This window comes from Pseudomonas sp. PVC-5-1 (assembly GCF_057444345.1).
The window spans coordinates 3,654,604-3,710,597 of record NZ_CM172024.1; the positions used below are offsets into that span (position 1 = coordinate 3,654,604).

57 protein-coding genes and 1 tRNA gene (2 of these 58 only partly in view) are annotated in these 55,994 nt (G+C 63.2%); 41 read left to right on the top strand and 17 right to left on the bottom strand.

Annotation, left to right across the window (positions count from 1 at the left end):
- On the bottom strand, positions 1-594 hold the 5' portion of the coding sequence (sohB, locus tag AC2T3R_RS16835) for a protease SohB (RefSeq protein ID WP_015270902.1). 426 nt of this gene lie to the left of the window's left edge; the window shows 594 of its 1,020 coding nt (coding positions 1-594); it begins with the start codon at positions 592-594; its stop codon lies off the left edge, out of view.
- A 197-nt stretch (positions 595-791) separates the two neighbouring features.
- Here sohB and AC2T3R_RS16840 point away from each other — a divergent pair, with 197 nt between their 5' ends.
- The 4 genes from AC2T3R_RS16840 (at position 792) to AC2T3R_RS16855 (ending at position 3,994) form a co-directional block, all read left to right on the top strand.
- Positions 792-1,502: a histidine phosphatase family protein gene (locus tag AC2T3R_RS16840; RefSeq protein WP_015270903.1), complete on the top strand. Its 711-nt coding sequence runs from the start codon at positions 792-794 to the stop codon at positions 1,500-1,502.
- A gap of 56 nt (positions 1,503-1,558) precedes the next feature.
- Positions 1,559-1,876 (top strand): SCP2 sterol-binding domain-containing protein, encoded by a 318-nt coding sequence (locus AC2T3R_RS16845; RefSeq protein WP_102083443.1) that lies wholly within the window; start codon positions 1,559-1,561, stop codon positions 1,874-1,876.
- Between the two features lie 246 nt (positions 1,877-2,122).
- A complete protein-coding gene (locus AC2T3R_RS16850) occupies positions 2,123-3,190 on the top strand; it encodes a phosphotransferase family protein (RefSeq protein ID WP_061304092.1) in 1,068 nt (355 codons plus the stop codon).
- Between the two features lie 36 nt (positions 3,191-3,226).
- Positions 3,227-3,994 carry an SDR family oxidoreductase gene (locus AC2T3R_RS16855; RefSeq protein WP_015270905.1) on the top strand — a complete coding sequence of 256 codons (768 nt, stop codon included), beginning with the start codon at positions 3,227-3,229 and terminating at the stop codon, positions 3,992-3,994.
- Here AC2T3R_RS16855 and AC2T3R_RS16860 read toward each other — a convergent pair whose 3' ends face one another.
- Together AC2T3R_RS16860 and AC2T3R_RS16865 are read right to left on the bottom strand one after the other, a co-directional pair.
- Positions 3,995-4,816: a class I SAM-dependent methyltransferase gene (locus AC2T3R_RS16860; protein ID WP_061304094.1), complete on the bottom strand. Its 822-nt coding sequence runs from the start codon at positions 4,814-4,816 to the stop codon at positions 3,995-3,997.
- 176 nt (positions 4,817-4,992) lie between these two features.
- Positions 4,993-5,343, bottom strand: a complete 351-nt coding sequence (locus AC2T3R_RS16865; protein WP_100412882.1) for a hypothetical protein — start codon at positions 5,341-5,343, stop codon at positions 4,993-4,995.
- Positions 5,344-5,457: 114 nt separating this feature from the next.
- Between AC2T3R_RS16865 and AC2T3R_RS16870 the strand changes: the two genes are divergently transcribed.
- The 5 genes from AC2T3R_RS16870 (at position 5,458) to AC2T3R_RS16890 (ending at position 10,057) form a co-directional block, all read left to right on the top strand.
- Positions 5,458-5,748, top strand: a complete 291-nt coding sequence (locus tag AC2T3R_RS16870; RefSeq protein ID WP_100412883.1) for an RcnB family protein — start codon at positions 5,458-5,460, stop codon at positions 5,746-5,748.
- Positions 5,749-5,877: 129 nt separating this feature from the next.
- On the top strand, positions 5,878-6,069 hold the full coding sequence (locus AC2T3R_RS16875; protein ID WP_003257401.1) for a hypothetical protein: 192 nt from the start codon (positions 5,878-5,880) through the stop codon (positions 6,067-6,069).
- A 74-nt stretch (positions 6,070-6,143) separates the two neighbouring features.
- Positions 6,144-6,527, top strand: a complete 384-nt coding sequence (locus AC2T3R_RS16880; protein ID WP_013973215.1) for a glycine zipper domain-containing protein — start codon at positions 6,144-6,146, stop codon at positions 6,525-6,527.
- A gap of 138 nt (positions 6,528-6,665) precedes the next feature.
- Positions 6,666-8,495, top strand: coding sequence for an SLC13 family permease (locus AC2T3R_RS16885; RefSeq protein ID WP_039614496.1), 1,830 nt, complete (start codon positions 6,666-6,668; stop codon positions 8,493-8,495).
- 137 nt (positions 8,496-8,632) lie between these two features.
- Positions 8,633-10,057, top strand: a complete 1,425-nt coding sequence (locus AC2T3R_RS16890; protein ID WP_015270912.1) for a GGDEF domain-containing protein — start codon at positions 8,633-8,635, stop codon at positions 10,055-10,057.
- 1 nt (position 10,058) lies between these two features.
- Here AC2T3R_RS16890 and AC2T3R_RS16895 read toward each other — a convergent pair whose 3' ends face one another.
- Positions 10,059-10,820 (bottom strand): sulfite exporter TauE/SafE family protein, encoded by a 762-nt coding sequence (locus AC2T3R_RS16895; protein ID WP_015270913.1) that lies wholly within the window; start codon positions 10,818-10,820, stop codon positions 10,059-10,061.
- Positions 10,821-10,918: 98 nt separating this feature from the next.
- On the opposite strand from AC2T3R_RS16895, the gene AC2T3R_RS16900 reads away from it, so the two are divergent.
- On the top strand, positions 10,919-11,824 hold the full coding sequence (locus tag AC2T3R_RS16900) for a LysR family transcriptional regulator (RefSeq protein WP_054572110.1): 906 nt from the start codon (positions 10,919-10,921) through the stop codon (positions 11,822-11,824).
- 227 nt (positions 11,825-12,051) lie between these two features.
- On the opposite strand, the gene AC2T3R_RS16905 is transcribed toward AC2T3R_RS16900, so the two are convergent.
- Positions 12,052-12,387 carry a hypothetical protein gene (locus AC2T3R_RS16905; RefSeq protein WP_137188568.1) on the bottom strand — a complete coding sequence of 112 codons (336 nt, stop codon included), beginning with the start codon at positions 12,385-12,387 and terminating at the stop codon, positions 12,052-12,054.
- A 275-nt stretch (positions 12,388-12,662) separates the two neighbouring features.
- Here AC2T3R_RS16905 and AC2T3R_RS16910 point away from each other — a divergent pair, with 275 nt between their 5' ends.
- From AC2T3R_RS16910 to AC2T3R_RS16920, 3 genes are all read left to right on the top strand, one after another.
- The gene (locus AC2T3R_RS16910; protein ID WP_015270915.1) at positions 12,663-13,241 is read left to right on the top strand and encodes a cysteine hydrolase family protein; all 579 of its coding nucleotides are present in this window, start codon (positions 12,663-12,665) and stop codon (positions 13,239-13,241) included.
- 120 nt (positions 13,242-13,361) lie between these two features.
- Positions 13,362-13,562 carry an alpha/beta hydrolase gene (locus AC2T3R_RS16915; protein ID WP_137137588.1) on the top strand — a complete coding sequence of 67 codons (201 nt, stop codon included), beginning with the start codon at positions 13,362-13,364 and terminating at the stop codon, positions 13,560-13,562.
- 320 nt (positions 13,563-13,882) lie between these two features.
- Positions 13,883-14,068 (top strand): hypothetical protein, encoded by a 186-nt coding sequence (locus AC2T3R_RS16920; protein WP_015270917.1) that lies wholly within the window; start codon positions 13,883-13,885, stop codon positions 14,066-14,068.
- Positions 14,069-14,415: 347 nt separating this feature from the next.
- Here the strand turns inward: AC2T3R_RS16920 and AC2T3R_RS16925 are convergent.
- Positions 14,416-14,503: transfer RNA gene (locus AC2T3R_RS16925), tRNA-Ser, on the bottom strand.
- 134 nt (positions 14,504-14,637) lie between these two features.
- On the opposite strand from AC2T3R_RS16925, the gene AC2T3R_RS16930 reads away from it, so the two are divergent.
- The 8 genes from AC2T3R_RS16930 to AC2T3R_RS16965 all read left to right on the top strand — a co-directional run bounded on the left by AC2T3R_RS16930 (position 14,638) and on the right by AC2T3R_RS16965 (position 20,720).
- The gene (locus tag AC2T3R_RS16930; protein WP_003251184.1) at positions 14,638-15,309 is read left to right on the top strand and encodes a Bax inhibitor-1/YccA family protein; all 672 of its coding nucleotides are present in this window, start codon (positions 14,638-14,640) and stop codon (positions 15,307-15,309) included.
- A gap of 317 nt (positions 15,310-15,626) precedes the next feature.
- A complete protein-coding gene (locus AC2T3R_RS16935) occupies positions 15,627-17,006 on the top strand; it encodes a nucleobase:cation symporter-2 family protein (RefSeq protein WP_015270960.1) in 1,380 nt (459 codons plus the stop codon).
- Positions 17,007-17,285: 279 nt separating this feature from the next.
- Positions 17,286-17,678, top strand: a complete 393-nt coding sequence (tusD, locus tag AC2T3R_RS16940; protein ID WP_013973276.1) for a sulfurtransferase complex subunit TusD — start codon at positions 17,286-17,288, stop codon at positions 17,676-17,678.
- 1 nt (position 17,679) lies between these two features.
- Complete coding sequence (gene tusC, locus AC2T3R_RS16945; protein ID WP_015270961.1) at positions 17,680-18,039, top strand: sulfurtransferase complex subunit TusC; 360 nt, start codon at positions 17,680-17,682, stop codon at positions 18,037-18,039.
- Complete coding sequence (gene tusB / locus AC2T3R_RS16950) at positions 18,039-18,335, top strand: sulfurtransferase complex subunit TusB (protein WP_191472314.1); 297 nt, start codon at positions 18,039-18,041, stop codon at positions 18,333-18,335. The genes tusC and tusB overlap by 1 nt, the downstream gene beginning before the upstream one ends.
- Positions 18,332-18,667, top strand: coding sequence for a TusE/DsrC/DsvC family sulfur relay protein (locus tag AC2T3R_RS16955; protein WP_015270963.1), 336 nt, complete (start codon positions 18,332-18,334; stop codon positions 18,665-18,667). The genes tusB and AC2T3R_RS16955 overlap by 4 nt, the downstream gene beginning before the upstream one ends.
- Positions 18,664-19,668, top strand: coding sequence for a glycosyl transferase family protein (locus tag AC2T3R_RS16960; RefSeq protein WP_015270964.1), 1,005 nt, complete (start codon positions 18,664-18,666; stop codon positions 19,666-19,668). Before AC2T3R_RS16955 ends, AC2T3R_RS16960 begins: the two co-directional genes overlap by 4 nt.
- 92 nt (positions 19,669-19,760) lie before the next feature.
- Positions 19,761-20,720, top strand: a complete 960-nt coding sequence (locus tag AC2T3R_RS16965) for a glutathione S-transferase family protein (protein WP_015270965.1) — start codon at positions 19,761-19,763, stop codon at positions 20,718-20,720.
- 117 nt (positions 20,721-20,837) lie between these two features.
- Here AC2T3R_RS16965 and cysG read toward each other — a convergent pair whose 3' ends face one another.
- The 6 genes from cysG to AC2T3R_RS16995 all read right to left on the bottom strand — a co-directional run bounded on the left by cysG (position 20,838) and on the right by AC2T3R_RS16995 (position 28,497).
- Positions 20,838-22,229, bottom strand: coding sequence for a siroheme synthase CysG (cysG, locus tag AC2T3R_RS16970; protein WP_013973282.1), 1,392 nt, complete (start codon positions 22,227-22,229; stop codon positions 20,838-20,840).
- Complete coding sequence (serS, locus tag AC2T3R_RS16975; protein WP_003258877.1) at positions 22,230-23,510, bottom strand: serine--tRNA ligase; 1,281 nt, start codon at positions 23,508-23,510, stop codon at positions 22,230-22,232.
- A 30-nt stretch (positions 23,511-23,540) separates the two neighbouring features.
- Complete coding sequence (gene crcB / locus AC2T3R_RS16980) at positions 23,541-23,915, bottom strand: fluoride efflux transporter CrcB (RefSeq protein ID WP_015270966.1); 375 nt, start codon at positions 23,913-23,915, stop codon at positions 23,541-23,543.
- Positions 23,912-25,237 carry a replication-associated recombination protein A gene (locus tag AC2T3R_RS16985; RefSeq protein ID WP_013973284.1) on the bottom strand — a complete coding sequence of 442 codons (1,326 nt, stop codon included), beginning with the start codon at positions 25,235-25,237 and terminating at the stop codon, positions 23,912-23,914. The genes crcB and AC2T3R_RS16985 overlap by 4 nt, the downstream gene beginning before the upstream one ends.
- A 12-nt stretch (positions 25,238-25,249) precedes the next feature.
- Positions 25,250-25,885 carry an outer membrane lipoprotein periplasmic chaperone LolA gene (gene lolA / locus AC2T3R_RS16990; RefSeq protein WP_015270967.1) on the bottom strand — a complete coding sequence of 212 codons (636 nt, stop codon included), beginning with the start codon at positions 25,883-25,885 and terminating at the stop codon, positions 25,250-25,252.
- Positions 25,886-25,947: 62 nt separating this feature from the next.
- Positions 25,948-28,497, bottom strand: coding sequence for a DNA translocase FtsK (locus tag AC2T3R_RS16995; protein ID WP_411829477.1), 2,550 nt, complete (start codon positions 28,495-28,497; stop codon positions 25,948-25,950).
- A gap of 385 nt (positions 28,498-28,882) precedes the next feature.
- On the opposite strand from AC2T3R_RS16995, the gene aat reads away from it, so the two are divergent.
- The 3 genes from aat (at position 28,883) to infA (ending at position 30,647) form a co-directional block, all read left to right on the top strand.
- Positions 28,883-29,563, top strand: a complete 681-nt coding sequence (aat, locus tag AC2T3R_RS17000) for a leucyl/phenylalanyl-tRNA--protein transferase (RefSeq protein WP_015270969.1) — start codon at positions 28,883-28,885, stop codon at positions 29,561-29,563.
- A 55-nt stretch (positions 29,564-29,618) separates the two neighbouring features.
- A complete protein-coding gene (locus AC2T3R_RS17005) occupies positions 29,619-30,326 on the top strand; it encodes an arginyltransferase (protein WP_013973288.1) in 708 nt (235 codons plus the stop codon).
- Positions 30,327-30,428: 102 nt separating this feature from the next.
- Entirely contained in the window at positions 30,429-30,647 is a 219-nt protein-coding gene (infA, locus tag AC2T3R_RS17010) for a translation initiation factor IF-1 (RefSeq protein WP_002553999.1), read from the top strand.
- Between the two features lie 171 nt (positions 30,648-30,818).
- Here the strand turns inward: infA and clpA are convergent, their stop codons facing one another.
- A complete protein-coding gene (clpA, locus tag AC2T3R_RS17015; RefSeq protein WP_013973289.1) occupies positions 30,819-33,089 on the bottom strand; it encodes an ATP-dependent Clp protease ATP-binding subunit ClpA in 2,271 nt (756 codons plus the stop codon).
- Positions 33,090-33,119: 30 nt separating this feature from the next.
- Positions 33,120-33,482 carry an ATP-dependent Clp protease adapter ClpS gene (gene clpS, locus AC2T3R_RS17020; RefSeq protein ID WP_013973290.1) on the bottom strand — a complete coding sequence of 121 codons (363 nt, stop codon included), beginning with the start codon at positions 33,480-33,482 and terminating at the stop codon, positions 33,120-33,122.
- Positions 33,483-33,711: 229 nt separating this feature from the next.
- Here clpS and cspD point away from each other — a divergent pair, with 229 nt between their 5' ends.
- A complete protein-coding gene (gene cspD, locus AC2T3R_RS17025) occupies positions 33,712-33,972 on the top strand; it encodes a cold shock domain-containing protein CspD (RefSeq protein WP_013973291.1) in 261 nt (86 codons plus the stop codon).
- A 74-nt stretch (positions 33,973-34,046) separates the two neighbouring features.
- Here cspD and icd read toward each other — a convergent pair whose 3' ends face one another.
- Complete coding sequence (gene icd / locus AC2T3R_RS17030; protein ID WP_013973292.1) at positions 34,047-35,303, bottom strand: NADP-dependent isocitrate dehydrogenase; 1,257 nt, start codon at positions 35,301-35,303, stop codon at positions 34,047-34,049.
- Positions 35,304-35,730: 427 nt separating this feature from the next.
- On the opposite strand from icd, the gene AC2T3R_RS17035 reads away from it, so the two are divergent.
- The 11 genes from AC2T3R_RS17035 (at position 35,731) to AC2T3R_RS17085 (ending at position 49,399) form a co-directional block, all read left to right on the top strand.
- Positions 35,731-37,956: an NADP-dependent isocitrate dehydrogenase gene (locus tag AC2T3R_RS17035; protein WP_013973293.1), complete on the top strand. Its 2,226-nt coding sequence runs from the start codon at positions 35,731-35,733 to the stop codon at positions 37,954-37,956.
- A 202-nt stretch (positions 37,957-38,158) separates the two neighbouring features.
- The gene (locus tag AC2T3R_RS17040) at positions 38,159-38,599 is read left to right on the top strand and encodes an NUDIX hydrolase (protein WP_023662388.1); all 441 of its coding nucleotides are present in this window, start codon (positions 38,159-38,161) and stop codon (positions 38,597-38,599) included.
- 59 nt (positions 38,600-38,658) lie between these two features.
- On the top strand, positions 38,659-39,783 hold the full coding sequence (gene mnmA, locus AC2T3R_RS17045) for a tRNA 2-thiouridine(34) synthase MnmA (RefSeq protein WP_039614508.1): 1,125 nt from the start codon (positions 38,659-38,661) through the stop codon (positions 39,781-39,783).
- Entirely contained in the window at positions 39,780-40,406 is a 627-nt protein-coding gene (hflD, locus tag AC2T3R_RS17050; RefSeq protein WP_015270973.1) for a high frequency lysogenization protein HflD, read from the top strand. The genes mnmA and hflD overlap by 4 nt, the downstream gene beginning before the upstream one ends.
- Positions 40,407-40,643: 237 nt before the next feature.
- Positions 40,644-42,014: an adenylosuccinate lyase gene (purB, locus tag AC2T3R_RS17055; protein WP_013973297.1), complete on the top strand. Its 1,371-nt coding sequence runs from the start codon at positions 40,644-40,646 to the stop codon at positions 42,012-42,014.
- Positions 42,015-42,095: 81 nt separating this feature from the next.
- Positions 42,096-43,262: a ribosomal protein uL16 3-hydroxylase gene (locus tag AC2T3R_RS17060; protein WP_013973298.1), complete on the top strand. Its 1,167-nt coding sequence runs from the start codon at positions 42,096-42,098 to the stop codon at positions 43,260-43,262.
- Positions 43,255-43,683, top strand: a complete 429-nt coding sequence (locus AC2T3R_RS17065; protein WP_003258855.1) for a GNAT family N-acetyltransferase — start codon at positions 43,255-43,257, stop codon at positions 43,681-43,683. The genes AC2T3R_RS17060 and AC2T3R_RS17065 overlap by 8 nt, the downstream gene beginning before the upstream one ends.
- Positions 43,684-43,906: 223 nt before the next feature.
- Entirely contained in the window at positions 43,907-45,862 is a 1,956-nt protein-coding gene (locus AC2T3R_RS17070; protein WP_486743993.1) for a DNA topoisomerase III, read from the top strand.
- 233 nt (positions 45,863-46,095) lie between these two features.
- Positions 46,096-47,385 carry an NAD(P)/FAD-dependent oxidoreductase gene (locus AC2T3R_RS17075; protein ID WP_486743994.1) on the top strand — a complete coding sequence of 430 codons (1,290 nt, stop codon included), beginning with the start codon at positions 46,096-46,098 and terminating at the stop codon, positions 47,383-47,385.
- 202 nt (positions 47,386-47,587) lie between these two features.
- Positions 47,588-48,418, top strand: a complete 831-nt coding sequence (locus AC2T3R_RS17080; protein ID WP_486743995.1) for an alpha/beta fold hydrolase — start codon at positions 47,588-47,590, stop codon at positions 48,416-48,418.
- 201 nt (positions 48,419-48,619) lie between these two features.
- A complete protein-coding gene (locus AC2T3R_RS17085) occupies positions 48,620-49,399 on the top strand; it encodes a TSUP family transporter (RefSeq protein WP_410952357.1) in 780 nt (259 codons plus the stop codon).
- A gap of 130 nt (positions 49,400-49,529) precedes the next feature.
- On the opposite strand, the gene nudC is transcribed toward AC2T3R_RS17085, so the two are convergent.
- Complete coding sequence (nudC, locus tag AC2T3R_RS17090) at positions 49,530-50,360, bottom strand: NAD(+) diphosphatase (RefSeq protein ID WP_061551147.1); 831 nt, start codon at positions 50,358-50,360, stop codon at positions 49,530-49,532.
- Between the two features lie 36 nt (positions 50,361-50,396).
- Entirely contained in the window at positions 50,397-51,209 is an 813-nt protein-coding gene (locus AC2T3R_RS17095; RefSeq protein ID WP_015270981.1) for a crotonase/enoyl-CoA hydratase family protein, read from the bottom strand.
- A gap of 150 nt (positions 51,210-51,359) precedes the next feature.
- Here AC2T3R_RS17095 and nhaB point away from each other — a divergent pair, with 150 nt between their 5' ends.
- From nhaB to AC2T3R_RS17120, 5 genes are all read left to right on the top strand, one after another.
- Complete coding sequence (gene nhaB / locus AC2T3R_RS17100) at positions 51,360-52,862, top strand: sodium/proton antiporter NhaB (RefSeq protein WP_410952360.1); 1,503 nt, start codon at positions 51,360-51,362, stop codon at positions 52,860-52,862.
- 195 nt (positions 52,863-53,057) lie between these two features.
- Positions 53,058-53,672, top strand: a complete 615-nt coding sequence (locus AC2T3R_RS17105) for a dihydrofolate reductase family protein (RefSeq protein ID WP_410952361.1) — start codon at positions 53,058-53,060, stop codon at positions 53,670-53,672.
- 80 nt (positions 53,673-53,752) lie between these two features.
- Positions 53,753-54,298: a lipocalin family protein gene (locus AC2T3R_RS17110; protein WP_013973308.1), complete on the top strand. Its 546-nt coding sequence runs from the start codon at positions 53,753-53,755 to the stop codon at positions 54,296-54,298.
- Positions 54,299-54,476: 178 nt separating this feature from the next.
- Positions 54,477-55,436 (top strand): ribonuclease Z, encoded by a 960-nt coding sequence (locus tag AC2T3R_RS17115; RefSeq protein ID WP_486743996.1) that lies wholly within the window; start codon positions 54,477-54,479, stop codon positions 55,434-55,436.
- A gap of 34 nt (positions 55,437-55,470) precedes the next feature.
- On the top strand, positions 55,471-55,994 hold the 5' portion of the coding sequence (locus AC2T3R_RS17120) for a P-loop NTPase family protein (RefSeq protein WP_085720536.1). Its footprint extends 16 nt past the window's final position; the window shows 524 of its 540 coding nt (coding positions 1-524); the start codon lies at positions 55,471-55,473; the stop codon falls past the right edge of the window.

Genomic DNA, 55,994 nt, shown 5'->3' on the forward strand with positions numbered 1-55,994 from the left:
CAGCTGCGCCACCACGCCAATGGAACCCAGTACGGCGAACGGTGCGCTGACGATCTTCTCGCCAATGCAGGCCATCATGTACCCGCCACTGGCGGCTACCTTGTCGATGCACACGGTCAACGGGATGCCGGCCTGGCGAATGCGCGCCAGCTGCGATGCGGCCAGGCCATAGCTGTGCACCAGGCCACCACCGCTTTCAAGGCGTAGCACCACCTCGTCGCGCGGGGTGGCGAGGGTGAGCAGCGCGGTGATTTCGTTGCGCAGGCTTTCGGTGGCAGAAGCTTTGATGTCGCCATCGAAATCCAGCACGAAGACCCGGCCCTTTTCCTCGGCCTTGCCCTTCTTCTGCCGCTTTTCCGCCTTGGCCTGCTGCTTGCGCAGGGCCTTGAGCTGGGCCTTGTCGAGTAGGCCGGATTCCAGGCGCTCGCGCAGGTCCTTGTAGAACTCGTTCAGGCGAGTGACCTGCAATTGCCCACCCGATTTGCGCCGCCCCTTGCCGCGCAGCCCGGCGATGGCCGACAGCACTATCAGGATGGCGATGACCAGGGTGGCGGTTTTGGCGAGAAAGCTTGCGTATTCAGCAAGAAACTCCACGTTGACTCCTTAAAGACTTGCGCCACTACGGCGCGTAACTGTAGCAAGCATACCGTTGCGCCTGAGGTGCTGCCAGCCGTGGCAAACGCTGGCAACACCTTTCAAACAACCTTTTCAAACGCTTGTATGTTTTTTCGTTGACAGCCCGTGTGCCGCATCCTAACCTCGCAGCAACCTCCAACAGGCCGGAACCTTTCGTGGGCAACCTCTACCTGATCCGACATGGCCAAGCCTCCTTCGGCGCCGATGACTACGATGTCCTCTCGCCCGTGGGCGTGCGCCAGAGCCAGGCCCTGGGTGAGCACCTGGCCCAGCTCGGTGTAAGGCTGGACCGCTGCGTGGCAGGCGACCTGCGCCGCCAGCAGGATACCGCGCGCCTAGCCCTGGATGCATTGCACGCCAATGGCTGCCCGGTGCCGGCTGTTGAGACCGATACAGCATTCAATGAGTTCGATGCCGATGGTGTGATCCGCGCCTTGTTGCCCGGGCTGCTGCCTCAGGAGCCCGACGCCCTGCACATCCTGCGCAATGGCGCGCAGCACCGCAGCGAGTTCCAGCGCCTGTTCGCACTGATGGTGCAGCGCTGGCACGATGGCGAACATGCCGACGATGACCTGGAGACCTGGCAGGCGTTCACCGCCCGCGTGCAAGGCGGCCTGCAGCGCGTACTGGATGCTGCCGGTAGCGGCGACAATATCGCCATCTTCACCTCGGGCGGTACCATTGCCGCCCTGCTCCACCTGGTTACCCGTATTACCCCCGGACAGGCGTTCGCGCTGAACTGGCAGATCATCAACACGTCGCTCAGCCAGCTGAAGTTCCGCGGCCGCGACGTGGCACTGGCTTCCTTCAACAGCCAGGCCCATGTGCAGCTGTTGAGGGCGCCGGAGCTTGTCACCTATCGATGAGCCCGGCTTGTTGTGTCCCTGCGGGGACGTGTAAATCACTCTATAAGGAATGCGCCATGACCTCCGTAGCTGATGCCGTCAAAAAGATGCAAGAGAAGTTCAACCCATCCGCTGCCGCCGGCCTGGACCTGGTGTTCGGCTTCAACATCACCGACGAAGACAAGCGCTACGCGCTGATCGTCAAGGACGGCACCTGCGACCTGCAGGAAGGCGAAAACCCGGATGCCAACTGCACCCTGGTGATGGATAGCGAAACCCTGAAGGGTATCGTCAGCGGCGAAACCGACGGCATGCAGGCATTCATGGGCGGCAAGCTGCGCGTTGAAGGCGACATGATGCTGTCGATGAAGCTCAGCGAGCTGTTCCCGTCCTGAGGGCTGGAAATAGCGGATGATCGAAAAACCGAAGCCTGACCGGCTTCGGTTTTTTTTTGCCCGTGCCCAACAGCCCGCACAAGGCCGCCTGGCTTGTGGGCACTTCCACAAAAACAAGTGAGCGCTATCAAGGCAGTTGATCAAACAGCAACACCCTCACCTATATGGCATCTGGCACGCTTGTCCCATCCCCGGCGGACCATTAGATTAGCCAATAGTCCTTGCGATCGAGAATAAGGAAAACGCATGACGCTCACCGACCAGTCCACCCAGGTACGCCCCGGCGAAGAACTCGACGCGGCTGTCATCGACCCTTACCTCAAAGCCAACATCCCCGGCCTGGATGGCCTGCCGAGCATCAGCCAGTTCCCTGGCGGCGCCTCCAACCTTACCTACCTGGTCAGCTACCCGGGCCGCGACTTCGTGCTGCGCCGTCCACCGTTCGGGCAGAAGGCCAAGTCGGCCCACGACATGGGCCGCGAGTTTCGCATCCTCAACCAGCTCAACAGCGGCTTCCCCTACTGCCCCAAGGCCTATGTGCACTGCACCGACAGCAGCCTGATCGGCGGAGAGTTCTATGTGATGGAGCGGGTCAAGGGCGTTATCCTGCGCTCGGACATCCCGGCCGAGCTGGACCTTGACGCCAACCGCACCGAGGCCCTGTGCAAGAGCTTCATCGACCGCCTGGTGGAACTGCACCAGGTGGACTACAACGCCTGCGGCCTGGCCGACCTGGGCAAACCGGAAGGCTATGTGCAGCGCCAGATCGAGGGCTGGACCAGCCGCTATGAAAAGGCCCTGACCCCTGACGCCCCGCGCTGGGAACAGGTGACCGCCTGGCTGCATGAGAAAATGCCCGCCGACCACCCGCGGCCCGGCATCGTGCACAACGACTACCGTTTCGACAACGTGATCCTCGATGCCGACAACCCCATGCGCATCATCGGTGTGCTGGACTGGGAAATGGCCACCCTGGGCGACCCGCTGATGGACCTGGGCAACAGCCTGGCCTACTGGATCGAGGCCGACGACCCGGCGCCAGTGCAGCTGATGCGTCGCCAGCCGAGCAACGCACCGGGCATGCTCACCCGCCGCCAGTTCGTCGATTACTACGCCGAGCGCGCCGGCATCCGCCTGGACAACTTCGATTACTACTATTGCTATGGCCTGTTCCGCCTGGCCGGCATCGTCCAGCAGATCTACTACCGCTATTACCACGGCCAGACCCAGGACAAGCGCTTTGCCCAGTTCATCCACATGAACCGCTTGCTGGAGCAGATGACCTTGCAGGTCATCGCCAAGTCCAGCCTCTGAGCCCCGACCTCGACGACGGATAACAAGGAAAACAGCATGTCCAAGACCCACCTGTTCGACCTCGACGGCAAGATTGCCTTCGTTTCCGGCGCCAGCCGTGGTATCGGCGAGGCCATCGCCCACCTGTTGGCCCAGCAAGGTGCCCATGTGATCGTGTCCAGCCGCAAGCTCGACGGTTGCCAGCAGGTGGCTGACGCCATCATCGCCGCCGGTGGCAAGGCAACGGCGGTAGCCTGCCACATCGGTGAACTGGAGCAGATCCAGCAGGTGTTTGCCGGCATCCGCGAACAATTCGGGCGGCTGGACATCCTGGTCAACAATGCCGCTACCAACCCGCAGTTCTGCAACGTGCTGGATACCGACCCGGGTGCTTTCCAGAAGACCGTGGACGTGAACATCCGGGGCTACTTCTTCATGTCGGTCGAGGCCGGCAAGCTGATGCGCGAGCATGGTGGCGGCAGCATCATCAACGTGGCGTCTATCAACGGGGTTTCACCCGGCCTGTTCCAGGGCATCTACTCGGTGACCAAGGCGGCAGTCATCAACATGACCAAGGTCTTCGCCAAGGAGTGCGCGCAGTTCGGGATCCGCTGCAACGCCCTGCTGCCAGGCCTGACCGACACCAAGTTCGCCTCGGCACTGGTGAAGAACGACGCCATCCTCAACGCCGCGCTGCAGCAGATCCCGCTCAAGCGCGTGGCCGACCCCAAGGAAATGGCCGGCGCCGTGTTATACCTGGCCAGCGATGCTTCCAGCTACACCACCGGTACCGCACTCAATGTCGACGGTGGCTACCTGTCCTGATCAGGCTTTTACTGCAACCAGGGTGTAGCTCAGGGGCAGGCGTGCGGGCTGCTCGCGCAGGCGATATTCACCGTCGTCGCCCTTGACCATCTGCCCCGGCAGCGCCTCCCAGGGGATGCTCTGGTGCTCGACCAGGACGGTCAGTTGCAGGCCGTGGGCCAGCAAGGCGCTGATCACCTCGCCCAGGCCGTGGTTCCACTCGTGGGTTTCGGTGTGGGAAAGGCGCTGCTCGGTTTCGACGTAGGTTTGGTCGTTGTGCCACACCGTCGGCTCTTCGTGTTCGAAATACGGGTATTCGAGTTGCAGGCGGTCCTGGTGGTCTTCGTTGACTGCCATCAGCATCGGGTGCCCGTCGCGCAGGAACAACCGACCACCCGGCTTCAGCAGGGCCGCGACAGTACGCGCCCACGGCTCGATGCGAGGCAGCCAGCAGAGCGCGCCGATGCCGGTGTAGACCAGGTCGAACGTGCCGGCCGGCAACACCTTGTCGGCGGCGTAGACGTCGGACTCGACATACGCGATGGGTGCCGCACAGCGCTGGGCCAACGCACGCGCCTCGGCCAGCGAAGCCGCGGAATAGTCCAGGCCACAGACCTTGGCACCAAGGCGCGCCAGCGAGAGGGTATCGGTACCGATGTGGCACTGCAGGTGGACGGCGTTGAGCCCGTCGATATTGCCAAGCAATGGCAGGTCGAAGCGTACGGTCTCGGAAAGGTGTTCGGGATGCTGGACGAGCCGTTCGACTTCGTAGTCGTTGGAAGCAGCGTGCAGCGGGGCACGTTCATCCCAGCTGGCGCGGTTGAGTTGCAGTGAGCGGTCCATGGTGTCTTCCTTGATTCGTGGGGGCTCATGCTAGCCCCCACCAATCTCCCTGCGACAGGACTGCCTTGCTAAAAATTGTAAAGCTGGCGCGGTCACTGTGGGAGCGGGCGCGCCCGCTCCCACCCGACCCCACAGAGCCCCTGCCAAGTCAACCAGCCATGTGAAGTCGCCAGCCGTTACAGGCAGGTCGCCGCCGCCGCCCGGCGCTGCAGGGCCACACCGTCGTTCTTCTGCGCGTAGTAATCCACCCGCGCCCCACCCATCTGCGGGTACACGTCCACGAACGCCTCGGCCTCACGGGTATACACGGTGAAGCCACCTTGCTTGCGTGGTTCCAGATAACCACTGGCGTCGTCGCCGAATACCTTCTCTTCCTGCCAGCTGAACTGGATGCACTGGGCCACCAGCTCTGGCGCCTTGTGCGAGTCGAGCTGCGCGGTCGGCTTGCCGCCTCGGGCCGTTTCCATGGTCGCAGAAGCACAACCGACCAGCATCAACGCCGCGGCCATCGGCAGAATCGCACGCATGTTCCATCCTCAGGATAAAAAAGAAGGCGACTCTAGCACTGGCAAGCATCGCGAGTGAATTGTCGCGCTCAGGTGGCTGTCGCAGATAAGGCATTCCGTCACAAGGAGATAACCATGAAACTGCACCACCTGCTGTTCGCCGTCCTTGCCAGCCTGCCCCTGGCTGCCACCGCAGCCCCCTCCAACGAAGAAAGCGTCACCACACCAGAAACCCACAACCGAGAGCTCAAGGTCGGCGACAAGGCACCCGACCAGTACAAACGCGATGACCAGGCTATCAAGGACTGGAAAGCCAAGGGCCTGCCAGCACCGGAAAAGGAAAGCCACTGGGTAAACATGGGTGGGCGCTACGTGCTGGTGCAGATCACCAACGGTGTGGTGCTGGCGATCCAGCCAGCCCGCTGATTCAACACTCTTCACTCCCGCCGCTCTCGCTGGCACGACAATTTTTTGCCTGCCAGCGAAACCAAATGGATCCTTTCCAGTCTCAGGAGGTGTGCCGTAAACCATTGCGGATCAAGGACCTATATCGTGATGACCCGTCTTGCAAGCCTTTCACTGATTGCTGTTGTCCTGCTGACTGCCGGGTGCCATAGCCATCGCTACCATGACGACGACGATGGCTGGCGTGACCGTGACCGTGACCATCGCCACCACCATCGGCATGACCGCGACGACGATGATGACGACTATCGTCGATATCGTGGTGACCGCTACTACCGCTGAAACGTCTTTTTCAACCCTGGCCCGCCGCCCATTGCGCGGCACCTTAACCTGATGATTCCTTTGAGGTTCGTATCATGCGTCTGACTCTGCCTTCCCTTGCCCTCGGCCTGCTGCTGTGCCAGGGCGCTTTCGCCGGTGACGGTACCGCCGCCATTGGCGGTGGCCTGGGTGGTGTTCTGGGTAACGTTGTCGGTCAACAGATCGGCGGCAAAACGGGGGCGGCCATCGGCGCCGGCCTCGGCGGCGCAGCCGGCAGTGCGGTAGGTGCACGCAAGGGCAACCGTACCGAAGCCGCCATTGGCGGTGGCCTGGGCTCGGCGGGCGGTTCGCTGCTGGGCGGCGCGGTGGGCGGCAAGACCGGCTCCACCGTGGGTGCCGGCCTGGGTGGTGCGGCCGGTGGTGCCATCGGCAACCACCTGGGCGACAACAACGGCAAGCACCACCGTCACCGTCACTGATTCCAGTGACAAAGGGGCCGCAATGCGGCCCCTTTTGTTTTGCAAACCCTGCAGTACATCAACACCCCCTTCAGCACAATCCGGCACACTGGCTGCTACTGTCTATCGTGCCCCCGTGTGAAGGAACACCCCCTCCCCATGAACCAAGAGCTGCTATGGGTCCTCGGCCTGCTGGCCATCGTCATCACCCTGTTCGTCATCAACCGCCCACGCATGGACGTGGTCGCGCTACTGGTGATCCTCGCCCTGCCGCTGTCGGGCATCCTCACCGTGGAGCAGGCGCTGGCCGGTTTCAGTGACCCCAACGTGGTGTTGATCGCCGCCTTGTTCGTGATCGGTGAAGGCCTGGTGCGCACCGGCATTGCCTACCGTATCGGCGAATGGATGAGCGAGCGGGCCGGCAACAGCGAGGCACGCCTGCTGGTGTTGCTGATGGTAGCCGTGGCGGGGCTGGGTTCGATGATGAGCTCCACCGGCGTGGTGGCCATTTTCATTCCGGTGGTGCTGAGCATCGCTGCACGCCTGCAGCTTTCGCCCGCCCGCCTGATGATGCCGCTGGCTTTCGCCGGCCTGATCAGCGGCATGCTCAGCCTGGTGGCCACACCGCCCAACGTGGTGGTACACAGCGAGCTGGTACGCCATGGCGAAGCGGGCTTCAGCTTCTTCAGCTTCACCCCGTTCGGCCTGGTGGTGCTGGTGCTGGGCATCGGCTACATGCTGCTGACCCGGCACTGGCTGAATGGCGAAGTGCGCAAGGACGGCCGCGTGGAAAGCCGCCGCACCCTGCTGGACCTGGTGCTGGACTACAAGCTCAATGGCCGTGAACGGCGCCTGCGCATCCGCCCCCATTCACCGCTGATCGGTCATACCCTGGGCGAGCTGGAGCTGCGCACCCGGCATGGCGCCAACGTGATCGGTATCGAGCGCCAGCACAAGTTCACCACGCGGGTGATCGCCGCCGACTCCAGCACCGTGCTGCACCAGGGCGATGTGCTGCTGCTCGACCTGTTCGCCAACCGCGACGACCTGCGCAGCCTGTGCCAGACCATGCAGCTGGAGCCGCTGCACTTCAAGGCCGCCTACTTCATTGACCAGTCCCAGGAGCTGGGCATGGCCGAGGTATTGCTGCCACCAGGTTCGAAACTGCTCGGCAAGAGCATCCTCGAACTGGCCTTTCGCACTCGCTTCGACCTCAACGTTGTCGGCTTGCGCCGCGAGCAGGTGGCGATCGAAGAACAGCTGGTGGAAGAAAAGCTGCGCCTGGGCGACACCCTGCTGGTAGTCGGCCCGTGGAAAGCCGTGCGCCAGTTGCAAAGCAAGCCCAAGGACTTCCTGGTACTGAGCCTGCCCGCAGAAATCGACCTGGTCGCGCCCGCCCGCACCCGCGCACCACAGGCGTTGCTGAGCCTGGCGGTGATGGTCGGGCTGATGGTCAGCGGCGCGGTCCCCAATGTCATTGCCGCGCTGATCGGCTGCCTGCTGATGGGCGCAGGCCGCTGCATCGACATGAACAGCGCCTACCGGGCCATCCACTGGCAAAGCCTGGTGCTGATCGTCGGTATGCTGCCCTTTGCCCAGGCACTGCAGAAAACCGGCGGCATCGACCTGGCAGTGGGCGGCCTGGTCAGCGTGCTGGGCGGTGCCGGCCCCAGCGCCATCCTCGCCTGCCTGTTCGCGGTCACGGCGGTGATCGGCCTGTTCATCTCCAACACGGCCACTGCGGTACTGATGGCACCCGTGGCCGTCAGCACCGCCACGCAGCTGGGCATGTCGCCCTACCCGTTTGCCATGACCGTGGCGCTGGCTGCCTCGGCGGCCTTCATGACGCCGGTGTCATCGCCGGTGAACACCCTGGTACTTGGCCCGGGGCAATACCGCTTCGCTGACTTTGTCAAAGTTGGCGTGCCGTTCACCATACTGGTAATGCTGGTGACCGTGTTGATGGTGCCGTGGTTCTTTGGGCTGTAGGGTTTGGCTACGAATGAAGGCAATTTGGCATTATCTCGACCGATCGCGGCAGATTGACATCAAGTCCCCTGACGAAACACACTTATGCGCAATTGCCCCAGGTGCTTCAAGCCGTTGTCCTGGATTTCGTTCCCGCCTTGCCGGTCGAGCCCATGGTTTTTCCAGCCCAATCGCGCTTGTTGCACTACGTCGTTCTACTCGGCCTGACCTTCGCCCTGACCCTGGGCGGCATCCTGGCCCGCCCGATCGAATCCCTGTCGCTGTTCTGGCCGGTCAATGCGGTCCTGGCTGGGGTGCTACTGCGCTACCCCCGCCAAGCCACGCTGACGGGCTTTACCCTGGTCTGGCTGGCCATGGTCGGCGCCGACCTGCTGTGCGGCAGCGCCTGGGTGCCTGCCCTGTGGTTCAACCTGTGCAACCTGGGCGTGGTGGTCACCCTCTGGCTGATGCTCTCGCGCTTGCCACGCCTGCACCGACGGATGCGTACTCCCCACGGCGTCCTCAGCGTGTTCGGCGCCAGTGCCGCCGGGGCAATAGTGGCTGCCAGCATGGCGGCGGCAGTGGCCGCGCCGTGGTTCGAACAGTCGTTGCGCGCCACCTGGCTGGCCTGGTTCAGTGAACAGTTCTCGACCAGCGTGCTGGTGCTGCCAGTGCTGCTGACAGCCCCTACGGCACGAGCGCTGGTGCGCGGTGGCGCCCAGGCCATCCGCCTGGCGCCGTTGCTGGTGCTGCTGGCCTCGCTGGCGTTCAGCATTGCCTTCGGCGGCCCCGGGGCCATTGCCTTCCCGATTGCCGCGCTGCTGTGGTGCGCCTGGACTTACTCACCGTTCCTGGTTTCTCTGCTGACACTCACCGCTGGCAGCACGCTGATCGTGGCGGTGGCGCAAAACCTCATGCATTTCAGCGTGCCGCAAAGCGAGCCCGGAGTGACCACACTGATGTCGGCGCGCCTGGGCATCGCCATGCTGGTGCTCGGGCCGCTGGTGGTGGCCTGCGTCAGCCAGGCAAACCGCAGCCTGATGGCCCGCCTGGCGCATCAGGCCAGCATCGACCACCTCACCGGTGTGCTCACCCGCAGCGCCTTCACCCGCCGCGCCAACGCGCTGCTGGAAAGCCGCCAGCAACACGCCCAGGCGCTGCCGCTGACCCTGATGATGCTGGACATCGACCACTTCAAGTCGATCAATGATGTCCATGGCCATGCGGTCGGTGACCAGGTGCTGCGCCAGTTCGCCAGCACCCTGCAGGACCAGTTGCACGATGGTGAACTGTTCGCTCGCCTGGGCGGCGAGGAATTTGTCGTGGTCCTACCGGGCCTGGCGCCAGATCGGGCCAAGTTCACTGCCGAGCGCCTGCGCCGTGCGGTGCAGGACCTGCATGTGATGCAGGCCGGCCAGTCCCTGCAGATTACCGTCAGTATCGGCCTGGCCGGTTGTGCCGCCGACATGCCGGCCCCCACCCTCGATGAACTGCTGGCACGCGCCGATCAGGCGCTGTACCGCGCCAAGGCCCATGGCCGCAATCGCGTCGAACAGGCCGAGCCACAACGCCAGGCGATGTGAACTAGCCACCCAGCAGGTCCCACGTCAACTTGGCGATCAGCACGCACAAGAGCACCAGGAACAACCCACGCACAAAGCCCGCGCCCTTGCGCACCGCCAGCCAGGTACCGGTCAGCGCGCCGAGGATGTTGCAAGCCGCCATGGGCAAGGCGATGGCGTACAGCACATTGCCTGATGGCACGAAGAACACCAGCGCCGCCAGGTTGGTGGCGATGTTCACCACCTTGGCCGACGCCGAGGCGTGCAGAAAGTCCAAAGCGAAGAAGCGGATGAACAGGAAGATCAGGAAGCTGCCAGTACCCGGACCGAACAGGCCGTCGTAAAAACCGATCGCGCCACCGATCAGCACCGCCAGGCACTGCTCCTTGCGGCCGATCCTTGTGGGTTTGTGCAGCGTGCCGAAGTCCTTCTTGCAGAAGGTGTAGATGGCCATCAGCACGATCAGCACCAGCACCGCAGGGCGCATCACGCTGGGCGGCACCAGCGACACCGTGGCGGCACCGGCGAACGACATTACGAACGCACTGAGCGCTGCCGGCACGATCAACCCCCAGTCCAGCGTCACCCTGCGGATGAACGAACGCGCAGCGAAGGCCGTGCCACACACCGACGCCAGCTTGTTGCTTCCGAGCAATGCCGCCGGTTGCGCGGTGGGCAGCACGTTGAACAAGGCCGGAATCTGGATCAGCCCACCGCCACCCACGGCGGCGTCGATCAGCCCAGCGGCGAAGGCGAACACGGAAAGCACAGCGATATCCATCATGACGCGGTTCCAGGCAGTGAAGACGCCTGCAAGGCTAATCAAAGTGCCGCGCTTGTGTTGAAATGCCATATTGCGAAAACTGCAACGAGGAACAGGCAATGGCATTGGACATGCTGCGGGAAATCCAGGCGTTCGTCAGCGTGGCGCACAAGCGCAGCTTCGTCGCCGCCGCCCGCGCCCTGGGGCGCTCCCCCAGCGCGGTAACCCGCGCGGTACAAACCCTGGAAGACAACGCCGGGAGCAAACTGCTCAACCGCAACGCCAATGCCGTGACCCTGACCGAAGCCGGCGAGCGCCTGTTGCCACACGCCGAACGCTTGCTGGATGTGCAACGTGATGCCGCCGACGAACTGGCCGCGCTCAGCGGCAGTGCACAAGGCTGGATCCGCTTCGCCGTGCCGCAGGTACTGGGCGAACATGTCCTGCCCCAGGTGCTTGCCGAGTTTTCCCGCTGCCACCCCCAGGTAACCCTGGACGTGCAGTACAGCGACGGGGCCTTGGACCCGCTGCAAGGCAAGTTCGACTTCGTGGTGCGCGGTGCCTTCCCACAGTCGAGCGAGCTGATCGGCTACCCGCTTTGGGATTACCAGCGTCACCTGTATGCAAGCCCTGAATACCTGGCACTGGCCGGCACGCCACAACAACCCGAGGACCTCGAGGGCCACGCGCTGATCCTGCACACCGCCCCGCGCATCCTCAAGGCCTGGCACTTCTGCCGCGACGGCCAGATCACCAGCCTGCGCCCCAGGCCCAGGCTGCGCCTGGACTCAGGTGACGCGGTGTACCACAGCACCTTGGCCGGCGCCGGTATCGCCCGCCTGGCCGCCTGGGTCGGCGAAGCGCAGGTCAAGGCCGGGCGGCTGGTGCGGGTATGCCCGCAGTACCGCCTGACCTCCAGCAACGGCCGGGACCCGCAGATGCATGCCGTGTACCCCGCCGGCGAGCTGCCGGCGCGGGTACGCGACCTGCTGGCAGCCCTGCGCCGCGCCGGCCTGGCCTACTGAAACAACGCCCTGAAACGGCTGTTCAATTTCTGCTCAATTTGACAGAGCCCGCCACGGGCTTGGCTTGCAGAACTTTATCCACAGACCTACCCACGTTTTTTGTGGACAGTTTTCCCAGTGCAAAGAATGACTTATCGTACAAATCGGTAGGGTGAATCGGCCAACAATGAAGAGGAATGGGCCCGCCCGAAGGACAGGCAGGCCGCGAGGGATAGGTGTGGTGAACGTCAGCTTGGCGGAATGGTGCCAAGGATACCGATCAGAATGGTCAGCAGCAGAAAACCACCCAGGAATAGCGCGAGCTTGCCCATTGGAACCTCTACAAGTGTGATGCGGGAATGGGCATATTGTCGGGCTTGGGCTGATACCGTTACAGATTCAGCTTTATGGAAAAAAAGCGGATCAGATGTGAGGCGCCGGTTTTTTTGTGGGAGCGGCTTTGCGTCGCGAAAGGGCCGCAGGGCGGCCCCGGCAATCTTGAGGGATGCATCGAAAACCTGAGGCCGTTGCGCACCCCTTTCGCGACACAAGGCGCCGCTCCCATAGAACTGCACATAACTCATTGAATTAGCAGGGGCCCTGTGGGAGCAGCTTCAGCCGCGAACACTGGCGCAGCCGGTGCCATGCACCGCGTTGGATTCTTCGCGGCTAAAGCCGCTCCCACCGGGTACGCGGATTGCTTGCAATTTCAGTTATCTACGCGACAGCGCAGCCCAAAGAGCTGGGCCATCTCCCACAAGAGCGGCGCATCTGGCCCTTACGCGTGACAGCAATTTTTGCAGTCATCCACGCTGTGCTAGGGTCAAGCGCTCGAACCTGCCAGGAGTGCCATCCCTTCATGACCGCTTTCGCGACCAACGCTGCCTTGTTGTTGATCGACCTTCAGATTGGTATCCACCACCCGCGCCTGGGCCGGCGCAACAACCCTGAGGCCGAACTGCGTATAGGCGATCTGCTGGCTGCGTGGCGTCGGTCAGGACGCCCGGTGATCCATGTGCGCCACCTGTCCCGCTCGGTAGACTCGGTGTTCTGGCCGGGCCAGTCCGGTTGCGAATTCCAGCCTGCATTTACCCCACTGGCCAGCGAAACCGTGTTCGACAAACATGTGCCTGATGCCTTCGCCAACTCCGGCCTGGAGCGATGGCTGCACGCGCGCAGCATCAACGCACTGGTCATCGCCGGGGTGATTACCAACAACTCCGTGGAAGCCAGCGCACGCTCGGCGGGCAATCTCGGTTTCGATGTGGTGGTGGTGGAAGATGCCTGCTTCACCTTTGACCAGCACGACCTGCAAGGCCGGCTTTGGCCGGCGGAGGATGTACATGCGCTGTCGTTGAGCAACCTGGCTCTGGATTACGCGCGCATCCTGCGCACGGAGCAGGTTCTGATTGCTGACTCGCTTCAGGTCAACCGCTGAAGCTTCTGCGCAGGCAACCAGCCAACTCGTCATTGCCATGGCGGCGACACCAGACCCAGCCATTGAGCGGGCGCACCATCTGCACCTGCTCTTGGCGAAGCGGATGGGCGCAGATGCCCGATGTCTACCCGCCACTCGACCACCACCCTGCCACACCGTTTCAGCCGTGCACTGCTCGCCTGTACCCTGCTGCCACCTGGCCTGCTGACGGCGGACATCACCACGGCTGCAGCACAGCAGCCCCAGCCAGCCGCTACAGCGGCGGATGACTTCGACCCGCTTAACAACTTGCCGCAGGAAGCGCCTCAGACATTCACCTAGGCGGTGATGGATGCGGACCACCTGTAGCGCGCGGGGCGGCAATTGCTACATAAGGTTTCGAAAAGCACTGCAGCCTCTGGATCAATCCGCCTTGAGGGCCTGCATTGCCAAACACCTATCATCGCCACCTACCATGCGGGCTCAGGAGGGTTTGAAAGACATGATTTGAAACGCTGACTGTAGGATCTTTTACCGCGCAATGTAGGAAGAATCTATGTAGTGGGATTTGCCTGTATGAAACATCAGTTTCTCCAGCAAATTCGAACTGCTACGGTCCAGTTTTCCTACAGCGGCACGGAAGCCTACAGCATGAGAAAAGCATGGATCCGTTCAATACCTCGGCCCTGAAACTACAGAAGAATTTGCTTAACCTGCGCCTTGAGCGTGACCGCCTGAGAAGGGAGGGCAAGGACAAGGAGGCGGACGAACTTGCGGCACCGATCGAGCGGATAGAGGCAGCTATTCGTCAATTACCGGATGACATGAAGCCAGTGACCCTGCAATAAAACCTGCGGGAGCGGGCATGACCACGCCTGCATCAAACGCCTGCAGGCTACTGATGTGGAGCAAGGTTGGGTCCAGCCTACGGATCCGATTTCCGCGCAGTTGTCAGTAATGCAATTTGGCTTGAGAGGCTGCGGCTAGCGCTCAGTAGCAAGCGAGGAGCCCGCCTCGGCGGGCTTTTTCGTGCCTGTAAGAATGGGATGAAGCCAGGTAAGTTGGAGCCTTGGCGAAACCGACCAAGCAAGAAGTATCGGAAGCGCCGAAACAAACCATTCCCACGGATGGTCCCGTGGATGGTTTCCTATGCCCCAGAAACGCAAAAAGCCCTGAATAATCAGGGCTTTGAATATGGCGGAAGCGTAGAGATTCGAACTCTAGGATAGTTGCCCATCGACGGTTTTCAAGACCGTTGCCTTAAACCACTCGGCCACGCTTCCAGCTCGTTTTGCGGCCGCCATAATACCGTAATGAAACAAGCTGTCAAACTCTCTGTGTCGCGGGTTGCGGGAGCTCTGATAGACTCCTAGCATCTGAACGTTTGAAAACCACAGGTTTACCAAGGAGTGTCGCCATGCGCGAACAGGATTACGCCGTACACCACGGCCAGCAGGTCGAGCAGCAGGAGATCAGCAAGGTCCTGCGCAACACGTACAGCCTGCTGGCGCTCACGCTCGCCTTCAGCGGTGTCATGGCCTTCGTGGCCCAGCAGATGCGCGTCGGCTACCCGAACGTGTTCGTGGTACTGATCGGCTTCTACGGGCTGTTCTTCCTTACCAACAAACTGCGTGATTCGGCCTGGGGCCTGGTATCCACCTTCGCGCTCACCGGCTTCATGGGCTTTATCCTCGGCCCTATCCTCAACCGCTACCTGGGCATGGCCGGTGGCGCCGAGGTGGTCAGCTCGGCATTTGCCATGACTGCCCTGGTGTTCGGCGGCCTGTCGGCTTATGTGCTGATTACCCGCAAGGACATGAGCTTCCTCAGCGGCTTCATCACTGCGGGCTTCTTTGTCCTGCTGGGTGCTGTCGTGGCCAGCTTCTTCTTCCAGATCAGCGGCCTGCAACTGGCGATCAGCGCTGGCTTCGTGCTGTTCTCGTCGGTCTGCATCCTGTTCCAGACCAGCGCGATCATTCACGGTGGCGAGCGTAACTACATCATGGCGACCATCAGCCTATATGTGTCGATCTACAACCTGTTTGTCAGCCTGCTGCAGCTGTTTGGCATCATGGGTCGTGATGACTGATTGATATCGGCAAGAGAAAGCCCGCTTCGGCGGGCTTTTTTATGGGCGCTCAACTCATCGATTTAGCTGGAGCCTTGTGGGAGCGGGCGAGCCCGCGAACACCGGCGAAGCCGGTGCCATATACCGAGTCGCATTCTTCGCGGGCACGCCCGCTCCCACAGGTTCGACTCCTGGGAAAAAGCGCCCAATAATTGACCATAAAGTCAGATAACCGGGCGAATGGTCGTCGATCATGCCGCCATCGTGCTTTTCTCTACCCCAATTCGCCATCACCCCGTAGAATGCGCTCCTTTTTTCTTCCGGGGCAGCTTTTCGCAATGAGCTCACACGAACACAGCCCAGGCGCGGCGGCGCCTGCCAATGAACTGGTGCTTGGTCTGGAGGACAAGCCACGGCTGTTGATCGGCCTGCTGGCAGCACTGCAGCACCTATTGGCGATCATCGTGCCGATCGTCACCCCTGGCCTGCTGATTTGCCAGGCTCTGGGTGTTTCGGCACGAGATACCAACCTGATCGTCTCCATGTCACTGGTAATCTCGGGTATCGCCACTTTCGTCCAGTGCAAGCGCTTCGGGCCATTCGGTGCCGGGCTGCTGATCGTCCAGGGCACCAGCTTCAACTTCGTCGGCCCGCTGATTGCCGGCGGGGCGCTGATGGTCAAGCAAGGTACGCCGGTAGAAGGCGTGATGGCGGCCATCTTTGGCGTGGTAATCGCCGGCTCGTTCGTCGAGATGGGCGTGTCGCGCATCCTGCCCTTCGTCAAACGCCTGATTACCCCGCTGGTAACCGGCATCGTGGTGCTGATGATCGGCCTGACCCTGATCAAGGTCGGCCTGATCAGCATGGGTGGTGGCTTCGGCGCCATGGCCAATGGCACCTTCGCCAATGGCGAGAACCTGCTGCTGTCGGGCGTGGTGCTGGCGATCATCGTCATCCTCAACCGCATCCCGGTGGTGTGGATGCGCAGCTGCGCCATCATTATCGCCCTGGCGGTCGGTTATGCGCTAGCCGGCTACCTGGGCCGCCTGAATTTCAACGGCATGCACGAAGCCGCGCTGTTCCAGGTGCCGACGCCGCTGCACTTCGGCCTGGGCTTCTCCTGGGCACTGTTCATCCCGATGCTGGTGATCTACTTGGTAACTTCGCTGGAAGCCATCGGTGACGTCACCGCCACCAGCAAGGTGTCGCGCCAGCCGGTCGAAGGGCCGGTGTGGATGCAGCGGATCAAGGGCGGTGTGCTGGTCAACGGGGCCAACTCGCTGCTGGCCGGTTTGTTCAACACCTTCCCGAGCTCGATCTTTGCCCAGAACAATGGCGTGATTCAGCTGACAGGGATCGCCAGCCGCCATATCGGCATGTGGATTGCCGTGATGCTGGTGCTGCTGGGGCTGTTCCCGAGCGTTGCCGGGGTGATCCAGGCGGTGCCGGAGCCGGTGCTGGGCGGTGCGGCCATGGTCATGTTCGGGGCGGTTGCGGCTTCGGGGATCAATATCCTCGCCAGCACTCGCCTGGACCGTCGTGCCCTGCTGATCATCGCTGTATCCCTGGCCCTCGGCCTGGGCGTGGCGCAGGTGCCGGAGTTCCTGGCGCACATGCCGGCGGCGATTCGCAATGTGCTGGAGTCGGGCGTGGCTACCGGGGGTATCTGTGCCCTGGTGTTGAACTGGTTCTTGCCGGAGAGCAAGGAACAGGCTTGAGCCTGGTGTTCGACTGTCAGGGCCATGGGGCTGCTGCGCAGCCCATCGCAGGCAAGCCAGCTCCCACCTCGACCGCATTGATCTGAAGCCATGCGCAGTCCCTGTAGGAGCCTGGCTTGCCAGCGATGAGGCCAGTACAGACAACACAAGGCAGTTGCCCCTACCGGGATAGCGCCGGCCTTCAGATTGGTGCAAGACAGAAAGCCCGCCCCGCCATGCACAAGCGGGCGCGGGCTTTTTTGCTTTATCATGGCACCATTCCTTTTGCATGAGTTATCCATGAAATTCGCTATCGCGGTGTTCTCCCCGGCCCATGCGCCCTCCTCGCGGCGCGCCCTGCGCTACGCCGAGGCGGTGCTGGCCGGCGGGCATGAGATTGCCCGGCTGTTCTTCTACCAGGACGGGGTACACAGTGCCTCGGCCAACGTGGTCGCCCCCCAGGACGAGCTGGATGTTGCCGGCCAATGGCGCGCCTTCATTGCAGCCAACCAGCTGGACGCAGTGGTGTGCATCGCCGCCGCCCTGCGCCGTGGCGTGCTCGACGAGGCCGAGGCCAACCGCTACCAGCGCCCGGCCGTGAACCTGCCCAAGCCTTGGGAGCTGTCGGGGCTTGGCCAGCTGCATGAGGCGGCGCAAGTTGCCGATCGCCTTGTCTGCTTCGGAGGCGACTGAAATGGCCAAATCCTTGTTGATCATCAGCCGCCAGGCGCCCTGGAACGGCCCATCGGCCCGTGAAGCACTGGACATCGCCCTGGCTGGCGGCGCGTTCGATCTGCCGCTGGGCATGCTGTTCCTCGATGACGGCGTGTTCCAGCTCGCTGCGGAGCAGCAGCCCACCGCCGTGCAACAGAGGAACCTGGCCGCCAACTTGCAGGCGCTGCCAATGTTCGGCGTCGAGGACCTGTTCGCCTGTAGCCACAGCCTCACTCGCCGCGGCCTGGCAGCCGACACCCTGACGCTGCCGGTGCAAGTACTGGACGACGCGGCCCTGACCGCACTGATCGCCCGTTTCGACCAGGTGGTAACGCTCTGATGACGACCCTGCATGTAATTGCCCACTCCCCGTTTGGCGACGAACGCCTGGCCAGTTGCCTTCGCCTGCTCGGCGCCGACGACGCCCTGCTGCTGTGCGGCGATGCTGTATATGCCCTGCACAGCGGCAGCGAACCGCACCGCCGGCTGCAAGCCGCCGGCCTGACCCAGCGCCTGTTCGCCCTGGAAGAAGACGTGCAGGCCCGCGCGGTCGCCAACGAACTGGCCAAGGCCGTGGACTACGCCGGGTTCGTCGAACTATCGCTGCATTACGACAAGGTCAATAGCTGGCTATGAATACCCTCAACGTTGGCGATCAGGCGATCGCCCTGGACAAGGACGGCTTCCTGGTCGACCTGCAAGACTGGTCGCATGCCGCCGCCGAGGCTTTGGCCGCGCGCGAGGGCATCCCTTTGACGGAGGACCACTGGGAAATCCTCGAACTGCTGCGCCAGTTCTACCAGGAATACCAGCTGTCCCCGGCCACGCGCCCGCTGATCAAGTACACGGCCCTCAAACTGGGCCCGGACAAGGGCAACAGCCCGCACCTCAACCGCCTGTTCAACGGCACTCCCGCCAAACTGGCCGCCAAGCTGGCGGGCCTGCCCAAGCCGACCAACTGCATATGACAGAACCTCGCCCGCTTACCCTGGAAACCCCTGCCGAACACCCGTTCGCCGAGTTCGTGCGCATTCTTGGCAAAGGCAAGCGCGGCGCGCGTGGCCTGACCCGTGAAGAAGCCCGCACGGCCATGACTCTGCTGCTGGAAGGCAAGGTCGAAGATGCCCAGCTCGGTGCCTTCCTCATGCTGCTGCGGCACAAGGAAGAAAGCGCCGAAGAACTGGCCGGCTTCACCGAGGCCCTGCGCGCCCACTTGCAGTCGCCGCGCATCGCCGTGGACTTGGACTGGCCCACCTACGCCGGCAAGAAGCGCCACCTACCCTGGTACCTGCTGGCTGCCAAATGCTTGGCCAACAATGGCGTGCGCATCCTGATGCACGGTGGCGGTGCGCATACCGCCGGGCGCATGTACACCGAGCAGTTGCTGTCCTTGCTGGAAATTCCGTTGTGCCGTGACTGGGCTGCGGTCAGCCGGACCCTGGACCAGCAACGCCTGGCCTTCTTCCCGCTGCAGGACTGGGCGCCGCAGTTGCAGCGCATGATCGACCTGCGCAACACCCTGGGCCTGCGTTCGCCCATCCATTCGCTGGCCCGGGTGCTCAACCCGCTGGCTGCGCGTTGTGGCCTGCAGAGCATCTTCCACCCCGGCTACCAGGCAGTACACCGCGAGGCCAGCCGCCTGCTGGGCGACCATGCCGTGGTAATCAAGGGTGATGGCGGCGAGATTGAGGTCAACCCCGATGTCATCAGCCATCTATACGGCACCACCGCCGGCGAAGCCTGGGACGAGGAATGGCCAGCGCTGAGCGAACGCCGCCACGTGAAGCCGCCAAGCCTGCAGCCGGAGCAATTGCTGGCGGTCTGGCGCGGCGAGACCGAGGACAGCTACGGTGAGATGGCCGTGGTCGCAACCATCGCCCTTGCCCTGCGCGGCCTGGGCCAAGACCGTGAGCAGGCTTTCGCCACGGCACGCGGTTACTGGGGCGCACGCAACCAATCTAATAACTAGATAGTAAGAGTGCAGTCTTTGCGCTAGTTATTCGAACGTTTTTCCCTAGACTGGGCTCCAACGACAAACAACTTTGTTCCGAGGAGCTCACCATGGGCCTTTTGATCGACGGCCGCTGGCATGACCAGTGGTATGAAAACGGCAAGGACGGCACGTTCAAACGCGAAAACGCCCAACGCCGCAATCAGCTGCCCGCTCCCGAAGCTGGCCGTTACCACCTGTACGTCTCGCTGGCCTGCCCATGGGCACACCGCACCCTGATCTTCCGTGCCCTCAAGGGCCTGGAGCCACTGATCGACGTGTCGGTGGTCAGCTGGCTGATGCAGGACCATGGCTGGACTTTCGACCAGCAGCAAGGTTCCAGCGGCGACCACCTCGACGCGCTGCAGTACCTGCACCAGCGCTACACCCAGGATGACCCGCACTACACTGGCCGCGTGACTGTACCGGTGCTGTGGGACAAGAAAGAGAAACGCATCGTCAACAATGAGTCGTCGGAGATCATCCGCATCTTCAACAGCGCGTTCAACGAACTGACCGGCAATACACTGGACCTGTACCCAGAGCCGCTGCGCCCGACCATCGAGGCGCTGAACGAGCGCATCTACCCGGCGGTGAACAATGGCGTATATCGCGCAGGCTTTGCCACTACGCAGGAAGCCTACGAGGCTGCGTTTGACGAAGTGTTCAACGAACTGGACTACCTGGAAGACTTGCTGAGCCGCAACCGCTACCTGGCCGGGGAATACCTGACCGAGGCCGATGTGCGCCTGTTCACCACCCTGGTGCGCTTCGATGCCGTGTACCACGGGCACTTCAAGTGCAACCTGCGCCGCCTGAGCGACTATCACAACCTGTCGAACTGGCTGCGTGAACTGTACCAGTGGCCGGGGGTGGCGGGCACAGTGGACATGGAGCATATCCAGAAGCACTACTACATGAGCCACAAGACCATCAACCCGAACGGGATCGTGCCCAAGGGGCCGCTGCAGGACTTCAACCTGCCGCATGATCGGGAGCAGTTGGCAGGCAAGGGGATTTGGCAGGTTTGAGGCTGTCGGGGCTGCTTTGCAGCCCGTTCGCAGCACAAGGCTGCTCCTACAGGAAACGCGGCCCCCTGTAGGAGCAGCCTTGTGCTGCGAACGGGCCGCAAAGCGGCCCCAACGATTTCAGCTATTCTGCGAACCTTCGAACCAGGCCAGCTTGTCACGCAACTGCACCACTTCCCCGACAATCACCAGGGTCGGCGCATGCACTTCATGCTGCGCCACCAGGTCCGGCAAGTCCGCCAGGGTGCCGGTGAACACCCGCTGATTACGCGTAGTCCCCTGCTGCACCAGCGCCGCAGGGGTACTGGCCGCGCGGCCATGGCGAATCAGCTCGGCACAGATGGTCGGCAACCCCACCAAGCCCATGTAGAACACCAGGGTCTGCGCCGGCGCTACCAGGTCATGCCACGGCAGATTGCTGGTGCCATCCTTCAGGTGCCCGGTCACGAAACGCACCGATTGGGCATAGTCGCGGTGAGTCAGCGGAATCCCGCCATAGGCGGAACAACCGCTGGCTGCGGTAATGCCCGGCACCACCTGGAACGGGATGCCGTGCTCGGCCAGCTCTTCGATCTCTTCGCCGCCCCGCCCGAAGATGAATGGGTCGCCGCCCTTCAGGCGCAACACACGCTTGCCCTGCCGGGCCAGGTCGACCAGAAGGCGGTTGATCTGGTCCTGTGGCACGGCATGGTCGGCGCGACGCTTGCCCACGTAGATACGCTCGGCATCACGTCGGCACATCTCGATAATCGCCGGTGCCACCAGGCGGTCGTACAGCACCACGTCGGCCTGCTGCATCAGGCGCAAGGCGCGGAAGGTCAGCAAGTCCGGATCGCCCGGGCCAGCCCCCACCAGGTACACCTCACCGCCCTGCTGCACCGGTGCACCGTCGACCATCGCCTGCAACAGGCGCTCGGCCTCGGCGCCCTGCCCGGCCAGCTGACGCTCGGCAATAGGCCCTTGGAACACGGTTTCCCAGAAGCCTCGGCGCTGGTTGACGTCCGGGTACAAGGCCTTGACCTTGTCGCGGAAGCGTGCGGCCAGGCCGGCCAGTTCGCCGTAGGCGGACGGGATCCAGGCCTCCAGCTTGGCGCGAATCAAACGCGCCAGCACCGGAGCATCACCGCCACTGGACACCGCAACCACCAACGGCGAACGGTCGACGATCGCCGGGAAGATCACCGTGCACAGGGCCGGCGCATCCACCACGTTGACCGGCAGGCTGAGTGCCTGCGCATCCGCCGACACCTGGGCATTGAGCCCCGGGTCGTCGGTGGCCGCAATCACCAGCCGGCAACCGACCAGGTCGGCTGCCTGATAGCCGCGCACCAGCACCTCGCCGCCACCTTCCCGGGCCAGCGCGGCCAACTGGCCGTCGACATCCGGTGCAACCACGCGCAGCGCGGCGCCGGCGTCGGCCAGCAGGCGCGCTTTGCGCAAAGCGATCTCACCGCCGCCAACGACCAGCACGCGGCCGCCCTGCAGCTTGTGGAACAGCGGCAGGTAATCCATTTAGCGGATGACCTCGACGCCGCCCATGTAAGGCTTCAGCACTTCCGGCACACGGATGGAACCGTCGGCCTGCTGGTAGTTTTCCAGTACGGCAACCAAGGTACGGCCTACGGCCAGGCCGGACCCGTTGAGGGTATGCACCAGCTCTGGCTTGCCGGTTTCCGGGTTGCGCCAGCGGGCCTGCATGCGGCGCGCCTGGAAATCGCCGCAGTTGGAACACGAGCTGATTTCGCGGTACTTGTCCTGGCTTGGTACCCACACTTCCAGGTCGTAGGTCTTCACCGCGCCAAAGCCCATGTCGCCGGTGCACAGGGCCAGCACGCGGTACGGCAGCTCCAGCAGCTGCAGCACGCGCTCGGCGTTGGCAGTCAGGCCTTCCAGGGCTTCCATCGACTTGGACGGCTCGACCACCTGCACCATCTCGACCTTGTCGAACTGGTGCTGGCGGATCATGCCGCGGGTGTCACGGCCGGAAGCACCGGCTTCGCTGCGGAAGCACGGGGTGTGGGCAACCAGCTTCAGTGGCAGCTGCTTGGCATCGAGGATTTCACCGGCCACCAGGTTGGTCAGCGACACTTCGGCGGTCGGGATAAGGTAGAAGTCGGCCTCGCCTTCGCGGCTGATCTTGAACAGGTCTTCCTCGAACTTCGGCAGCTGGCCGGTACCCTGCAGGGCCGGGGCCTGGACCAGGTACGGGGTGTAGTGCTCCTCGTAACCGTGCTCGCCGGTGTGCAGGTTGATCATGAACTGCGCCAGGGCGCGGTGCAGGCGGGCAACTGGACCACGCAGCACGGCAAAACGCGCGCCAGACAGCTTGGCGGCAGCTTCGAAGTCCAGGCCACCGCTGACTTCGCCGAGCGCGACATGGTCCTTGATTTCGAAGTCGAAAGCCTTCGGCGTACCCCAACGGCGCACCTCGACGTTGTCGTCTTCGCTGGCACCAACCGGTACGCTGGCGTCCGGCAGGTTGGGGATGGTCAGCAGGATGCCATCCAGTTCGGCCTGGATGCCGTCCAGTTCAGTCTTGCCGGCAGCCAGTTCGTTGGCCATGCGCTCGACGTCAGCCATCAGCGGCGCAATATCTTCGCCCTTGGCCTTGGCCTGGCCGATGGACTTGGAACGGGCGTTACGCTCGGCCTGCAGCTGCTCGGTGCGGGTCTGCACCGCCTTGCGGCGCTCTTCCAGTGATTCGATGCGCGCGACATCCAGGCTGAAGCCACGGGAGGCCAGGCGATCCGCCACTTCCTGAAGTTGGCCGCGTAACAGTTTGGAATCGAGCATATCGTTCTCTCGTTATGTGTAGGTGTTGGTTCAGAATCGGGTCAGGGACAGGCCGGCCCAGGTCGCGAGCAGCCCGCCCACCACGCTGATACCGGTATAGCCCAAAGCCAGGGGCACTTGCCCGCTTTCCAGCAGGCGTACGGTATCCAGCGAAAAGGAGGAAAAAGTCGTCAGGCCGCCGAGGAAGCCGACGATCAGCCCGGCGCGCAGCTCGACCGGCACGATCGGCTTGTGCAGGAACAGACCATAAAGCAGGCCGATCAGCAGGCAGCCAACCAGGTTGACCGCCAGCGTACCGAGATAGAAGTGCCGTGGCCAGTGGGCAGACACCCAGTTGGTGGTGGCAAAGCGCAACAAGGTACCGGCAATACCGCCAGCGCTGACGGCGGCAATCAGTGCAATCACGGCTTTCTCCGCTGGCGGGGGCTGTTGCGGTCAAGGTCGGCCAGGTGGCGCAGCTTCTCGCCAATCTTCAGTTCCAGGCCACGGGGCACCGGCTGGTAGTACTGGCGCGGCTCGAGTTCCTCGGGGAAGTAGTCTTCGCCGGCGGCATAGGCGTCGGGTTCATCGTGGGCATAGCGGTACTCGTCGCCGTAGCCCAGTTGCTTCATCAGCTTGGTCGGGGCGTTGCGCAGGTGCAACGGCACTTCCAGCGAGCCATGCTCGGCGGCCTCGCGCAGGGCGGTCTTGAAGCCCATGTACACCGCGTTGCTCTTCGGCGCACAGGCAAGGTAGGTGATGGCCTGGGCTACCGCCAGTTCGCCCTCGGGGCTGCCCAGACGCTCTTGCACATCCCAAGCCGCCAGGCACAGGCTGAGCGCGCGCGGGTCGGCGTTGCCGATGTCTTCGCTGGCCATGCGCACCACGCGGCGGGCAATGTACAGCGGATCGCAGCCGCCATCGAGCATGCGCGCGAACCAGTACAGGGCGCCATCGGGGTTGGAGCCACGCACTGACTTGTGCAGCGCGGAAATCTGGTCGTAGAACGCCTCGCCACCCTTGTCGAAGCGGCGGCGGCTGTCGCCGAGCAGGCTCTGCAACATCTCGACATCGATCTCGCTGCCGTCTTCAGCCAGGTCCGAGGCGTTTTCCAGGAAGTTGAGCATGCGCCGGCCATCGCCGTCGGCGGCGGCCATCAGCATCTTGAAGGCGTCGTCGCCAACCCGCAGGTTGCGCTTGCCCAGGCCGCGCTCTTCAGTCAACGCGCGGTTGACCAGCTTGCGCAGCGCCGCCTCGTCCAGGCTCTTGAGCACATACACCCGCGCCCGCGACAACAATGCGTTGTTCAGCTCGAACGACGGGTTTTCGGTGGTGGCGCCAATGAACAGCAGGGTGCCGTCTTCCACATAGGGCAGGAAGGCATCCTGCTGCGACTTGTTGAAGCGGTGCACTTCGTCGACGAACAGGATGGTTCGGCGGCCGTACTGGCCAGCCTGCTGCTTGGCCACCTCGACCGCCTGGCGAATCTCCTTCACCCCGGCCAATACCGCCGACACCGTTTCGAAGTGCGCATCGCAGAACTGCGCCAGCAGCCGCGCGAGGGTGGTCTTGCCCACGCCCGGCGGCCCCCAGAAGATCATCGAGTGCAGCGCACCCTGCTCCAGCGCTTCGCGCAGCGGTTTGCCGCGCGCCAGCAGGTGCTCCTGGCCGACGTACTCGTCCAGGTTGGACGGGCGCAGACGAGCAGCCAGGGGCTGGGCGACGGGTTCGCTTCGAAACAGGTCCATGGCGAGCTCTGGTTACTCCTTGATGACGTCCGCGCCTTTGGGGATGTCGAACTTGAACTTGCTGTCCGGCACAGCCTGGTTGGCTTTCACGCCATTGAACAGGATGTTGGTGCGCTGGCCGACACTGTCGATCAGTTGCATGTCGTTGATCAGGCCCTTGCGGAACGACACGCGCAGCGAGTCGAACAGGGTGTCCTTGGTCTTCGGCTTGAGGGTGAAGTCCATCACTTCGCCCTGCTCCTTCGAGCTGATGTCGAAGCTCTGGCTGATCTTCGACACGTCACCGGACAGCAGCAGCGCCGGGGTCTGGTTCAGGCGCTGGTCGAGTTTCTTGATGGTTGCCTGCTCCAGGTCCGGGTCCCACAGGGTGACGTTCTTGCCGTCGGATACCACCACCTGCTCCTGCGGCGCATCGGTGTGCCAGTAGAACAGGCCAGGGCGCTTGACGGTCATCTTGCCGGAGGTTTCCTGCAGGCTGGTGCCGCCGGCGTCCAGGGTCAGCTGGGAGAAGTTGGCCTCGATGGTCTGCGACTTTTCCAGCAATTGGGTCAGGCGTTGTACGTCTTGCTCACCGGCATAAGCCGATACGGTGGCCGACACAGAAGCCGCGGCCAGGGCAGAAACCAACAGCATGCGAATCGCGCGCATGGGAGTCCTCATCGAGCATTGAAAAGGCCGGGCGCCACCGTTGGCGCACGGCAAGGTGTTCGTCAGTCGCGCGGGCCGCCCGGGGCTATCACTTCCCGCGAGCCGTTGCTGTTCATGGGGGTGACCACGCCGGCCATTTCCATGGCTTCGATCATGCGGGCGGCGCGGTTGTAGCCGATCTTCAGTTTGCGCTGCACGGCCGAGATGGACGCGCGGCGGCTTTCCAGCACGAACTGCACGGCCTCATCATACAGGGCGTCGCTTTCCGAATCTTCGCCATCGCCACCACCACCGCCGCCTTCGAAGCCGCTGCCGGCCTCCTCGACGCCGTTGAGGATGTCGTCGTTGTAGTCCGGGGCGCCGCGCAGCTTCCACGCTTCGACCACGCGGTGCACCTCGTCGTCGGAGACGAACGCGCCGTGCACGCGAATCGGCAGGCTGGTGCCCGGCGGCATGTACAGCATGTCACCGTGGCCCAGCAGCTGCTCGGCACCACCCTGGTCGATGATGGTCCGCGAGTCGATCTTGCTCGACACCTGGAACGCCATGCGGGTCGGGATGTTGGCCTTGATCAGGCCGGTAATCACGTCCACCGACGGGCGCTGGGTGGCGAGGATCAGGTGGATACCGGCGGCCCGCGCCTTCTGGGCGATACGGGCGATCAGCTCTTCGACCTTCTTGCCGACGATCATCATCATGTCGGCGAATTCGTCGACCACCACCACGATGGTCGGCAGGGTTTTCAGCGCAGGCGGCTCGTCGTCCATGCTCTCGCGGCGGTACAGCGGGTCATGGATGATCTCGCCGGCTTCCTGGGCGTCCTTGATCTTGCGGTTGAAGCCGGCCAGGTTACGCACGCCCATGGCCGCCATCAGCTTGTAGCGCCGCTCCATCTCGGCCACGCTCCAGCGCAAGGCGTTGGCGGCGTCCTTCATGTCGGTGACCACCGGGCACAGCAGGTGCGGGATGCCCTCGTAGATCGACAGTTCGAGCATTTTCGGGTCGATCATGATCAGCCGCGCGTCTTCCGGGCTGGACTTGAACAGGATCGACAGGATCATCGCGTTCACACCCACCGACTTACCGGAACCGGTAGTACCGGCCACCAGCAAGTGCGGCATCTTGGCCAGGTCGGTGATCACCGGCTTGCCGCCGATGTCGTGGCCCAGGGCCAGGGTGACCGGCGATTTCTGCTCGTCGTACTGCGGCGTGGCCAGCACTTCGGAGAAACGCACCATCTGCCGGTTCTCGTTGGGGATCTCGATACCCACGGTGGTCTTGCCGGGGATGACCTCGACCACACGCACACTGGTCACTGCCAGCGAACGCGCCAGGTCCTTGGCCAGGTTGGCGATACGGCTGACCTTCACACCGGCGGCCGGCTGGATTTCGTAACGGGTAATCACCGGGCCCGGGTGGATCGAGTCCACCGCCACTTCCACGCCGAATTCCTTGAGTTTGATTTCCAGCAGCTGGCCGACACCGGCCAGGGATTCCGGCGAGTACTCGATCTTCTTCTGTTCGGCCGGGTCGAGGATGGAGATCGACGGCAAGGTGCCTTCCACCGCGCTGTCGACGAACAGCGGCGCCTGCCTCTCCTTCATCACCCGCTTGCTCGGCTCCGGCGCCCTGGCGGGTGTCGGCGGCACGATCATCGGGGCCGCGGCAGGTGGTTCGCGAGAGATTACCGGCTCACGAGGTGCCGGCGACTCACGTGGCACCACAGGCTCGCGCGACAGGGTTGGCTCACGTGGTTCGACCGGCTGGGCAGGTGCTTCTTCACGCTTGAAAATGCGCTCGCGCAGCGCCGGCTTGGCCGGTTCGCGCTTGTCGGCGGTCATTGGCGCGGCCTTGACCACCGGTTCATCCTCACGCAGCTGCGCCTCCAGGCGCTTGCGCTCGTTGCGCGCTTCCCACCAACGGTTGGCGGCGCCCTGCACCAGCTCGAACAGGTCGAGGGTGATCTTGCCGGTCAGGTCCATCACCTTGAACCACGACAGGTCGGTGAACACGGTCAGGCCGAACAGGAACAGGGCAATGAACATCAGCGTGCTGCCCTGCACGTTCAGCAGGTTGCGCGCCAGGTCGCCGAGGCTCTCGCCCAATGCACCACCGGCGGAGAACGGCATGCTCGCAGGCGGGTGGAAATGGATATGGGCCAGCGCCGCACCAGACAGCACCAGAAACACCAGGCCGATCAGCCGCCAGGAGAACAGCCAGCCGCTCCAGTCCCAGGGCTGGTGGCGTTCGCGGAAGATCTGCCAAGTCTTTATCGCCAGCAGCAGCGGGAAGATGTAGGCGAAGTACCCCAGTACCATGAACAGGATGTCGGCGAAGTAGGCACCGGCACGCCCGGCGGCGTTCTGCACCTGGTCGACGTTGCTGGTGTGGCTGAAGCCCGGGTCCGACGTATCGTAGGTCAGCAGCGCCATCCACAGGTACAGGCACAGGGCGCCGACAGCGATCAACGCACCTTCCTTGAGGCGATAATGCAGCTGCTGCCGCCACAGAGGGACGGGCAAGGGAGCTGGAGTTGCGGTGGATTTCTTCAAAACGCGTCTATTCCTGCGCGTGCTGCGCGTCCAATAGTGATCGGCCGACGGTGCGGCCAATGAACCACTACTTTTAACATTACTGCCCGCCAGCCGCCATGGCGGCACGCCAGATGGGAGTTTGGCCGGGGGCGACTTTCATATAGCTGCAATTTGAGCATGCATTTTCTTTTGTGACAAAGGCTTATGCTGTGTTTTTGCACAGGTGTGACAGCAAATGTAGCGGATGGTGCCTGCGGTTTCATGAATGTGTAGGAAATTGCCTATTTTCATCACCTGTGCCGGCCTCTTCGCGGGCTTGCCCGCCCCCACAGGTACCCCGCAGGCTTCAGAGCCTGCACATGGCCTGTGGGAGCGGGCGCGCCCGCGAAGAAGCCAAAGAGATTGACCCTGCTTTTCACCCGCGCCATGCTGCCCTCTCCCCTCCCCCACCGCACGATAGACCATGCTCACCTGGCTGACCCGCGACTCGCTGACCTTCCCGCCTCTGGAAAAGGCCCTGCATGATCCCAACGGCCTGCTCGCTGCCGGCGGCGACCTGAGCCCCGAGCGTCTGGTGCAGGCCTACCGCCATGGCTGCTTCCCGTGGTATCAGGACGGCCAGCCGATCCTCTGGTGGTCACCCGACCCGCGCACGGTGCTGCTCCCGGACCAGCTGCACGTGTCGCGCTCGCTGGCCAAGCTGATGCGCCAGGGCCGTTACCAGGTCAGCTTCGACACAGACTTCCCCGCGGTGATCGCCGCCTGCGCCGCGCCACGTGACTACGCCGACGGCACCTGGATCACCGACACCATGCGTGCCGCCTACTGCGAGCTGCACCGACGCGGCATCGCCCATTCGGTGGAGGTGCGCCAGGACGGCGAGCTGGTCGGTGGTCTGTATGGCTTGGCCATGGGCCAGCTGTTCTTCGGTGAATCGATGTTCAGCCGCGCCGACAACGCTTCCAAGGTCGGCTTCGTGACTTTGGTCAACCACCTGCGCCAGGCCGGTTTCGTCCTCATCGACTGCCAGATGCCAACCAACCATTTGCACAGCCTGGGAGCCCACGCCATCAGCCGCGCCGAGTTTGCCGACTACCTGGCACGCCACCTCGACCAGCCCAACAGCGCCACATGGCTTCCCTAGGCGAGTTCCCGTAGCTGGCTTACACTTAAACAAAGTCTCACCGAGGGGGTTGATCATGACAGAGTTGGCGCGGTTGAAGTTCTATGCCACTCAACCCCACTCCTGCAGCTACCTGCCCGACGAACAGGCAACCACGCTGTTCCTCGACCCCAGCCAGCCGATGGACGTGCACGTGTACGCCGATTTGTCGGAAATGGGCTTCCGCCGCAGTGGCGACCACCTGTACCGCCCGCACTGCCAGAACTGCAATGCCTGCGTGCCGGCACGCATCCCGGCGGCGCGCTTCATCCCAAACCGCCAGCAACGGCGCATCCTCAAGCGCAACGCCGACCTGACCGTGACCGCCGCACGCCCGGCGTTCAAGGAAGAGTACTTCGAGCTGTACCGGCGCTATATCGAAACGCGCCATGCCGACGGTGACATGTACCCGCCCAGCCGCGATCAGTTCTCCACCTTCCTGGTGCGCGACCTGCCGTTCTGCTGGTTCTATGAGTTCCGCCTGGAAGGCCGCTTGATGGCGGTGGCGGTGTGCGACCTGCTGCCCAACGGCCTGTCGGCTGTGTACACCTTCTACGAGCCGGACGAAGAGCGCCGGAGCCTGGGCCGCTTTGCCATTCTCTGGCAGATTACCGAAGCCCTGCGCCAGGACCTGGAAGCGGTTTACCTGGGTTACTGGATCAAGAACTGCAAGAAAATGAACTACAAGACACAGTATCGACCTATCGAATTGCTGATAAACCAGCGCTGGGTCACCCTCAACTGAAAGGCATTGGCTTGACACACAGTTTTCGGGCATAATCCACGCCACTTTTTTGCCCGGTGCGGTTATGCGTCGGGCCAACACTGGATCCGAGGGCTCTACTGCATGTCGAAAGAAGACAGCTTCGAAATGGAAGGTACTGTCGTCGACACCCTGCCCAACACCATGTTCCGCGTGGAGTTGGAAAACGGGCACGTCGTAACCGCGCACATCTCCGGAAAGATGCGCAAGAACTACATCCGTATTCTCACTGGCGACAAGGTCCGCGTCGAACTGACGCCCTACGACCTGAGCAAGGGCCGCATCACCTACCGTGCGCGCTAAGCTCTAGCCATGAAAAAGCCCGGCCATGTGCCGGGCTTTTTTGTGCCTGTCAGATTGCAGGGGGCTGCTTTGCAGCCCGCTCGCAGCACAAGGCCGCTCCTACAAGGGGAGCATGCATTCCCTGTAGGAGCAGCCTTGTGCTGCGAATGGGCCGCAAGGCGGCCCCCGCTGTCACGCAACCTCAGCCGTGGTCTCGAAGTCGAACACCAGCTCGCCATCGCGCAGGTCGACGTGCACCACGCCACCATGCTCGGCCAGTTCGCCAAACAGGATCTCCTCGGCCAGCGGCCGCTTGATCTTGTCCTGGATCAACCGCGCCATCGGCCGCGCACCCATCTGCACGTCGTAACCCGAGGCCGCCAGCCAACCGCGCGCATCATCGCTGACCTCCAGCAACACACGCTTGTCTTCCAGCTGCGCCTGCAGTTCGATAAGGAACTTGTCGACGATGCTCTTGATCGTCTCGTGGCTCAGGCGGCCGAACTGGATGATGGTGTCCAGGCGGTTGCGGAACTCCGGCGTGAAGCTCTTGCGGATGACTTCCATGGCATCGGACGCATGGTCCTGATGGGTAAAGCCGATCGAGGCCCGCGCGGCGGTTTCAGCGCCAGCGTTGGTGGTCATGATCAGGATCACGTTGCGGAAGTCGGCCTTGCGCCCGTTGTTGTCGGTCAGGGTGCCGTGGTCCATCACCTGCAGCAGCAGGTTGAAGACTTCCGGGTGGGCCTTCTCGATTTCGTCGAGCAGCAATACGCAGTGCGGTTGCTTGGTGATCGCCTCGGTCAGCAAACCACCCTGATCGAAGCCAACATAGCCAGGAGGCGCACCGATCAGGCGCGACACGGTGTGGCGCTCCATGTACTCGGACATGTCGAAGCGCACCAGCTCAACCCCCAGCGCCTTGGCCAGCTGCCGTGCTGCTTCGGTCTTGCCGACGCCGGTCGGGCCGGCGAACAGGAACGAACCGACAGGCTTGTCCGGCGACTTGAGGCCGGCGCGGGACAGCTTGATAGCGGTGGCCAGCGAATCGATCGCCTGGTCCTGACCAAATACGGTCAACTTCAGGTCACGCTCGAGGTTGCGCAGCAGTTCCTTGTCGGAACTGGTGACGTGCTTCGGCGGAATGCGCGCAATCTTGGCGACGATGTCTTCGACCTGCGGCACGTCGATGCGCTTGACGCGGTTGGCCTCCGGCTGCAGGCGCTGGTAGGCACCGGCTTCGTCGATCACGTCGATGGCCTTGTCCGGCATGTGCCGGTCATTGATGTAGCGCGAGGCCAGTTCAGCGGCGGCGCGCAAGGCTTCGTCGCTGTACTCGATGTTGTGGTGGCTTTCGAAGCGCCCTTTCAAGCCACGCAGGATGCCCACGGTGTCTTCGACCGACGGCTCGCTGACATCAACCTTCTGGAAGCGCCGTGCCAGGGCACGGTCCTTCTCGAAGATGCCACGGAACTCCTGGAAGGTGGTCGAACCGATGCAACGAATTTCACCCGACGACAGCAGTGGCTTGAGCAAGTTGGACGCATCCATCACCCCGCCCGACGCCGCGCCAGCACCAATGATGGTGTGGATTTCATCGATGAACAGGATCGCCTGCGGGCGTTTGCGCAGTTCGCCGAGCAGCGCCTTGAAACGCTTCTCGAAATCGCCACGGTATTTGGTACCAGCCAGCAGTGCGCCGAGATCGAGGGAATACACCACGCTCTGCGCCAGCAGGTCGGGCACCTGGCCATCGACGATGCGCTTGGCCAGGCCTTCGGCGATGGCGGTCTTGCCCACGCCTGCCTCACCCACCAGCAGCGGGTTGTTCTTGCGCCGACGGGCAAGGATTTGCGCCACGCGCTCCACTTCCTGCTCGCGGCCTACCAGCGGGTCGATACGGCCGGCACGGGCCAGCTCGTTCAGGTTGCTGGCATAGGCATCCAGCGGGTTGCTCGAAGAGGCGGTATCGCCGCCCTCTTCGTCCTGCATTTCCTGGTCGCTTTCGGAATGCGAACCATGGCCCGGCACCTTGGAGATGCCATGGGCGATGTAGTTGACCACGTCGATGCGGGCCACGCTCTGCTGCTTGAGCAGGAACACGGCCTGGCTTTCCTGTTCGCTGAAGATCGCAACCAGCACGTTGGCGCCAGTGACTTCACGCTTGCCGGAGCTTTGCACGTGGAACACGGCACGCTGCAGTACACGCTGGAAGCCCAGGGTCGGCTGGGTTTCACGATCTTCGTCGTTGACCGGAATCAGGGGTGTGGTGGAATCGATGAACTCTTGCAGGTCGTGCTTGAGTTTGTCGAGATTGGCGCCACAGGCGCGCAGAACGGTCGCGGCAGCCTCATTGTCAAGGAGTGCCAGCAGCAGATGTTCGACGGTCATGAACTCATGACGCTTCGAACGAGCCTCCTTGAAGGCAAGATTGAGGGTGACTTCGAGCTCGCGGTTTAACATAGCTTCACCTCATACCCAAGTGGTCGGCGATTAACCGTCCTTCTCGATTTCACAGAGTAGCGGATGCTGGCTTTCCCTGGCGTATTGGTTGACCTGCATAGCCTTTGTTTCGGCGATGTCACGGGTAAACAATCCGCACACTGCCCGCCCTTCGGTATGGACGGTCAGCATGATCTTGGTCGCCAGCTCGCGGTTCAGATTGAAGAACGTCTCGAGCACTTCGACGACGAAATCCATCGGCGTGTAGTCATCGTTGAACAAAACCACCTTGTACATAGGTGGCGCCTGCAGGATCGGCTTGGCTTCCTGAACTGCAAGACCTGAGCCGTCGTCCTCATTCGATTGCGGGCGATCCTGATTGAATGTTAGTCGAATCTCACTAGGTGCATGCATGGAAAGAATTTCATCATGAGCGACAGGTTAAGGTTGTGGGTTGACTGCGAAGGGCACGGCCAGCGCAGGCGCCGGGCGACCTTGACTATCGGCAAAACGGTGTTACAACCAATAAGAACCCACCGTGGTCGATAAAGATCCGCGCAGTCAACCAGATTTTTCGCATGGTTCGTATGCGGATGAGTGGATGATACTCCAGTGATGGAGTCCTTTGCAGAGGGACATAGGGATGGCAAGCGGTAAAGTCAAGTGGTTCAACAATGCCAAGGGCTACGGATTCATCAATGAAGAGGGCAAGGATGAAGACTTGTTCGCTCATTACTCAGCCATCCAGATGGACGGATACAAGACGCTCAAGGCCGGCCAGGCCGTGAGTTTCGAGATTATCCAAGGCCCCAAAGGCCTGCACGCAGTCAAGATCTGCAGCGCTTCCACTGCCGCGCCTGCGCCGACCAGCGCACGGCCAGCCGGCAGCACTGCCGACGCCTGATCTGCTGAGCCGCCTGCCGGTATACGAACAAAGCCGGCCGCTTCTTTAATGGAAGCGGCCGGTTTTCCATTGCCCTACATATGCTTGATCATTTCATCGCCAAAGCCTGAACTGCTCACCAGTGTGGCGCCGTCCATCAGGCGCTCGAAGTCATAGGTCACGGTCTTGGCGGCAATCGCGCCGTTGGTACCCTTGATGATCAGGTCTGCCGCCTCGGTCCAGCCCATGTGCCGCAGCATCATCTCCGCCGACAGGATCACCGAACCCGGGTTGACCTTGTCCTGCCCGGCATACTTGGGCGCGGTGCCGTGGGTGGCCTCGAACATGGCCACGGTGTCGGACAGGTTGGCACCCGGCGCAATGCCGATACCACCCACTTCCGCCGCCAGGGCATCGGACAGGTAGTCACCGTTGAGGTTGAGGGTGGCGATCACGTCGTACTCGGCCGGGCGCAGCAGGATCTGCTGCAGCATGGCGTCGGCGATGGCGTCCTTGACGATGACCTCGCGCCCACTCTTGGGGTTCTTGAACTTCATCCACGGGCCACCATCGAGCAACTCGGCCCCGAACTCGTCGCGCGCCACTTCATAACCCCAGTCCTTGAAGGCACCCTCGGTGAACTTCATGATGTTGCCCTTGTGCACCAGGGTCAGCGACTCGCGGTCGTTATCCACCACGTACTGCAGGGCCTTGCGCACCAAGCGCTTGGTGCCCTCGCGCGACACCGGCTTGACGCCAATGCCGCAGTCCTGGTCGAAGCGGATCTTGGTAACGCCCATTTCCTCCTTGAGGAACTTGATCACCTTGTTCGCCTCGGGCGAACCGGCCTTCCACTCGATGCCGGCATAGATGTCCTCGGAGTTCTCACGGAAGATCACCATGTCCACATCGCCTGGCTTCTTCACCGGGCTGGGCACGCCCTGGAACCACAGCACCGGGCGCAGGCACACGTACAAGTCCAGCTGCTGGCGCAAGGCCACGTTGAGCGACCGGATGCCACCGCCCACCGGGGTGGTCAGCGGCCCTTTGATCGACACCACGTAATCACGTACGGCATCGAGGGTTTCCTGGGGGAGCCAGGTGTCCTGGTCGTACACCTGGGTGGCTTTCTCGCCGGCGTACACTTCCATCCAGGCGATCTTGCGTTTGCCGCCGTAGGCCTTCTGCACGGCGGCGTCGACCACCTTGATCATTACCGGCGAGACATCGACGCCAATCCCGTCGCCCTCGATATAAGGAATGATCGGATTGTCAGGAACGTTGAGCGAATGGTCGGCATTGACGGTGATCTTGGTGCCGTCGGTCGGAACCTTGATTTTCTGGTATCCCATGCTTGCACTACTCCGCTGTCGGGTGTGATTGGACATCATGCGATCCACTGAGCCTAAACCACATCTGCCGACCTGCAAGGCATGCGACAACCCGCCACATTGCCGCTTAGTCTTTGGTCTTATAAATGGGCCGATATCACTTGGCCTTGCTGATTAGCCCGAATGGTTTGGTATACTCCGCCGCGACCGAAGGGTCATCGGGGCGATCCCTTGGAAAAATGCGGACCGCCCTTGGCCATGAATGGACACAAAGCCTGGCCATAAAGCCTGGGTTGTTACCGCAGCTCAGCACTTGACGCTCGACTGATGCATCCACCATCACCGCTCGCAGCCTCTCGACTTTCCGCTCATGGCGCTGCCAGGGCGATGCGCCTACCCTGCGCACCACGAGACTCGAGCACGCTCAGCACACAGAGAGTTAACCCGCATGCCCACCCGTTCCAAGATCATCTATACCTTCACCGACGAAGCCCCCGCCCTCGCCACTTACTCGCTGCTGCCAATCATCGAAGCCTTCACCGCTTCGGCTGACATCGCCGTCGAAACCCGCGACATCTCCCTGGCTGGCCGCATCCTCGCCGCCTTCCCGGAGCAACTGGGCGCAGAGAAGCAAGTAGGCGATCACCTGGCGGAACTGGGCCAGCTGGCTACCACCCCTGAAGCCAACATCATCAAGCTGCCGAACATCAGCGCCTCGGTACCGCAGCTGAAAGCCGCGATCAAGGAACTGCAAGGCAAGGGCTTCAACATCCCTGACTACGCCGACGAGCCGGCCACCGCGGAAGAGAAAGAATCCCGCGCCCGCTACGACCGCATCAAAGGTTCCGCCGTGAACCCGGTCCTGCGCGAAGGCAACTCCGACCGCCGCGCGCCGCTGTCGGTCAAGAACTACGCCCGCAAGCACCCGCACAAGATGGGCGCCTGGGCTGCCGACTCCAAGTCGCACGTTGCCCACATGACCCAGGGCGACTTCTACGGCAGCGAGAAAGCCGCCCTGATCGAAGCTGACGACAGCCTGCGCATCGAGCTGGTCGGCAAAGACGGCAACACCACCGTACTGAAAGAAAAGACTGCGGTAAAAGCTGCCGAAGTCATCGACTGCGCCACCATGAGCCGCAAGGCCCTGAAAGCCTTCATCGCCGAGCAGATCGCCGATGCCAAGGCCTCCGGCGTGCTGCTGTCGGTACACCTGAAAGCCACCATGATGAAGGTCTCCGACCCGATCATGTTCGGCGTCATCGTCGAAGAGTTCTACAACGACGTGCTGGCCAAGCACGCCGCCGCCCTGGCTGAAGTAGGCTTCAACGCCAACAACGGCATCGGCGACCTGTACGCCCGCATCAAGGACCTGCCAGCCGAGAAGCAGGCCGAGATCGAAGCCGACATCCAGGCCCTGTACGCCCAGCGTCCGGCCCTGGCCATGGTCAACTCCGACAAAGGCATCACCAACCTGCACGTGCCGAGCGACGTCATCGTCGACGCCTCGATGCCAGCCATGATCCGTGACTCGGGCAAGATGTGGAACGCCGCCGGCGAACTGCAGGATGCCAAGGCGATCATCCCGGACCGCTGCTACGCCGGCATCTACCAGGCCACCATCGAAGACTGCAAGGCCAACGGCGCTTTCGACCCGACCACCATGGGCAGCGTACCGAACGTCGGCCTGATGGCACAGAAGGCCGAAGAATACGGCTCCCACGACAAGACCTTCCAGATCAAGGCTGACGGCGTCGTGCGCGTGGTCGACAGCAAAGGCCAGGTCGTTCTCGAGCAGAACGTCGAAGCCGGCGACATCTTCCGCATGTGCCAGGTCAAGGACGCGCCGATCCAGGACTGGGTCAAGCTGGCCGTCAACCGTGCCCGCCTGAGCAACACCCCTGCAGTGTTCTGGCTGGACCCGGCCCGCGCCCACGACGGCGTGATGATCGAGAAGGTGCAGAAGTACCTGAAGGATCACGACACCACCGGCCTGGACATCCGCATCCTGGCACCGGTCGACGCCATCAAGTTCTCCCTGGCCCGCATCCGCGAAGGCAAGGACACCATCTCGGTGACCGGCAACGTGCTGCGCGACTACCTGACCGACCTGTTCCCGATCATGGAACTGGGCACCAGCGCCAAGATGCTGTCGATCGTGCCACTGATGAACGGCGGTGGCCTGTTCGAAACCGGCGCCGGCGGTTCGGCACCGAAGCACGTGCAGCAGCTGGTGGAAGAGAACTTCCTGCGTTGGGACTCGCTGGGTGAATTCCTGGCCCTGGCCGCTTCCCTGGAGCACCTGGGCAACACCTACGACAACCCGCGCGCCAAAGTGCTGGCCAATACCCTGGACCAGGCCACCGGCAAGTTCCTCGACACCAACAAGTCGCCTTCGCGCAAAGTTGGCGGTATCGACAACCGCGGCAGCCACTTCTACCTGACCCTGTACTGGGCCCAGGCCCTGGCTGCGCAGAACGACGACGCTGCCCTGCAGGCACGCTTCGCACCACTGGCCAAGACCCTGACCGAGAACGAGGAGACCATCGTCGCCGAGCTCAACGCCGTCCAGGGCAAGCCGGCCGACATCGGTGGCTACTACGCTCCGGATGCCGAGCTGACCGCCAAGGTGATGCGCCCAAGCCAGACCCTGAACAGCGCCATTGCCGCCCTGTAAGGTTCGCTTGAAGTAACAGCACAAACCCCGGCCACGCACCGGGGTTTGTGCTTTCTGGGAAATGGGGTTGCTCTGCAACCCATCGCCGGCAAGCCAGCTCCCACAGGTATTGTGAATGCCTCAAGCTTGCACTGCACCTGTGGGAGCTGGCTTGCCGGCGATTGGCCGCAAAGCGGCCCCACCAATCTGAAGGGACATACAAATGACCTGGCAACCCCACATCACCGTCGCCACCATCGTCGAACACGAAGGCAAGTTCCTTTTCGTCGAAGAGTTCAAAGCCAACCAGCACGTCTTCAACCAGCCCGCCGGCCACCTCGAACCCAACGAGACCCTGCCCCAGGCCGCCCTGCGCGAAACCCTCGAAGAAACCGCCTGGGAAGTCGAGCTCACCGGCGTGGTCGGCATCTACCTGTACACCGCCCCAAGCAACGGCGTGACCTACCAGCGCGTCTGCTTCGCCGCCCGCCCCGTGCGCCATCACGCCGACCTGGCATTGGACAGCGACATCGTCCGCGCCGTGTGGCTGACCCGCGACGAACTGCTGGCCGACCCCGCCCGCTGGCGCAGCGAGCTGGTGCCACGCTGCCTCGACGATTACCTCAAAGGCCCCTTGCACAGCCTCGACCTGCTGCGCGACTGACGCGCCGCCGCAGGTTTGATAGAATCGGCGTTTTTCCCCCTTGATACACACCGGTAACCATGACCAGCCCAGCACTCAAAGACCCCGCCAAGACCCGCGTCATCGTCGGCATGTCCGGCGGCGTGGACTCTTCCGTCTCCGCCCTTCTGCTCATGGAGCAGGGCTACCAGGTGGAAGGGCTGTTCATGAAGAACTGGGAAGAAGACGACGGCACCGAATACTGCACCGCCCGTGAAGACCTGGCCGACGCCCAGGCCGTGTGCGACCGCATCGGCATCAAGCTGCACACCGCCAACTTCGCCGCCGAATACTGGGACAACGTGTTCGAGCACTTCCTCGAAGAGTACAAGGCCGGCCGCACGCCCAACCCGGACATCCTCTGCAACCGCGAAATCAAGTTCAAGGCGTTCCTCGACTACGCCCTGTCGCTGGGTGCCGACCTGATCGCCACCGGCCACTACGTGCGCCGCCGCGACACCGGTGAACTCACCGAGCTGCTCAAGGGCCTGGACCCGAACAAGGACCAGAGCTACTTCCTGCACGCCGTCGGCGGCAAGGAAATCGCCCGCACCCTGTTCCCGGTCGGCGAGCTGGAAAAGCCCGAAGTACGCGCCATTGCCGAAAAGCACGGCCTGGCCACCGCCAAGAAGAAGGACTCCACCGGCATCTGCTTCATCGGCGAGCGCCGCTTCAGCGACTTCCTCAAGCAATACCTGCCGGCCCAGCCGGGCAACATCGAGACAACCGACGGTGAAGTGATCGGCCGCCACCACGGCCTGATGTACCACACCATCGGCCAGCGCCAGGGCCTGGGCATTGGCGGCCTGAAGGACGCCGGTGACGAGCCGTGGTACGTGCTGCACAAGGACCTGACCCGCAACGTGCTGGTGGTCGGCCAGGGTAATGAACACCCGTGGTTGTTCTCCCGCGCCCTGCTCGCTTCGGAAATTTTCTGGGTCAACCCGGTCGACCTCAGCAACCCGCGCCAGCTCACCGCCAAGGTGCGTTACCGCCAAAGCGACCAGCAGTGCACCCTGGAACTGACCGAAAGCGGTTACCGCGCAGTGTTCGACGAACCGCAACGCGCCGTTACCCCGGGCCAGTCGGTGGTGTTCTACGACGGCGAAGTGTGCCTGGGCGGCGGCGTGATCGAGGCTGCCGAGCCTTGGAGCCCGCGCGCATGAGCAACCTGCAGGAGCAGCTGATTGCGTTGGGCGGTGTGTTCCAGGCCGCCGTACTGGTCGACCGCATCGCCCGCACCGGCCAGGCCAGCGAGGCCAACATCGGCTGCATGCTGGGCAGCCTGCTGGTCCGTGACCCCAAGGACACCCTGGAAGTTTTCGGCGGTGACGACCTGAACCTGCGCGACGGCTATCGCGCGCTGGTCGGTGCGCTGGAGCGCGACCCCAGTAGCCTGCAGCGCGAGCCGCTGCGCTACGCCCTGTCGATGCTGGGCCTGGAGCGCCAGCTAAACAAGCGCGGCGACCTGCTCGACACCATCGGCAACCGCCTGCCGCAAATCCAGTCCCAGGCCGAGCATTTCGGCCTGGTTCATGAAAACGTCATCGCTTCCAGTGGAGCCTTGTACCAGGACACCCTGAGCACCTTGCGCCAGCGCATCCAGGTACATGGCGACATGCGCTTCCTGCAGCAGGCCAGCAACGCCTCGAAGATCCGCGCCCTGCTGCTGGCCGGCATCCGCGCCGCACGCCTGTGGCGCCAGCTGGGCGGGCACCGCTGGCAGCTGGTATTCAGCCGGCGCAAGCTGTTGAACGAACTGTACGACATGATGCGCAGCCCCTCCTGACAGGGGTTTGACAGTTCCGGCCTCATCGCCGGCCAGCCAGCTCCCAAAGGATATGCACTGTGCTCAAGACCGGTGCAGTACCTGTGGGAGCTGGCTGGCCGGCGATAGGGCCAGAACAGGCAATGCACAATGCCACAGCTGATTTATGGCCCGACCTTTGGTCAGCCACCCGACTCGGGCGCGAAATTCATGTATGATATGCGCCCTTCCAAAAGCCTGACTGTCCGAGAACACCCCATGCAGCTTTCTTCGCTCACTGCGGTTTCCCCTGTAGACGGCCGTTATGCCGGCAAAACCCAGGCCTTGCGCCCCATTTTCAGCGAATTCGGCCTGATCCGTTTCCGCGCCCTGGTCGAAGTGCGCTGGCTGCAGCGCCTGGCCGCCCACCCGCAGATCGGCGAAGTGCCGGCGTTCTCCGCCGAAGCCAACGCCCTGCTGGACAGCCTGGCCACCGACTTCAAGCTCGAGCACGCCGAACGCGTCAAGGAAATCGAGCGCACCACCAACCACGACGTCAAGGCGATCGAATACCTCCTCAAGGAGCAGGCCGCCAAGCTGCCTGAGCTGGCCAAGGTCAGCGAGTTCATCCACTTCGCCTGCACCAGCGAGGACATCAACAACCTGTCCCACGCCCTGATGCTGCGCGCCGGCCGTGACGAAGTGCTGCTGCCGCTGATGCGCCAGATCGCCGACGCCATCCGCGCCCTGGCCCACGCCCACGCCGACGTGCCGATGCTGTCGCGCACCCACGGCCAGCCGGCTTCGCCGACCACCCTGGGTAAAGAACTGGCCAACGTCGTGTACCGCCTGGAGCGCCAGATCGCCCAGGTTGCCGCCGTGCCGTTGCTGGGCAAGATCAACGGCGCCGTGGGCAACTACAACGCCCACCTGTCGGCCTACTCGCAGATCGACTGGGAGCAGAACGCCCGCGCCTTCATCGAAGACGAGCTGGGCCTGCAGTTCAACCCGTACACCACCCAGATCGAGCCGCACGACTACATCGCCGAGCTGTTCGACGCCATCGCTCGCTTCAACACCATCCTGATCGACTTCGATCGCGATGTGTGGGGCTACATCTCGCTGGGCTACTTCAAGCAGAAGACCGTTGCCGGCGAAATCGGCTCGTCGACCATGCCGCACAAGGTCAACCCGATCGACTTCGAAAACTCCGAAGGCAACCTGGGTATCGCCAACGCGCTGTTCCAGCACCTGGCCAGCAAGCTGCCGATCTCGCGCTGGCAGCGTGACCTGACCGACTCCACCGTGCTGCGCAACCTGGGCGTGGGCTTTGCTCACAGCGTCATCGCCTACGAAGCCAGCCTGAAAGGCATCGGCAAGCTGGAAGTCAACGAAGCCCGCATTGCCGCCGACCTGGACGCCTGCTGGGAAGTGCTGGCCGAGCCGATCCAGACCGTGATGCGCCGCTTCAACATCGAAAACCCCTACGAGAAGCTCAAGGAGCTGACCCGTGGCAAGGGCATCACTCCGGAAGCGCTGCTGACCTTCATTGACGGCCTGGACATGCCAGCCGAAGCCAAGGCCGAGCTCAAGCAGCTGACCCCTGCTACCTACATCGGTAACGCGGCAGCACAGGCCAAACGCATCTAAGCTGACCGTCGCGTTCAACGCCCGGCCTGGCCGGGCGTTTTTATTCCCGGACGAAAATTACATTTTTTCAATAGGTTGAACATGAATCCTGATACTCCACTGCAGCTGCTCGGCGGCATCTCGGCCCGCGAATTCATGCGCGACTACTGGCAGAAGAAGCCGCTGCTGGTGCGCCAGGCATTCCCGGACTTCATCAGCCCGATCGACCCCGACGAGCTGGCCGGCCTGGCCCTGGAAGAGGAAGTAGAGTCGCGTATCGTGCTCGAGCACGGCGCGCACCCGTGGGAGCTGCGCCGCGGCCCGTTCACCGAAGACACCTTCGCCGAGCTGCCGGAAAAGGACTGGACCCTGCTGGTGCAGGCCGTGGACCAGTTCGTCCCGGAAGTAGCCGAACTGCTGGAAAACTTCCGCTTCCTGCCCAGCTGGCGCATCGATGACGTGATGATCAGCTTCGCCGCCCCTGGTGGCAGCGTCGGCCCGCACTTTGACAACTACGACGTTTTCCTGCTGCAGGGCCACGGCCAGCGCAACTGGAAAATCGGCCAGATGTGCAGCAGCGACAGCTCGCTGCTGGAGCACGCCGACCTGCGCATCCTCGCCGACTTCGAGCAGAGCGATGAGTGGACCCTGGAGCCGGGCGACATGCTTTACCTGCCACCACGCCTGGCCCACTACGGCGTGGCCGTGGACGACTGCCTGACCTACTCGGTAGGCTTCCGCGCGCCAAGCGCCGCCGAAGTGCTGACCCACTTCACCGATTTCCTCGGCCAGTTCCTGCCCGACGAAGAACGCTACAGCGACGCCGATGCCCAGCCGGTCAGCGACCCGCACCAGATCCAGCACGACGCCCTCGACCGCCTCAAGGCGCTGCTCGACAAGCACATGGGCGACAAGGACCTGCTGCTGACCTGGTTCGGCCAGTTCATGACCGAGCCACGCTACCCCGAGCAGATCGTCGGTGAAGAGCTGTCCGAGGAAGAACTGATCGATGCCCTGGAACAAGGCGCCATCCTGATCCGCAACCCGAGCGCGCGTCTGGCCTGGTCGGAATTCGAAGAAGACCTGCTTCTGTTCGCCAGCGGCCGCAGCTGCCCGCTGCCGGGCAAACTGCGCGAGCTGCTGAAGCTGGTTTGCGCGGCTGACGCCCTGCACATCGACAACCTGGGCGAATGGCTGCAGGATGAAGATGGCCTTATGCTGGTACAGCAGCTGGTCAAACAAGGAAGCCTGGGATTCGCCAATGAATAAGATTCGTGTGCGCCTCGCCGACTGGCACAAGGACAACGCCGACATCCGCCGCATCCGCGAAGCGGTGTTCATTGCCGAACAGCACGTTCCACCAGAACTGGAGTGGGATTCGGATGACCCGACCGCCGCGCACTTCCTGGCCCTGGAAGGCGACTACCCGATCGGCACAGCGCGCCTGCTGCCTGACGGCACCATCGGCCGGGTCTCGGTGCTGAAGGACTGGCGCGGGCTGAAAGTGGGTGACGCGCTGATGAACGCGGTGATTGTCGAAGCACAGAACCGCGACCTGAAACAGCAGATGCTCAGCGCCCAGGTGCACGCCACGCCGTTCTACGAGCGGCTGGGCTTTCGCGTAGTCAGCGAAGAGTTCCTCGAAGCCGGCATCCCGCACGTGGACATGGTGCGCGACTCGCGGGCCTGATCCCTGTACCTGCCTCTTCGCGGGTTTGCCCGCTCCCACAAGGACCCCACAGATATTGAATGCTGTGCAGTACCTGTGGGAGCGGGCAAGCCCGCGAAGAGGCCGGCACAGCAAAATACATCTTCCCTGACAAAAACCTGTACATCCATCCAGATAAAACTTGCCTCCGCGCCCTTGCTTGCGCATCCTATCGCCCATCACCCCCGATGAAGCGTCTCCGGCCATGCGCCTGTTCCTCTGCGAAAAACCCTCCCAGGCAAAAGACATCGCCAAAGTGCTCGGCGCCAACCGCAAGGGCGATGGCTGCTGGCAAGGCACCGACGTCTGCGTGACCTGGTGCATCGGCCACCTGCTGGAAACCGCCCCGCCCGACAGCTACGACGAACGCTACAAGCGCTGGAACCTGGCCGACCTGCCGATCATCCCGGAAAAGTGGAAGATGCTGGTCAAGCCCAAGACCGCCAGCCAGTTCAAGGCGGTCAAGCGCCTGCTCGGCGAAGCGCGCGAACTGGTGATCGCCACCGACGCCGACCGCGAAGGCGAAATGATCGCCCGCGAACTGGTCGAGCATTGCCGCTACCGCGGCCCGGTGCAGCGCCTGTGGCTGTCGGCACTGGACGACGCCTCCATTCGCAAGGCCCTGGCGCGGCTGCTGCCGGGCCACGAAACCTTCAACCTGTACCACTCGGCGCTGGGCCGTTCGCGCGCAGACTGGCTGATCGGCATGAACATGAGCCGGCTGTTCACCCTGCTGGGCCGCCAGTCGGGCTATCAGGGCGTGCTGCCGGTGGGCCGGGTGCAAACGCCCACCCTGCGCCTGGTGGTCGACCGCGACCGCAGCATCGCCGACTTTGTGCCGGTACCGTTCTGGGCCATCGACGTGCAGCTCGAACACGCAGGCTTTGGCTTCAACGCCCAGTGGCGCGCCCCCGATGACGCATGCGACGACCAGGGCCGCTGCCTGAACCAGGCCCTGGCGCAGCAGGCTACCGCCGACATCGGCAATGCGGGTACTGCCCGGGCCGTGAAGGTGACCACCGAACGCGTGCGTGAAGCAGCACCCCTGCCCTTCGACCTTGGCACCCTGCAGGAGCTGTGCTCGAAAAAGTTCGGCCTCGGCGCCCAGGAAACCCTCGACATCGCCCAGGCCCTGTACGAGACCCACAAGCTGATCACCTACCCGCGCAGCGACTGCGGCTACCTGCCGCAAAGCCAGCACGCCGAAGCGCCAGCCATCCTCGCCGCCCTGCAACGTTCCGATGCCAGCCTGGCGCCGCTGCAGCCCTACCTGGAGCCGCAACGCCGCTCACGGGCGTGGAACGACGCCAAGGTCAGCGCCCACCACGGCATCATCCCCACTGCCGCTGCCAGCGACCCGTCGCGCCTGCCAGCCAAGCACAAGGCGGTGTACACCCTGATCCGCGCCCGCTACCTGGCGCAGTTCCTGCCCAACCACGAGTACGACCGCACCCAGGCCGACTTCGACTGCGCCGGCCATGCCCTGCGTGCCGTAGGCAAGCAGATCGTCGAACCAGGCTGGCGCCGTGCGCTGCCCGAGGCGCTGACTCCGGCCAAGGGCCGCGAGGCACCACCGGCCCAGGTGCTGCCGGCGCTGCGCGAAGGCCAGGACTGCATGGTGCAGGGCCTGCAATTGAAAGACCTGTGGACCCAGCCGCCCAAGCCGTTTACCGAAGGCGACCTGATCAAGGCAATGAAGAACGTGGCCAAGCTGGTGGACGACCCGCGGTTGAAGCAGAAGCTGAAGGAAACCACCGGTATCGGCACCGAAGCCACCCGCGCCAGCATCATCCAGGGCCTGCTTGACCGCGGCTACCTGGTGAAGAACGGCAAGGCGCTGTCCGCCACCCCTGCGGCCTTCAGCCTGATCGACGCCGTACCTCGCGCCATTGCCGACCCTGGTACCACAGCTATCTGGGAGCAGGCGCTGGACATGGTGCAGAGTGGCGAGATGACGCTGGAAGAGTTCGTCGCCCGGCAGTCGGCATGGATGGGCAAGCTGGTCGAACGGTGCAGCGGCATGCGCATGACCATCAGCGGGCCGGCAGCCGGGGCTGCGCCGCCGTGGAAGAAGAAGCGTAGAGGGAGTGGGAAGAGTAAAGCGGCTGGAAGCAAGGCTGCCAGCAAGCCGCGGCAGCCCAAGAGAAAAGCTTCAACCTGAGGCTTTTGCACTGTCATTACGGCCCTATCGCCGGCAAGCCAGCTCCCACAGGTACCACACAGCTTTCAAAACCTGTGCAGGACTTGTGGGAGCTGGCTTGCCGGCGATAGTGCCAGGCCAGGAATACAGAGAATTCAGACAAACCACAAAACCTGACCAACATACTGGCGTCATGAATTTTTAATGCTAAATTTTCATGAAAATAATCAAAACAAATTTCATGAGACCCCTGCATGTTCAAACAATCCGCCCAGCACGTCGCCAGCTACTACGCCCAGACCTACCCCGCCAGCATTCCCCTGCACCCTACCCTGCAAGGCAGCCACGACACCGAAGTCCTGATCATTGGCGCCGGCTTCAGCGGCCTGCACACCGCCTTGCGCCTGACCCAGGCCGGCAAGCGTGTAACGCTGCTGGAAGCCAGCCGCGTGGCCTGGGCCGCGTCCGGCCGCAACGGCGGCCAGGCACTGCTCGGCTGGTCGTGCGACATGCCGCCGCTGGAAAAGGCCTTGGGCGTCGAACGTACCCAACGCCTGTGGGCCAGCATGTGCTGGGCCGCCGATGAAATGCGCAAACTGCCCGAGCGCCATGGCTTCGACATCGACTACCGGCTGGGCAGCCTGTGGACCGCCGTGCTGCCGCGCCGGGTGAAGATGCTGGAAGAAGCCCTGCATGAGGCCGAACACAAATGGGGCTACGACGCCCTGCGCCTGATCGGCCGCGACGAGCTGCCTCAATGGATCGACAGCCCGCGCTACCAGGCCGCGCTATACGACGCCAAAGGCGCCCACCTCAACCCGCTCAAGCTGGCTCAGGGGCTGGCCAGCACCATCGAGGCGGCTGGCGGGCGGATCTACGAACAGAGCCAGGTGCTCAACTACCAGAAAGCTGGCGACGGCTATGTGGCCCGTACCGACCGCGGCGAAGTACGCTGCCAAGTGCTGGTGCTGGCCTGCAACGCCTACATCGACCGCCTCGACCGCAACCTGTCGCGCCGCCTATTGCCGGTTGGCTCCTATCAGGTAGCCACCGCACCGCTGGATGCCGACTTCGCCCAGTCGCTACTGCCGCGCAACAGTTGCGTGATCGACAACCAGTTCGTGCCCGACTATTTCCGCCTCACCCCGGACCATCGCCTGCTGTTCGGCGGCGGCTGCACCTACCTGGGCGGTATTCCCAGAGATGTCGCCAGCGCCACCCGCCCCTACCTGGAGCGGGTGTTCCCGCAGCTGGCTGGGGTGGCCATCGACTATGCCTGGGGCGGCCATATCGACTGCAGCATCCAGCGCACCCCGGATGTCGGTCGCGAGGGCCAGCGCTACTGGCTGCAGGGGTTCTCGGGCCATGGCGTGCTACCTACACTGGCGGCGGCGCGGGCGGTAAGCGATGCCATTCTTGGCGACGACGACCTGCTGGCGCTGTACCAAGGCATCGACAACGGCCGCTTCCCCGGCGGCGACCTGCTGGCAGCACCGCTGGAAGCCGCGGCCAAGGCCTGGTACCGGATGCGCGACCGCGTCTGATTAGTTGACACAACTCCCCTGTGGGAGCGGGCATGCCCGCGAAACAGGCGTCGCGATGGATGGCACCGGCTTCGCCGTTGTTCGCGGGCTCGCCCGCTCCCACAGGGGATGTGCAAATCCGCACCCATAATCTCCAGTGCCAAGCCAAATCCCTCCTATTCTCAATAGCTCCCTTCGCTTCCTGCACACAGGAGACCCGACCATGAGCTATGTAACTACAAAGGACGGCGTACAGATCTTCTACAAGGACTGGGGCCCACGCGATGCACCGGTTATCCACTTCCATCACGGCTGGCCTCTCAGCGCCGACGACTGGGATGCGCAGATGTTGTTCTTCCTCGCCCAGGGTTATCGCGTGGTCGCCCACGACCGCCGCGGCCATGGCCGCTCCAGCCAGGTATGGGACGGCCACGACATGGACCATTACGCCGACGATGTGGCGGCGGTCGTCGCTCACCTGGGCATCCAGGGCGCCGTACATGTCGGCCACTCGACCGGTGGCGGTGAAGTGGTGCGCTACATGGCCCGGCATCCTGAAGACAAGGTGGCCAAGGCCGTGCTGATCGCCGCCGTACCGCCATTGATGGTGCAGACTGCCGGTAACCCCGGTGGCCTGCCCAAATCGGTGTTCGACGGTTTCCAGGCCCAGGTCGCCAGCAACCGTGCGCAGTTCTACCGCGATGTGCCGGCCGGGCCGTTCTACGGCTACAACCGCCCCGGCGCAGAAGCCAGCGAAGGCATCATCGGCAACTGGTGGCGCCAAGGCATGATTGGCAGCGCCAAGGCCCATTACGATGGCATCGTGGCGTTTTCCCAGACTGACTTCACCGAAGACCTGAAGGGCATCACCCAGCCGGTGCTGGTGATGCACGGCGACGATGACCAGATCGTACCGTATGAGAATTCCGGGGTACTGTCGGCGAAGTTGCTGCCCAACGGCACACTGAAGACCTACAAGGGCTACCCGCACGGCATGCCGACTACCCATGCCGATGTGATCAATGCGGATTTGCTGGCGTTTATCCGTAGCTGATGTGATGGCCTGTACCGGCCCTTTCGCGGGCGCGCCCGCTCCCACAGGTACTGCACAAGTCTTGAAATGTGCAGGTAACCTTGGGAGCAGGCATGCCCGCGAAAGGGCCGGCACTGGCAACACACCTCCCCCCAGGATTACCATGTCACCCTTCTAGTGCGGCCCTTTGCCGCCCCCTGCCTCCCTGCCTGCCAAAACCCCATGCCCTTCGAACTCACCGTAGAACCCCTCACCCTGCTGATCCTGGCCCTGGTCGCCTTCGTCGCCGGTTTCATCGATGCCATCGCCGGCGGTGGCGGCCTGCTCACCACCCCGGCGTTACTCACCGCGGGCATGCCGCCGCACCTGGTACTGGGCACCAACAAGCTCAGCTCTACCTTCGGCTCGGCCACCGCCAGCTTCACCTACTACAGGCGCAAACTGTTCCACCCGGCGCAGTGGCGCCCGGCATTGTTCGCCACTTTGGCCGGCGCTTTGCTCGGTGCAGTGATCGCCCACTACATGCCGGCCGAATGGCTGAACAAAATGCTGCCGGTAATCGTCTTCGCCTGTGGCGTCTATCTGCTGTTCGGTGGCACGCCCAAGGCGCCGCTCGATGCCGATGCACCCATCAAGAAGAAATGGCAAATGCCGCAAGGCTTTACCTTGGGTTTCTATGACGGCGTGGCCGGCCCGGGCACCGGGGCGTTCTGGACGGTCAGCACCCTGCTGCTCTACCCAATCGACCTGGTCCGTGCCAGCGGCGTGGCGCGCAGCATGAACTTCGTCAGCAACATCGCAGCGCTGACGGTGTTCATCATTTCCGGGCAGGTGGATTACATCGTCGGCCTGTGCATGGGCCTGTCGGTGATGGTTGGCGCCTTCTTCGGCGCACGCACGGCGATCAGTGGCGGCAGCAAGTTCATCCGCCCAGTGTTCATCACCGTGGTGCTGGCACTGACCGTGCGTCTAGCGTGGCAGCACTGGTTCGGCCAAGCCTGATGGGCTGTGATACCCCTGCTTTCCCGCCCTATCTGCGCGAGAAATGTCCTCCGCCGTCGTTGCAGGACTTGGCAATGGAATGACCATTGCCTGCGCCCTGCGCCTAGTCGGAGAACATTTCTCACTGCAGCTAGGACGGGAAAGCAGGGATATCACAGCCCAGCCGCCGTGCAACATACAGGTCGATCAGATACCGGGCGATGGACCGCCCGGCCGGCAGCGGCGGCAGGTCGTGAACGCTGAACCACTTGGCGTCCTCGATCTCGTCCGGCTGCATGACGATCTCGCCGCCAGCGTATTCGGCGTGAAAGCCCAGCATCATCGAGTGGGGGAACGGCCAGCACTGGCTGCCGATGTACTGGATGTTCTGCACCTCCACCGCCACTTCTTCACGCACTTCGCGCACCAGGCAGTCCTCGGCCGACTCGCCCGGTTCGGCGAAGCCCGCCAACGTGCTGTACACCCCGGTTACAAAACGTGGCGAACGCGCCAGCAGGATTTCGTCGCCACGGGTCACCAGCACGATCATGCTCGGCGAAATGCGCGGGTAGCTGCGCAGGTCGCAAGGCTGGCAGTACATCGCCCGCTCCCAGCGAATCTGCGTCATTGCCTGGCCGCAGCTGCCGCAGAAGCGGTGCTCGCGGGCCCAGGTGCCGATCTGCGCGGCATAGCCCAGCACTTTGTAGGTGTCGAAATCACCCTCGAGCATGAATGCACGCAGGCCGCGCCAGGCGCAGCCGGGCACCTCGGTAGCGCTGCGCAGCTCCAGCAGGAACACCGGCTGGCCGTCGAAGTGGCCGATGCCGTGCTCGCACAGTACGTCGAGGTCCTGGCGCTTGAGCCAGTCGCGAGGGAACAGCGCGCCGTTGTCGTCCACCAGGAACCCTTCCGGGCTGCGGGCCACGGCCAGCCCCCCGGTGATCTGCGGGTCGAGTACTGCGGTAGTCCAGCGTGCTGACATGTCGGGGGTTCCCTTACTTCGCGTCCCCCGGCCTGATCAGTCGGCGAACGTCGGTTTCTGTTTGCTCATGTGCGCCGCCACCGCCACGCGCAGGTCTTCGGACTGCAGCATCGCGGCGTTCCAGGTGGCGATGTACTCCAGGCCATCATCGATGCGATGGTCACGCATGTAGCTGAGCATTTCCTTGGTGCCGGCCACGGCGATCGGCGATTTTGCGGCAATCTCGCCAGCGATGGCAAAGACCCCATCCATAAGCGCGGCCTGATCATCATAAACCCGGTTGACCAAGCCGATGCGCAGCGCCTCTTCTGCCTCGACATTGCGCCCCGTGTAAGCCAGCTCACGCATCATGCCGTCACCGATGATACGAGGCAAACGTTGCAGTGTGCCGACATCGGCGGCCATGCCCATGTCGATTTCCTTGATCGAGAACTGCGCGTCGCTGCTGCAGTAGCGCATGTCGCAGGCCGAGATCAGATCGATGGCGCCGCCAATGCAGTAACCCTGCACCGCGGCCAGTACCGGCTTGCGGCATTTGTCCACGGCATTGAACGACGCCTGCAGGCGCAGGATGGTGCTGCGCAGGAAGCGTGCATTACGGCCCACGTCCTTGCCCATCTGCCCGGCCAGCGAAGCCAGCATCATCAGGTCGATGCCGGCGGAAAAATGCTTGCCGGCACCGCTGATCACTACAGCTCGCACTGCATCGGTGTCGTCGACCCACTGGAAGATGTCGATGATCTCCTCCCAGAAGGCAGCGTTCATCGCATTGCGCTTGTCCGGGCGGTTGATCTGAACGTGGGCGATGCTGTTGGTCAGTTCGACCTTGAATGCGCTGTACTCGGTCACGGGCGGCACTCCTGCGGATAAAGGGTTCATGGCACGGATGTTAACCCAGCCCGATGACCGCACTTGTGCCAAAAACGGGACTATACGCCTTGCCTAAGAGGCGCTGATCCGGCACCGTGCGCCATCGCCGAATCATAAGGATACAAATTCATGTCGCGCTCCCTGACCGGCGCCCTCGCCCACAGCTTTCTAGGCCAGTCGCCGCTTTGGTACAAGGCAGTCATCTGCCTGTTCCTGGTACTCAATCCGCTGCTGCTGATGGCCGTCGGCCCGGTCGCTGCCGGCTGGGCACTGGTGCTCGAATTCATCTTCACCCTGGGCATGGCCCTGAAGTGCTACCCGCTCATGCCTGGCGGCCTGCTGCTGGTCGAAGCCCTGCTGTTGCAGATGACCACCCCGCAAGCCCTGTACGAAGAGCTGCAGCACAACTTCCCGGTGATCCTGCTGCTGATGTTCATGGTCGCGGGCATCCACTTCATGAAGGAACTGCTGCTGTTCCTGTTCTCGCGCATCCTGCTGGGGGTGCGTTCGAAGGCGATCCTGGCGTTGCTGTTCTGCGTGATGTCGGCATTCCTCTCGGCGTTTCTCGATGCACTGACCGTGACCGCCGTGATCATCAGCGCCGCGGTCGGTTTCTATGCGGTGTACCACCGCGTCGCCTCCGGGGCCAATCCGCGCGAAGACAGTGCTCTGGACAGCGACCAGCAGGTCGCACAGTTGCACCGTGAAGACCTCGACCAGTTCCGCGCATTCCTGCGCAGCCTGCTGATGCATGGTGCGGTGGGCACCGCCCTGGGCGGCGTGTGCACGCTGGTGGGCGAACCACAGAACCTGCTGATCGGCCACGAAATGGGCTGGCACTTTGCCGATTTCTTCCTGAAGGTGGCACCGGTGTCGCTGCCGGTGCTGGGCGCCGGCCTGCTGACCTGCGTGCTGCTGGAGAAGCTGCGCCTGTTCGGCTATGGCAAGCTGATGCCCGAGCCAGTGCGCCAGGTGTTGGCCGCCTATGCGGCCGAGGACGATGCTGCACGCACGACTGCCCAGCGCATCGCTCTGTGGGTGCAAGGGTTCGCTGCACTGATCCTGATCTTCTGCCTGGGGCTACACGTTGCCGAGGTCGGCCTGATCGGCCTGATGGTGATCGTGCTGATCACGGCATTCACCGGCATTACCGACGAACACCGCCTGGGCCGCGCCTTCCAGGACGCCATGCCGTTCACCGCATTGCTGGTGGTGTTCTTCGCGGTGGTGGCGGTGATTCATCAACAGCAACTGTTCAGCCCGTTGATTGCCTGGGTGCTGGCGCTGCCGGCCGAGCAGCAACCGGGCATGCTGTACCTGGCCAACGGCCTGCTGTCGGCGATCAGCGACAACGTGTTCGTTGCCACCATCTACATCACCGAGGTGAAGCAGGCGTTCCTCAATGGCAACATGAGCCGCGAGCATTTCGAGACGCTGGCGGTGGCGATCAACACCGGCACCAACCTGCCGAGCGTGGCGACGCCGAATGGGCAGGCGGCGTTCCTGTTCCTGCTGACTTCGGCGATCGCGCCGCTGATCCGGCTGTCGTATGGGCGAATGGTGTGGATGGCCTTGCCCTATACCGTAGTGATGGGTGGGCTGGGGTGGTGGGCGGTCACCTACTGGCTGTGATGTAGCCTGCACCGGCCTCTTCGCAGCACAAGGCTGCTCCTACAGGCACTGCACCGCTTTCTGGAGCTGTGGTGATCCTGTGGGAGCGGGCATGCCCGCGAAAGGGCCGGCACAGGTTTGCGTTGTCGATTCTGTCCGCCGCCATTCGACTATCCCACGCCCCCAGCCACCCCGGCTGCCAACAGGAGAGTCCCCATGCGCAAACTCATCGTAGCCGCCTTCATCAGCCTCGACGGTGTCATGCAGGCCCCCGGTGGTCCGCAGGAAGACACCAGCGGCGGCTTCACCTACGGCGGCTGGATCGTACCTTACGCCGAGGAAGTCTTCGGCCAAGCCATGCAAGCCCTGTTCAGCCAGCCCTTCGAGTTGCTGCTGGGCCGGCGCACCTACGACATCTTCGCCGGCTACTGGCCAAAGGTAAAAGACAGCTCGGAAGACTTCTCCATCGCCAACCTGTTCAACAGCGTGCCCAAGCACGTGGCCACCCACACCCCCGCAACCCTCGACTGGCACAACAGCCATGCACTGGGCGCAGACATCACCGCAGCGGTCCACGCGCTGAAACAACAGGACGGCGCCAACCTGCTGACCCAGGGCAGCAGCGATCTGGTGCAGCAGCTGCTGGCGGCGGGCCTGGTCGATGAACTGCAACTGCTGATCCACCCGTTGCTGCTCGGCCACGGCAAGCGCCTGTTCGGCGACGATGCGGCAGCGGCGGCCTTCACACTGCAGCATTCGCAGGTTTCGCCCACGGGCGTGCTCATCGCCCGTTACGTGCGTGCAGGTGAAGTGCAGACCGGTTCGTTCTGAAAGGCATAATCCTGTACAACTTTTGCCTCTCGCTCGCATCGAAACCCAAGTAAGCCCCGTCCGTATCAAGGAGGTTCACCATGGCGCTACGCACCACGTTGCTGCTTTCCTGCATGACCTTGGCCCTGCTCGGCTGCGCCGGCAACGATCACCCGGCACCGCCGCGTACCCAGCAGGTCGACCTGCAACGTTACCAGGGCACCTGGTACGAACTCGCCCGGCTGCCGATGTTCTTCCAGCGCAACTGCGTGCAGTCCGAGGCGCAGTATGGCCTGCGAGAGGATGGTCGCCTCGACGTGACCAACCGCTGCCAGGAAAAGGACGGCCAGTGGAACCAGGCCAAGGGCATCGCCGAAGCCCAGCAACCGGGCAGCACCGACAAGCTCTGGGTGCGCTTCGACAACTGGTTCAGCCGCCTCGCGCCCGGCCTGACCAAGGGCGAGTACTGGGTGCTGTACCACGACCAGGACTACCGCGTAGCCTTGGTCGGCCACCCGAACCGCGAATACCTGTGGCTGCTTTCACGCACGCCTGCAGTCACGGACCAGATGCGCGAGCAACTGCTGACGATCGCCCGGGAGCAAGGCTATGACACCAGCAAGCTCATCTGGCGGCAGGCCGAGTAGGCAAGACCTGGCGGGCCATCGACGACATGCAGCAATCCGGCTAAGGTGTGCGCCCCGTATCATCTCGAAGGAACAAACCCGTTGAGTACCACGCCGCCACCAGCACCTTGCATCCGCCCGACACCCATCGGCCCGCTGGTGGAGACGTTACTGCTGGGCTGAAACAAGGAGCCAGACCATGGATTTGCTGTTCCTGGGCACCTCCGCCGGCGTGCCGACCAAGGCACGCAATGTGAGCGGTACCGCAGTGATCGAGGCCAGTGGCAGCCACTGGTACCTGGTCGACTGTGGCGAAGGCACCCAGCACCGGCTGCTGCACACACCGCTGTCGATCCGCGACCTGCGCGCCATCTTCATTACCCACGTGCACGGCGACCATTGCTTCGGCCTGCCGGGCCTGCTGGCCAGCGCCGGCATGAGCGGGCGCACCCAGCCGCTGGACCTTGTCCTGCCCGCCGCCCTGCACGACTGGGTGCGCCAGGGGCTGGTGGCCAGCGATACCTTCCTGCCGTTCGAACTGCGCCTGCTGGCCGTGGAGGAGCTGGTGGAATGGCACAGTGACGCCCTGGAAGTGACCAGCGTGCAGTTGTCGCACCGGGTGCCGAGCGTCGGCTTCGTGTTCACCGAGCTCAACCCCGAACCGCGACTGAACATCCCGCGCCTGGAAGCCGAAGGTATCCCCCGCGGCCCGCTGTGGGGCGAGCTGGCCAAGGGTTTGACGGTGCAGCATGGCGGGCGGCGGCTGCACGGCAAGGATTACCTCCGCCCTTCGCGCCCGCCGCGGCGGGTGATCGTGTGCGGCGACAACGACAACCCCGAGCTGTTGGCCGACGCCGCCAGGGGCGCGGACGTGCTGGTGCACGAGGCCACGTTCACCCAGGCGGTGGTCGAGCGCACGGGGGTCACCTTCGGCCACAGCACCGCGGCTGCAGTGGCGCGCTTTGCCGAAGCTGCGGGCGTGCGCAATCTGGTGCTGACGCACTTCAGCGCCCGCTACCAGAACGACCCACGGCGCAGCCCGAGCATCGACAACGTGCGCGACGAAGCCCTCGCCCACTACAGCGGGCAGCTTACCCTGGCGCAGGACCTGCAGCGCTATCACATCGGGCGCGATGGCTGTCTCGAACCGGCCGGATGATTTAGCATGGCCGGTTTTCCAAAAGGACTTGGCCATGCAACGCATCGTGATTCTGGGCAACGCCGGCAGTGGCAAATCGACCCTGGCCCGGCAGATAGGCGCACGCTTGGGCGTGCCGGTGGTGCACCTCGATACGTTGTTCTGGGAGACCGGCTGGGTCGAGCCGGATGCCGAGACCTTCCGTACCCGCGTGCGCGATGCGGTGGCTGGGGAGGCTTGGGTATGCGAGGGCAATTATGCCCGCCGCACGTTCGACCTGCGTCTGCCGCGGGCCGACCTTGTCATCTGGCTGGATACGCCGAGACTGACCTGCCTCAAGCGGGTGATCCTGCGCAGTGTGCTGAACAAGCCCCGACCGGACCTGCCGGCGGGATGTACCGAGCGGCTGGACCGGGCGTTTCTGACCTTCTTGAAGTTCGTATGGACGTTCGATCGGGGGTATCGGCCGGGGATCGAGGCGAGCCGCCAGGCCACAGGGCCGCAGGTGCCGGTGGTGCATTTGCGAGGTGAACGGCAGATTGCGGCGTGTCTGGCAGATCTTACCCAACCCGCCCCGGC

Bases quoted from the DNA above. Each gene is read 5' to 3' on its own strand.
- AC2T3R_RS17040 (WP_023662388.1), top strand. From the start codon at position 38,159: ATGACCTGGCAACCCCACATCACCGTCGCCACCATCGTCGAACACGAA.
- AC2T3R_RS16955 (WP_015270963.1), top strand. From the start codon at position 18,332: ATGAATACCCTCAACGTTGGCGATCAGGCGATCGCCCTGGACAAGGAC.
- AC2T3R_RS17105 (WP_410952361.1), top strand. From the start codon at position 53,058: ATGCGCAAACTCATCGTAGCCGCCTTCATCAGCCTCGACGGTGTCATG.
- infA (WP_002553999.1), top strand. From the start codon at position 30,429: ATGTCGAAAGAAGACAGCTTCGAAATGGAAGGTACTGTCGTCGACACC.
- AC2T3R_RS16905 (WP_137188568.1), bottom strand. From the start codon at position 12,387: ATGAGTTATGTGCAGTTCTATGGGAGCGGCGCCTTGTGTCGCGAAAGG.
- AC2T3R_RS17035 (WP_013973293.1), top strand. From the start codon at position 35,731: ATGCCCACCCGTTCCAAGATCATCTATACCTTCACCGACGAAGCCCCC.
- AC2T3R_RS16865 (WP_100412882.1), bottom strand. From the start codon at position 5,343: ATGCGTGCGATTCTGCCGATGGCCGCGGCGTTGATGCTGGTCGGTTGT.
- AC2T3R_RS16915 (WP_137137588.1), top strand. From the start codon at position 13,362: ATGTCTACCCGCCACTCGACCACCACCCTGCCACACCGTTTCAGCCGT.
- icd (WP_013973292.1), bottom strand. From the start codon at position 35,303: ATGGGATACCAGAAAATCAAGGTTCCGACCGACGGCACCAAGATCACC.
- AC2T3R_RS16845 (WP_102083443.1), top strand. From the start codon at position 1,559: ATGACCTCCGTAGCTGATGCCGTCAAAAAGATGCAAGAGAAGTTCAAC.
- AC2T3R_RS17080 (WP_486743995.1), top strand. From the start codon at position 47,588: ATGAGCTATGTAACTACAAAGGACGGCGTACAGATCTTCTACAAGGAC.
- AC2T3R_RS17075 (WP_486743994.1), top strand. From the start codon at position 46,096: ATGTTCAAACAATCCGCCCAGCACGTCGCCAGCTACTACGCCCAGACC.
- AC2T3R_RS16875 (WP_003257401.1), top strand. From the start codon at position 5,878: ATGACCCGTCTTGCAAGCCTTTCACTGATTGCTGTTGTCCTGCTGACT.
- AC2T3R_RS17110 (WP_013973308.1), top strand. From the start codon at position 53,753: ATGGCGCTACGCACCACGTTGCTGCTTTCCTGCATGACCTTGGCCCTG.
- hflD (WP_015270973.1), top strand. From the start codon at position 39,780: ATGAGCAACCTGCAGGAGCAGCTGATTGCGTTGGGCGGTGTGTTCCAG.
- AC2T3R_RS16870 (WP_100412883.1), top strand. From the start codon at position 5,458: ATGAAACTGCACCACCTGCTGTTCGCCGTCCTTGCCAGCCTGCCCCTG.
- tusB (WP_191472314.1), top strand. From the start codon at position 18,039: ATGACGACCCTGCATGTAATTGCCCACTCCCCGTTTGGCGACGAACGC.
- AC2T3R_RS16900 (WP_054572110.1), top strand. From the start codon at position 10,919: ATGGCATTGGACATGCTGCGGGAAATCCAGGCGTTCGTCAGCGTGGCG.
- AC2T3R_RS16855 (WP_015270905.1), top strand. From the start codon at position 3,227: ATGTCCAAGACCCACCTGTTCGACCTCGACGGCAAGATTGCCTTCGTT.
- AC2T3R_RS17115 (WP_486743996.1), top strand. From the start codon at position 54,477: ATGGATTTGCTGTTCCTGGGCACCTCCGCCGGCGTGCCGACCAAGGCA.
- AC2T3R_RS16985 (WP_013973284.1), bottom strand. From the start codon at position 25,237: ATGGACCTGTTTCGAAGCGAACCCGTCGCCCAGCCCCTGGCTGCTCGT.
- AC2T3R_RS16910 (WP_015270915.1), top strand. From the start codon at position 12,663: ATGACCGCTTTCGCGACCAACGCTGCCTTGTTGTTGATCGACCTTCAG.
- mnmA (WP_039614508.1), top strand. From the start codon at position 38,659: ATGACCAGCCCAGCACTCAAAGACCCCGCCAAGACCCGCGTCATCGTC.
- AC2T3R_RS17070 (WP_486743993.1), top strand. From the start codon at position 43,907: ATGCGCCTGTTCCTCTGCGAAAAACCCTCCCAGGCAAAAGACATCGCC.
- serS (WP_003258877.1), bottom strand. From the start codon at position 23,510: ATGCTCGATTCCAAACTGTTACGCGGCCAACTTCAGGAAGTGGCGGAT.
- lolA (WP_015270967.1), bottom strand. From the start codon at position 25,885: ATGCGCGCGATTCGCATGCTGTTGGTTTCTGCCCTGGCCGCGGCTTCT.
- AC2T3R_RS17005 (WP_013973288.1), top strand. From the start codon at position 29,619: ATGACAGAGTTGGCGCGGTTGAAGTTCTATGCCACTCAACCCCACTCC.
- AC2T3R_RS16960 (WP_015270964.1), top strand. From the start codon at position 18,664: ATGACAGAACCTCGCCCGCTTACCCTGGAAACCCCTGCCGAACACCCG.
- tusC (WP_015270961.1), top strand. From the start codon at position 17,680: ATGGCCAAATCCTTGTTGATCATCAGCCGCCAGGCGCCCTGGAACGGC.
- AC2T3R_RS16965 (WP_015270965.1), top strand. From the start codon at position 19,761: ATGGGCCTTTTGATCGACGGCCGCTGGCATGACCAGTGGTATGAAAAC.
- cspD (WP_013973291.1), top strand. From the start codon at position 33,712: ATGGCAAGCGGTAAAGTCAAGTGGTTCAACAATGCCAAGGGCTACGGA.
- clpS (WP_013973290.1), bottom strand. From the start codon at position 33,482: ATGCATGCACCTAGTGAGATTCGACTAACATTCAATCAGGATCGCCCG.
- nudC (WP_061551147.1), bottom strand. From the start codon at position 50,360: ATGTCAGCACGCTGGACTACCGCAGTACTCGACCCGCAGATCACCGGG.
- purB (WP_013973297.1), top strand. From the start codon at position 40,644: ATGCAGCTTTCTTCGCTCACTGCGGTTTCCCCTGTAGACGGCCGTTAT.
- AC2T3R_RS16880 (WP_013973215.1), top strand. From the start codon at position 6,144: ATGCGTCTGACTCTGCCTTCCCTTGCCCTCGGCCTGCTGCTGTGCCAG.
- AC2T3R_RS16920 (WP_015270917.1), top strand. From the start codon at position 13,883: ATGGATCCGTTCAATACCTCGGCCCTGAAACTACAGAAGAATTTGCTT.
- AC2T3R_RS16930 (WP_003251184.1), top strand. From the start codon at position 14,638: ATGCGCGAACAGGATTACGCCGTACACCACGGCCAGCAGGTCGAGCAG.
- cysG (WP_013973282.1), bottom strand. From the start codon at position 22,229: ATGGATTACCTGCCGCTGTTCCACAAGCTGCAGGGCGGCCGCGTGCTG.
- AC2T3R_RS17060 (WP_013973298.1), top strand. From the start codon at position 42,096: ATGAATCCTGATACTCCACTGCAGCTGCTCGGCGGCATCTCGGCCCGC.
- AC2T3R_RS16860 (WP_061304094.1), bottom strand. From the start codon at position 4,816: ATGGACCGCTCACTGCAACTCAACCGCGCCAGCTGGGATGAACGTGCC.
- AC2T3R_RS16935 (WP_015270960.1), top strand. From the start codon at position 15,627: ATGAGCTCACACGAACACAGCCCAGGCGCGGCGGCGCCTGCCAATGAA.
- AC2T3R_RS16885 (WP_039614496.1), top strand. From the start codon at position 6,666: ATGAACCAAGAGCTGCTATGGGTCCTCGGCCTGCTGGCCATCGTCATC.
- clpA (WP_013973289.1), bottom strand. From the start codon at position 33,089: ATGTTAAACCGCGAGCTCGAAGTCACCCTCAATCTTGCCTTCAAGGAG.
- AC2T3R_RS16850 (WP_061304092.1), top strand. From the start codon at position 2,123: ATGACGCTCACCGACCAGTCCACCCAGGTACGCCCCGGCGAAGAACTC.
- AC2T3R_RS17065 (WP_003258855.1), top strand. From the start codon at position 43,255: ATGAATAAGATTCGTGTGCGCCTCGCCGACTGGCACAAGGACAACGCC.
- AC2T3R_RS17085 (WP_410952357.1), top strand. From the start codon at position 48,620: ATGCCCTTCGAACTCACCGTAGAACCCCTCACCCTGCTGATCCTGGCC.
- AC2T3R_RS16895 (WP_015270913.1), bottom strand. From the start codon at position 10,820: ATGATGGATATCGCTGTGCTTTCCGTGTTCGCCTTCGCCGCTGGGCTG.
- tusD (WP_013973276.1), top strand. From the start codon at position 17,286: ATGAAATTCGCTATCGCGGTGTTCTCCCCGGCCCATGCGCCCTCCTCG.
- nhaB (WP_410952360.1), top strand. From the start codon at position 51,360: ATGTCGCGCTCCCTGACCGGCGCCCTCGCCCACAGCTTTCTAGGCCAG.
- aat (WP_015270969.1), top strand. From the start codon at position 28,883: ATGCTCACCTGGCTGACCCGCGACTCGCTGACCTTCCCGCCTCTGGAA.